Source organism: Pacificimonas sp. ICDLI1SI03, from assembly GCF_054740865.1.
In genome coordinates, this window is the sequence record NZ_JBSQAU010000001.1 from 627,856 (window position 1) to 682,857 (window position 55,002).

At 61.6% G+C, this 55,002-nt stretch carries 59 protein-coding genes and 1 tRNA gene (1 of these 60 only partly in view); 35 read left to right on the forward strand and 25 right to left on the reverse strand.

Going from position 1 to position 55,002, the window contains the following annotated elements; all coding sequences use genetic code 11:
- The 3 genes in view from ACSMXM_RS02965 to ACSMXM_RS02975 are tightly spaced (at most 3 nt apart) and all read right to left on the reverse strand, a layout consistent with a single transcriptional unit that may run on beyond the window.
- Positions 1-216, reverse strand: the 5' portion of a protein-coding gene (locus tag ACSMXM_RS02965; RefSeq protein ID WP_460313812.1) for a glutathione S-transferase family protein. 447 nt of this gene lie to the left of the window's left edge; 216 of the gene's 663 nt are visible here — the first part of the coding sequence; it begins with the start codon at positions 214-216; the stop codon falls past the left edge of the window.
- Entirely contained in the window at positions 213-707 is a 495-nt protein-coding gene (locus tag ACSMXM_RS02970; protein ID WP_460313813.1) for a VOC family protein, read from the reverse strand. Before ACSMXM_RS02970 ends, ACSMXM_RS02965 begins: the two co-directional genes overlap by 4 nt.
- Positions 708-710: 3 nt before the next feature.
- A complete protein-coding gene (locus tag ACSMXM_RS02975) occupies positions 711-1,481 on the reverse strand; it encodes a VOC family protein (RefSeq protein WP_460313815.1) in 771 nt (256 codons plus the stop codon).
- A 92-nt stretch (positions 1,482-1,573) separates the two neighbouring features.
- Between ACSMXM_RS02975 and ACSMXM_RS02980 the strand changes: the two genes are divergently transcribed.
- Positions 1,574-2,245, forward strand: a complete 672-nt coding sequence (locus ACSMXM_RS02980) for a winged helix-turn-helix transcriptional regulator (RefSeq protein WP_460313817.1) — start codon at positions 1,574-1,576, stop codon at positions 2,243-2,245.
- A 372-nt stretch (positions 2,246-2,617) separates the two neighbouring features.
- Here the strand turns inward: ACSMXM_RS02980 and gatB are convergent, their stop codons facing one another.
- The 4 genes from gatB to ACSMXM_RS03000 form a co-directional block, all read right to left on the reverse strand.
- Positions 2,618-4,105: an Asp-tRNA(Asn)/Glu-tRNA(Gln) amidotransferase subunit GatB gene (gatB, locus tag ACSMXM_RS02985; protein WP_460313819.1), complete on the reverse strand. Its 1,488-nt coding sequence runs from the start codon at positions 4,103-4,105 to the stop codon at positions 2,618-2,620.
- Between the two features lies 1 nt (position 4,106).
- Complete coding sequence (gene gatA / locus ACSMXM_RS02990) at positions 4,107-5,582, reverse strand: Asp-tRNA(Asn)/Glu-tRNA(Gln) amidotransferase subunit GatA (RefSeq protein WP_460313821.1); 1,476 nt, start codon at positions 5,580-5,582, stop codon at positions 4,107-4,109.
- Positions 5,582-5,869, reverse strand: a complete 288-nt coding sequence (gene gatC / locus ACSMXM_RS02995) for an Asp-tRNA(Asn)/Glu-tRNA(Gln) amidotransferase subunit GatC (RefSeq protein ID WP_460313822.1) — start codon at positions 5,867-5,869, stop codon at positions 5,582-5,584. The genes gatA and gatC overlap by 1 nt, the downstream gene beginning before the upstream one ends.
- A 114-nt stretch (positions 5,870-5,983) precedes the next feature.
- A complete protein-coding gene (locus ACSMXM_RS03000; RefSeq protein ID WP_460313824.1) occupies positions 5,984-7,165 on the reverse strand; it encodes a BaiN/RdsA family NAD(P)/FAD-dependent oxidoreductase in 1,182 nt (393 codons plus the stop codon).
- Positions 7,166-7,253: 88 nt separating this feature from the next.
- Here ACSMXM_RS03000 and ACSMXM_RS03005 point away from each other — a divergent pair, with 88 nt between their 5' ends.
- From ACSMXM_RS03005 to ACSMXM_RS03020, 4 genes are all read left to right on the forward strand, one after another.
- Positions 7,254-8,375, forward strand: a complete 1,122-nt coding sequence (locus tag ACSMXM_RS03005; RefSeq protein WP_460313825.1) for a DUF3089 domain-containing protein — start codon at positions 7,254-7,256, stop codon at positions 8,373-8,375.
- 50 nt (positions 8,376-8,425) lie between these two features.
- On the forward strand, positions 8,426-8,833 hold the full coding sequence (ruvX, locus tag ACSMXM_RS03010) for a Holliday junction resolvase RuvX (RefSeq protein WP_460313827.1): 408 nt from the start codon (positions 8,426-8,428) through the stop codon (positions 8,831-8,833).
- Between the two features lie 78 nt (positions 8,834-8,911).
- Positions 8,912-9,901 carry an aspartate carbamoyltransferase catalytic subunit gene (locus ACSMXM_RS03015; RefSeq protein ID WP_460313829.1) on the forward strand — a complete coding sequence of 330 codons (990 nt, stop codon included), beginning with the start codon at positions 8,912-8,914 and terminating at the stop codon, positions 9,899-9,901.
- Positions 9,898-11,127: a dihydroorotase gene (locus tag ACSMXM_RS03020; RefSeq protein ID WP_460313831.1), complete on the forward strand. Its 1,230-nt coding sequence runs from the start codon at positions 9,898-9,900 to the stop codon at positions 11,125-11,127. Before ACSMXM_RS03015 ends, ACSMXM_RS03020 begins: the two co-directional genes overlap by 4 nt.
- Positions 11,128-11,172: 45 nt before the next feature.
- On the opposite strand, the gene ACSMXM_RS03025 is transcribed toward ACSMXM_RS03020, so the two are convergent.
- Together ACSMXM_RS03025 and ACSMXM_RS03030 are read right to left on the reverse strand one after the other, a co-directional pair.
- The gene (locus ACSMXM_RS03025; RefSeq protein ID WP_460313833.1) at positions 11,173-12,219 is read right to left on the reverse strand and encodes a Leu/Phe/Val dehydrogenase; all 1,047 of its coding nucleotides are present in this window, start codon (positions 12,217-12,219) and stop codon (positions 11,173-11,175) included.
- 27 nt (positions 12,220-12,246) lie between these two features.
- Positions 12,247-12,323: transfer RNA gene (locus ACSMXM_RS03030), tRNA-His, on the reverse strand.
- Positions 12,324-12,630: 307 nt separating this feature from the next.
- Between ACSMXM_RS03030 and ACSMXM_RS03035 the strand changes: the two genes are divergently transcribed.
- Both ACSMXM_RS03035 and glnA read left to right on the forward strand, forming a co-directional pair.
- On the forward strand, positions 12,631-12,969 hold the full coding sequence (locus ACSMXM_RS03035) for a P-II family nitrogen regulator (protein ID WP_460313834.1): 339 nt from the start codon (positions 12,631-12,633) through the stop codon (positions 12,967-12,969).
- Between the two features lie 48 nt (positions 12,970-13,017).
- The gene (gene glnA, locus ACSMXM_RS03040; protein WP_460313836.1) at positions 13,018-14,430 is read left to right on the forward strand and encodes a type I glutamate--ammonia ligase; all 1,413 of its coding nucleotides are present in this window, start codon (positions 13,018-13,020) and stop codon (positions 14,428-14,430) included.
- Between the two features lie 104 nt (positions 14,431-14,534).
- Here glnA and ACSMXM_RS03045 read toward each other — a convergent pair whose 3' ends face one another.
- The 8 genes from ACSMXM_RS03045 to ACSMXM_RS03080 form a co-directional block, all read right to left on the reverse strand.
- On the reverse strand, positions 14,535-15,374 hold the full coding sequence (locus tag ACSMXM_RS03045; protein WP_460313837.1) for a transporter: 840 nt from the start codon (positions 15,372-15,374) through the stop codon (positions 14,535-14,537).
- A gap of 10 nt (positions 15,375-15,384) precedes the next feature.
- Positions 15,385-16,863, reverse strand: coding sequence for a hypothetical protein (locus ACSMXM_RS03050; protein WP_460313839.1), 1,479 nt, complete (start codon positions 16,861-16,863; stop codon positions 15,385-15,387).
- A gap of 119 nt (positions 16,864-16,982) precedes the next feature.
- Complete coding sequence (locus ACSMXM_RS03055) at positions 16,983-18,533, reverse strand: DHA2 family efflux MFS transporter permease subunit (RefSeq protein WP_460313841.1); 1,551 nt, start codon at positions 18,531-18,533, stop codon at positions 16,983-16,985.
- Positions 18,520-19,596, reverse strand: coding sequence for an HlyD family secretion protein (locus ACSMXM_RS03060; RefSeq protein WP_460313843.1), 1,077 nt, complete (start codon positions 19,594-19,596; stop codon positions 18,520-18,522). Before ACSMXM_RS03060 ends, ACSMXM_RS03055 begins: the two co-directional genes overlap by 14 nt.
- The gene (locus ACSMXM_RS03065; RefSeq protein ID WP_460313844.1) at positions 19,589-20,035 is read right to left on the reverse strand and encodes a MarR family winged helix-turn-helix transcriptional regulator; all 447 of its coding nucleotides are present in this window, start codon (positions 20,033-20,035) and stop codon (positions 19,589-19,591) included. Before ACSMXM_RS03065 ends, ACSMXM_RS03060 begins: the two co-directional genes overlap by 8 nt.
- A gap of 75 nt (positions 20,036-20,110) precedes the next feature.
- Positions 20,111-20,914, reverse strand: coding sequence for an enoyl-ACP reductase FabI (gene fabI / locus ACSMXM_RS03070; RefSeq protein ID WP_460313846.1), 804 nt, complete (start codon positions 20,912-20,914; stop codon positions 20,111-20,113).
- A complete protein-coding gene (locus ACSMXM_RS03075) occupies positions 20,915-21,811 on the reverse strand; it encodes a YihY/virulence factor BrkB family protein (RefSeq protein ID WP_460313848.1) in 897 nt (298 codons plus the stop codon).
- Positions 21,812-21,818: 7 nt separating this feature from the next.
- The gene (locus ACSMXM_RS03080; protein ID WP_460313850.1) at positions 21,819-22,799 is read right to left on the reverse strand and encodes a DnaJ C-terminal domain-containing protein; all 981 of its coding nucleotides are present in this window, start codon (positions 22,797-22,799) and stop codon (positions 21,819-21,821) included.
- Positions 22,800-22,964: 165 nt separating this feature from the next.
- Here ACSMXM_RS03080 and pdxH point away from each other — a divergent pair, with 165 nt between their 5' ends.
- Genes pdxH through ACSMXM_RS03100 form a run of 4 tightly spaced genes read left to right on the forward strand, consistent with a single transcriptional unit; the run spans position 22,965 to position 26,013 of the window.
- Positions 22,965-23,549, forward strand: a complete 585-nt coding sequence (pdxH, locus tag ACSMXM_RS03085; protein ID WP_460313852.1) for a pyridoxamine 5'-phosphate oxidase — start codon at positions 22,965-22,967, stop codon at positions 23,547-23,549.
- Positions 23,546-24,493 carry a cation diffusion facilitator family transporter gene (locus ACSMXM_RS03090; protein WP_460313854.1) on the forward strand — a complete coding sequence of 316 codons (948 nt, stop codon included), beginning with the start codon at positions 23,546-23,548 and terminating at the stop codon, positions 24,491-24,493. The genes pdxH and ACSMXM_RS03090 overlap by 4 nt, the downstream gene beginning before the upstream one ends.
- Positions 24,451-25,278 carry a PhzF family phenazine biosynthesis protein gene (locus tag ACSMXM_RS03095; RefSeq protein WP_460313855.1) on the forward strand — a complete coding sequence of 276 codons (828 nt, stop codon included), beginning with the start codon at positions 24,451-24,453 and terminating at the stop codon, positions 25,276-25,278. Before ACSMXM_RS03090 ends, ACSMXM_RS03095 begins: the two co-directional genes overlap by 43 nt.
- A gap of 36 nt (positions 25,279-25,314) precedes the next feature.
- Positions 25,315-26,013 carry an endonuclease/exonuclease/phosphatase family protein gene (locus ACSMXM_RS03100; protein WP_460313857.1) on the forward strand — a complete coding sequence of 233 codons (699 nt, stop codon included), beginning with the start codon at positions 25,315-25,317 and terminating at the stop codon, positions 26,011-26,013.
- A gap of 12 nt (positions 26,014-26,025) precedes the next feature.
- On the opposite strand, the gene mnmA is transcribed toward ACSMXM_RS03100, so the two are convergent.
- The gene (gene mnmA, locus ACSMXM_RS03105; protein WP_460313858.1) at positions 26,026-27,144 is read right to left on the reverse strand and encodes a tRNA 2-thiouridine(34) synthase MnmA; all 1,119 of its coding nucleotides are present in this window, start codon (positions 27,142-27,144) and stop codon (positions 26,026-26,028) included.
- Positions 27,145-27,318: 174 nt separating this feature from the next.
- Here mnmA and sciP point away from each other — a divergent pair, with 174 nt between their 5' ends.
- The 4 genes from sciP (at position 27,319) to ACSMXM_RS03125 (ending at position 32,757) form a co-directional block, all read left to right on the forward strand.
- Positions 27,319-27,615, forward strand: coding sequence for a CtrA inhibitor SciP (gene sciP, locus ACSMXM_RS03110; RefSeq protein ID WP_460313860.1), 297 nt, complete (start codon positions 27,319-27,321; stop codon positions 27,613-27,615).
- Between the two features lie 81 nt (positions 27,616-27,696).
- On the forward strand, positions 27,697-28,755 hold the full coding sequence (gene aroC / locus ACSMXM_RS03115) for a chorismate synthase (RefSeq protein ID WP_460313862.1): 1,059 nt from the start codon (positions 27,697-27,699) through the stop codon (positions 28,753-28,755).
- 48 nt (positions 28,756-28,803) lie between these two features.
- On the forward strand, positions 28,804-31,509 hold the full coding sequence (locus ACSMXM_RS03120; RefSeq protein WP_460313864.1) for a valine--tRNA ligase: 2,706 nt from the start codon (positions 28,804-28,806) through the stop codon (positions 31,507-31,509).
- A gap of 228 nt (positions 31,510-31,737) precedes the next feature.
- The gene (locus tag ACSMXM_RS03125) at positions 31,738-32,757 is read left to right on the forward strand and encodes a collagen-binding domain-containing protein (protein WP_460313866.1); all 1,020 of its coding nucleotides are present in this window, start codon (positions 31,738-31,740) and stop codon (positions 32,755-32,757) included.
- A gap of 24 nt (positions 32,758-32,781) precedes the next feature.
- On the opposite strand, the gene fabG is transcribed toward ACSMXM_RS03125, so the two are convergent.
- Both fabG and fabD read right to left on the reverse strand, forming a co-directional pair.
- On the reverse strand, positions 32,782-33,519 hold the full coding sequence (gene fabG / locus ACSMXM_RS03130; protein ID WP_460313868.1) for a 3-oxoacyl-[acyl-carrier-protein] reductase: 738 nt from the start codon (positions 33,517-33,519) through the stop codon (positions 32,782-32,784).
- A gap of 28 nt (positions 33,520-33,547) precedes the next feature.
- Complete coding sequence (fabD, locus tag ACSMXM_RS03135; RefSeq protein ID WP_460316342.1) at positions 33,548-34,486, reverse strand: ACP S-malonyltransferase; 939 nt, start codon at positions 34,484-34,486, stop codon at positions 33,548-33,550.
- 254 nt (positions 34,487-34,740) lie between these two features.
- Between fabD and ACSMXM_RS03140 the strand changes: the two genes are divergently transcribed.
- The 14 genes from ACSMXM_RS03140 (at position 34,741) to ACSMXM_RS03205 (ending at position 46,788) form a co-directional block, all read left to right on the forward strand.
- Entirely contained in the window at positions 34,741-35,880 is a 1,140-nt protein-coding gene (locus tag ACSMXM_RS03140; RefSeq protein ID WP_460313869.1) for a tetratricopeptide repeat protein, read from the forward strand.
- Positions 35,881-36,040: 160 nt separating this feature from the next.
- On the forward strand, positions 36,041-36,403 hold the full coding sequence (gene rpsF, locus ACSMXM_RS03145) for a 30S ribosomal protein S6 (RefSeq protein WP_460313871.1): 363 nt from the start codon (positions 36,041-36,043) through the stop codon (positions 36,401-36,403).
- Between the two features lie 14 nt (positions 36,404-36,417).
- On the forward strand, positions 36,418-36,642 hold the full coding sequence (gene rpsR, locus ACSMXM_RS03150) for a 30S ribosomal protein S18 (RefSeq protein ID WP_460313873.1): 225 nt from the start codon (positions 36,418-36,420) through the stop codon (positions 36,640-36,642).
- Positions 36,643-36,665: 23 nt separating this feature from the next.
- On the forward strand, positions 36,666-37,382 hold the full coding sequence (gene rplI / locus ACSMXM_RS03155) for a 50S ribosomal protein L9 (protein ID WP_460316343.1): 717 nt from the start codon (positions 36,666-36,668) through the stop codon (positions 37,380-37,382).
- A 202-nt stretch (positions 37,383-37,584) separates the two neighbouring features.
- Positions 37,585-37,848 (forward strand): hypothetical protein, encoded by a 264-nt coding sequence (locus ACSMXM_RS03160; RefSeq protein ID WP_460313875.1) that lies wholly within the window; start codon positions 37,585-37,587, stop codon positions 37,846-37,848.
- Between the two features lie 154 nt (positions 37,849-38,002).
- Positions 38,003-39,316, forward strand: a complete 1,314-nt coding sequence (locus ACSMXM_RS03165; protein ID WP_460313877.1) for a replication-associated recombination protein A — start codon at positions 38,003-38,005, stop codon at positions 39,314-39,316.
- A gap of 59 nt (positions 39,317-39,375) precedes the next feature.
- Positions 39,376-40,761, forward strand: a complete 1,386-nt coding sequence (locus ACSMXM_RS03170; RefSeq protein WP_460313879.1) for a serine hydrolase domain-containing protein — start codon at positions 39,376-39,378, stop codon at positions 40,759-40,761.
- Positions 40,758-41,651 (forward strand): hypothetical protein, encoded by an 894-nt coding sequence (locus tag ACSMXM_RS03175; RefSeq protein ID WP_460313881.1) that lies wholly within the window; start codon positions 40,758-40,760, stop codon positions 41,649-41,651. Before ACSMXM_RS03170 ends, ACSMXM_RS03175 begins: the two co-directional genes overlap by 4 nt.
- 40 nt (positions 41,652-41,691) lie before the next feature.
- Positions 41,692-42,087: a fluoride efflux transporter CrcB gene (crcB, locus tag ACSMXM_RS03180; protein ID WP_460313882.1), complete on the forward strand. Its 396-nt coding sequence runs from the start codon at positions 41,692-41,694 to the stop codon at positions 42,085-42,087.
- Complete coding sequence (locus ACSMXM_RS03185; RefSeq protein WP_460313884.1) at positions 42,084-43,196, forward strand: RluA family pseudouridine synthase; 1,113 nt, start codon at positions 42,084-42,086, stop codon at positions 43,194-43,196. The genes crcB and ACSMXM_RS03185 overlap by 4 nt, the downstream gene beginning before the upstream one ends.
- Positions 43,193-43,855, forward strand: a complete 663-nt coding sequence (locus ACSMXM_RS03190) for an HAD-IA family hydrolase (RefSeq protein ID WP_460313886.1) — start codon at positions 43,193-43,195, stop codon at positions 43,853-43,855. Before ACSMXM_RS03185 ends, ACSMXM_RS03190 begins: the two co-directional genes overlap by 4 nt.
- Before the next feature lie 5 nt (positions 43,856-43,860).
- Positions 43,861-44,082 carry a hypothetical protein gene (locus tag ACSMXM_RS03195; protein ID WP_460313888.1) on the forward strand — a complete coding sequence of 74 codons (222 nt, stop codon included), beginning with the start codon at positions 43,861-43,863 and terminating at the stop codon, positions 44,080-44,082.
- A complete protein-coding gene (locus ACSMXM_RS03200) occupies positions 44,079-44,768 on the forward strand; it encodes an ATP12 family chaperone protein (protein ID WP_460313890.1) in 690 nt (229 codons plus the stop codon). The genes ACSMXM_RS03195 and ACSMXM_RS03200 overlap by 4 nt, the downstream gene beginning before the upstream one ends.
- 16 nt (positions 44,769-44,784) lie before the next feature.
- Positions 44,785-46,788 carry a prolyl oligopeptidase family serine peptidase gene (locus ACSMXM_RS03205; RefSeq protein WP_460313891.1) on the forward strand — a complete coding sequence of 668 codons (2,004 nt, stop codon included), beginning with the start codon at positions 44,785-44,787 and terminating at the stop codon, positions 46,786-46,788.
- 38 nt (positions 46,789-46,826) lie between these two features.
- Here ACSMXM_RS03205 and ACSMXM_RS03210 read toward each other — a convergent pair whose 3' ends face one another.
- The 4 genes from ACSMXM_RS03210 to uvrC all read right to left on the reverse strand — a co-directional run bounded on the left by ACSMXM_RS03210 (position 46,827) and on the right by uvrC (position 50,104).
- On the reverse strand, positions 46,827-47,255 hold the full coding sequence (locus tag ACSMXM_RS03210) for a molybdenum cofactor biosynthesis protein MoaE (protein WP_460313893.1): 429 nt from the start codon (positions 47,253-47,255) through the stop codon (positions 46,827-46,829).
- Complete coding sequence (locus tag ACSMXM_RS03215) at positions 47,252-47,509, reverse strand: MoaD/ThiS family protein (RefSeq protein WP_460313895.1); 258 nt, start codon at positions 47,507-47,509, stop codon at positions 47,252-47,254. The genes ACSMXM_RS03210 and ACSMXM_RS03215 overlap by 4 nt, the downstream gene beginning before the upstream one ends.
- Positions 47,506-48,063 carry a CDP-diacylglycerol--glycerol-3-phosphate 3-phosphatidyltransferase gene (gene pgsA / locus ACSMXM_RS03220; protein WP_460313897.1) on the reverse strand — a complete coding sequence of 186 codons (558 nt, stop codon included), beginning with the start codon at positions 48,061-48,063 and terminating at the stop codon, positions 47,506-47,508. The genes ACSMXM_RS03215 and pgsA overlap by 4 nt, the downstream gene beginning before the upstream one ends.
- A gap of 121 nt (positions 48,064-48,184) precedes the next feature.
- On the reverse strand, positions 48,185-50,104 hold the full coding sequence (gene uvrC / locus ACSMXM_RS03225; protein ID WP_460313898.1) for an excinuclease ABC subunit UvrC: 1,920 nt from the start codon (positions 50,102-50,104) through the stop codon (positions 48,185-48,187).
- Between the two features lie 35 nt (positions 50,105-50,139).
- Between uvrC and ACSMXM_RS03230 the strand changes: the two genes are divergently transcribed.
- Together ACSMXM_RS03230 and ACSMXM_RS03235 are read left to right on the forward strand one after the other, a co-directional pair.
- Positions 50,140-50,538 carry a dihydroneopterin aldolase gene (locus ACSMXM_RS03230; protein ID WP_460313900.1) on the forward strand — a complete coding sequence of 133 codons (399 nt, stop codon included), beginning with the start codon at positions 50,140-50,142 and terminating at the stop codon, positions 50,536-50,538.
- Positions 50,535-51,287: an SDR family oxidoreductase gene (locus ACSMXM_RS03235; RefSeq protein ID WP_460313902.1), complete on the forward strand. Its 753-nt coding sequence runs from the start codon at positions 50,535-50,537 to the stop codon at positions 51,285-51,287. Before ACSMXM_RS03230 ends, ACSMXM_RS03235 begins: the two co-directional genes overlap by 4 nt.
- Positions 51,288-51,311: 24 nt before the next feature.
- Here ACSMXM_RS03235 and ACSMXM_RS03240 read toward each other — a convergent pair whose 3' ends face one another.
- Positions 51,312-52,142, reverse strand: coding sequence for a hypothetical protein (locus ACSMXM_RS03240; protein WP_460313904.1), 831 nt, complete (start codon positions 52,140-52,142; stop codon positions 51,312-51,314).
- A 286-nt stretch (positions 52,143-52,428) separates the two neighbouring features.
- Here ACSMXM_RS03240 and ACSMXM_RS03245 point away from each other — a divergent pair, with 286 nt between their 5' ends.
- The 4 genes from ACSMXM_RS03245 (at position 52,429) to ACSMXM_RS03260 (ending at position 54,987) form a co-directional block, all read left to right on the forward strand.
- Positions 52,429-53,076 (forward strand): energy transducer TonB, encoded by a 648-nt coding sequence (locus tag ACSMXM_RS03245; RefSeq protein WP_460313906.1) that lies wholly within the window; start codon positions 52,429-52,431, stop codon positions 53,074-53,076.
- 128 nt (positions 53,077-53,204) lie between these two features.
- Entirely contained in the window at positions 53,205-53,999 is a 795-nt protein-coding gene (locus ACSMXM_RS03250) for a MotA/TolQ/ExbB proton channel family protein (protein ID WP_460316345.1), read from the forward strand.
- Positions 54,000-54,073: 74 nt separating this feature from the next.
- Positions 54,074-54,550 carry an ExbD/TolR family protein gene (locus tag ACSMXM_RS03255; RefSeq protein ID WP_460313908.1) on the forward strand — a complete coding sequence of 159 codons (477 nt, stop codon included), beginning with the start codon at positions 54,074-54,076 and terminating at the stop codon, positions 54,548-54,550.
- An 11-nt stretch (positions 54,551-54,561) separates the two neighbouring features.
- Positions 54,562-54,987, forward strand: coding sequence for an ExbD/TolR family protein (locus ACSMXM_RS03260; RefSeq protein WP_460313910.1), 426 nt, complete (start codon positions 54,562-54,564; stop codon positions 54,985-54,987).
- Positions 54,988-55,002: the final 15 nt, after the last annotated feature.

Below are 55,002 nucleotides of genomic sequence, written 5' to 3' on the forward strand. Positions count from 1 at the left end.
CACAATTACAGAGGTTTCGAACTGCACCTGGTCGCCATGTACAAGCAGTGGAAATTTCCCGCGCGGCCACAGCGCTTTCAGCTCCTCGGCATGGCCGGGGCAGGATGGATCGACATTGCGAAAGTCGAAAGCCAGTTCCTTCTCGTACAGCGCGATCAGCGCCTGCCACGTGTAGGAAGAAAAAGGATGCCCATAGAGGATCAATTCTGCGCTCATTCACCCCTCGCCGCCGCTTCCAGCTTCGCCAGATCCAGTTTCACCATGTTCGTCATCGCCTCAAATGTTCGTTTCGCGACGTTCGCGTCGTCGCTCGCATTCAGCTCCAGCAGACGCTTCGGCGTGATTTGCCACCGCAGGCCATAGCGGTCGATCAGCCAGCCGCACGCTACGGGTCTGCCGCCATCGGCGATCAGGCCATCCCACAGCCTGTCGATCTCCTCCTGCGTGTCGCAGGTCAGCAGGATGGAAACGGCGTCGCTATATTCCGCATGGCCTTCCGGCGCGCCGCCGTTCATGGCGATGAAGGGGGCGCCATTTATGGTAAAATCCACGGTCAGAACGTCGCCCTGCTTCGGTCCCGGCGTATCCCCCGGCGCGCGCAGGATATTTCCCATTTTGGAATTCGGTATCAGGGACGTGTAAAGTCGTGCCGCTTCTTCGGCGGTGCCGTCATGCCACAGAAACGTGACCGGTGCGGATATGGCCATATGCTATCCCTTCGGACCGGCAACCAGCGCGAACATGGCGCCTTGCGGGTCCTTTGCGTTGATGATCCATGCGCCGCCCGGCACCTTCATCTTCTCGCCGACGGTGGTGCCGCCGCCCGCCTCGATGCGCGCGCGGCCTTCGTCTATGTCGGGAACGGAAAAATACAGCAGCCACAGGGGGCGCGGCATGTCCGGGCTCGTGAAGATCGCGCCGACGCCGCCATCGGCCGGCGCTCCGCCAGCAGGGCGAAAAATCTGGTAAATGCCCATTTCGCCCATATCCATCGCGTCCTGCTCCTGCCAGCCAAACTGCTCCCTGTAGAAGGCCCATGCCGCCTTGCCATCGGTGCTGTGTAGTTCGTGCCAGCCGACATGGCCGGGTGTCATCGGATGGGGCCGGGTATCCATCGGCCCCACAGGCGTAAACAGGGCGAACGCGGCGCCCTGTGGGTCGGTTACCATGGCAAAACGACCGACGCCTTCAATATCTTCCGGTTCCTTGTGAACCGCGCCACCCGCACCTGACAAAATCTGCGCTGCCTCGTCGACATCGGATACGCCGATATAGGAAAACCAGAATGCGCCTGCGCCTTCCGCGCCGGGGACGGGCGGCATGATGCCGGCGATGTCGGCACCGCCCTTTCTCATGATGCGATAGTCCAGGTCGGGCATTTCGATCGTGCGCGCGTCCCAACCGACCACGGGCCGATAAAATTCGGACGCCCCGGCGGGATCGGGCGTCATCAGCTCGTGCCACAGGAATTCACCGATCATCTTTTCGCTCCCGACTCGGTCAGCCGTCAGGTTGTAAAATTGAACGGAGTAGTTATCTTTTGCAACCATGAAGTTTATGAAGCTTTTCCGACATGTCTGATCGCCACGGCCGGCGTGCTTACCGCGATGGCTGCGCCGCCAGTCATGCGCTGAATCTGGTGGGTGACCGCTGGGCGCTGCTGATCGCGCGGGAACTGATGCTGGGTCCAAAACGGTTTTCCCGGCTGAGACGCGATCTTCCGGGCCTCAGCGCCAACATTCTCACCCAGAGGCTTGAGGAAATGGCGAACGCGGGGATTGTGCAGCAGCAGCAATTGCCGACGCCTGCCGACGTGCCGGCCTATGTCCTGACGCCATGGGGCAGGGATCTTTGGCCCGTCATTGCCGAACTGGTGCGCTGGGGCATCCGGTCGGCGGATTTTCCGACTTCGGCCCCGATGAGCGCCACGTCTTTCCTGCTGTCGCTGCGCGCTTTCTTCGATCCTGATCGCGCAAAGGGCCTGGCCGTCACCATCGGCCTGAACATAGGCGCAGATTCCTTTGGCGCGCAGGTCGAAAAGGGGCGGATAACGGTTTCTTCGGCTGCGCCCGACGCGCCCGACGCGGTCATAGCCGGCGATACCGGCCTTCTGAAACGGCTCTTCTACGGACGGGAACCGGTCGCCAGTCTGCAACAGGCGGGCCTGGCGCTCAGCGGCGATGTGGGGGGCGTCGAGGACCTTGTCATGGCCTTTCCTGTTGCGGAGTTGCGCGCTGCATCATGAACACCAAGGGGCCGGAAAAGTCCTAGCGCCAAGCGGACAGCGAACCGGACAGCAAACCGCACAGTTTTGTTCCCCGATTGTCACGCTGTAGGAAAAATCGACCGGATCCCGCTAAAAATATTTTGAAAAATAGGATTTCGGATGAGACCTTCCGATCGTTCTTTCTCATCGCAAGGAGGCTGGGGCCCCCGGCGGGCAGTCACCGCGGCTGACAGGCGCGAGCCCGCCCCACGCACGCGCGCGCATGCGCGCTGAGTGTGCGTTTTGTCCGGTTCGCCATGGTCGGCGCAGGTGTCCACTTCGCGCTTGGCGCTTCAGAACGGGTGATCGCCCAGCCGCGAAGCTATCTCGTAAATTGGAACTGTTCGCCGGTTAGCCGTCGAGCGCCTTTTTCAGCAATTCGTTGACGACCGCCGGATTGGCCTGGCCCTTCGTGGCCTTCATCGTTTGTCCGACGAAGAAGCCGAACAGCTTGTCCTTGCCGCCCCTATATTGCGCAACCTTATCGGCGTTCGCTTCCAGAACCCTGGCGATTTCCGCTTCGATGGCGCCGGTGTCGGACACCTGTTTCATGCCGCGTTCTTCGACGATCTTTCCGGGATCGTCGCCGGTTTCCAGCATGATCGCAAACACGTCCTTGGCCAGACGGCCCGACAGCGTCCCGTCGGCGACCAGTGCCAGCAGCTCCGCACCCTGCGCCGCCGAAATGGGGCTCTCGGTGATCGACTTGCCTTCGCTGTTCAGGGCGCCGAACAGGTCGGAAATGACCCAATTGGCGGCGGCCTTGCCGACATCCTTCGCGTCCTTGCCCTGTTTCAGCGCCGTCTCGTTCAACAGCAGTTCGAAATAGGCGGCCGTCTCCTGCTCCGCCGTCAGGACTGCGGCATTGTAGGGGCTGATCTCCAACTGTTCGATATAGCGCATGCGCTTGATATCCGGCAGTTCCGGCAGCGTCTTGCGGCATTCCTCGACATAGGCATCGTCGAACACCAGCGGCAGCAGGTCGGGGTCGGAGAAGTAGCGATAATCATGCGCCTCTTCCTTCGAACGCAGCGGCCGCGTTTCCATGCGTGCCGGGTCGAACAGGCGGGTTTCCTGATTGACCGTACCACCGGATTCCAGAACCTCGACCTGCCGCTGTGCTTCATAGGCAATCGCGGCCTCGACGAAGCGCACGGAATTGACGTTCTTGCACTCGGTTCTCGTGCCCAGCGCGCCGCCGGGTTTACGCACGGACACATTGACATCGGCGCGCATCGAACCCTGGTCCATATTGCCGTCGCAGGATCCGACATATCGCAGAATGGATCGCAGCTTTCGTACATAAGCGCCTGCTTCGGCAGGGGAACGCATGTCGGGCTTCGACACGATTTCCATCAGGGCGACGCCGGAGCGGTTGAGGTCGACCAAGGAAAATTCCGGGCTCTGATCGTGGATCGATTTGCCCGCATCCTGTTCCAGATGGATGCGTTCAATGCCGATGGTTGCAGGCTCGCCGCCCTCCGGCTCGACCAGAATTTCTCCTTCGCCGACGATCGGATGCGCGAACTGGCTGATCTGGTAGCCCTGCGGCAAATCGGCGTAGAAATAATTCTTGCGGTCGAAACGCGACCATTTGTGAATTTCGCAGTTCAGCGCGACGCCGGTCCGCACCGCCTGCCGCACGGCCTCGCCATTGATGACCGGCAACATGCCGGGCATGGCTGCATCCACCAGGGATACCTGCGTATTCGGCTCCGCACCGAAGTCGGTGGCGGCGCCGGAAAACAGCTTGGCCTTCGTTGTTACCTGCGCGTGGACCTCCAGGCCGATTACGACCTCCCACTCGCCCGTTTCGCCCTCAATGCGATAATTGCTCATCTTACCACCATTTCTCAGGTTGGGCGGAGAACCCGGCCGCGCGTTCCAGCGCGTAGCCGGCGTTGAACAGTCCCTCCTCATCCAATGCGTCACCGATCAGTTGCAGGCCGAGGGGCAGGCCATCGGCGTTAAGGCCGACCGGCACACTCATGGCCGGCAGACCGGCGAGACTTGCGGGAACGCAGAACACATCGTTTAGATACATGGAGACGGGATCGTCCATCTTCTCTGCCAGCGGAAAGGCCGCGCTGGGCGCCGTCGGCGTCAGGATGACGTCGCATTCCTGGAACGCCTGCTCGAAATCGCGCTTGATCAGCGTCCGCACCTTCTGCGCCTGCAGATAATAGGCGTCATAATATCCTGCCGACAGGACATAGGTACCGATCATGATGCGCCGCTTGACCTCGTCGCCGAACCCGGCGGAACGGGTCGCCTCGTACATGTCGATCAGATTGCCGCCATCCGGCGTCTCGCGCTGTCCGTAGCGAACACCGTCATAGCGGGCCAGATTGGACGACGCCTCTGCCGGCGCGATGATATAATAGGTCGGCAGCGCATATTTGGTGTGGGGCAGGGAAATGTCGACGATCTCCGCACCCGCGTCGCGCAACATGGCGCGGCCTGCCTCCCACAATGCCGTGATGTCGGCGGGGGTGTTTTCAATGGCATATTCCCGTGGGATGCCGACGCGCTTGCCCAGCAGATCGCCGGTCAGCGCTGCTTCGAAATCGGGGACGGGCAGTTCCAGGCTGGTCGAATCCTTGGCATCGAACCCCGCCATCGACTGCAGCAGGATGGCGCAGTCGCGCACGTCGCGGGCCATCGGCCCCGCCTGATCCAGCGAAGAAGCGAAGGCGACCGTGCCCCAGCGCGAACAGCGGCCATAGGTCGGCTTGAAACCGGTGATGCCGGTAAAGGCGGCGGGCTGGCGGATCGACCCGCCCGTATCCGTGCCCGTCGCGCCCGCCACCAGCCGCGCGGCAACGGCGGTGGAGCTTCCGCCCGACGAACCGCCGGGCACCAGATTGCGTCCATCGGCTGCGCGCCACGGATTGATCGTGTCGCCGCAGGCACTGGTTTCCGTGGAGGACCCCATGGCAAATTCGTCCAGGTTCAGCTTGCCCAGCATCCCCGCACCGTCGGCGAACAGCCTGGCGCTGATCGTCGATTCATATTGCGGAACGAAGCCTTTCAATATGTTGGACGATGCACTTGTCTCCACACCTTCGGTGCAGAACAGGTCCTTGATGCCCAGCGGAATGCCGGACAGGGGCTTGGCGGTCCCAGCGGCAAAATCCTTGTCGGCGGTATCGGCGGCGGCCAGCGCCCGTTCCGGCGTTTCGACGGTGAAGGCATTCAGAGTGCGCGCACCTTCTACTGCCCGAATGTGCGTTTCCGCCAGTTCTTTGGCCGAAAAATCCTTGCGGTTCAGGCCGTCGCGCATCGCGGCGATGGTCAGGTTCGTCAGGTCGCTCACTATTCGATCACCTTCGGCACCGCGAAAAATCCGTGCAGCGGCTTGGGTGCGTTGGCGAGCACCTTTTCCTGCACATTCCCGTCGGTCACTTCGTCTTCGCGCCAGCGCAGCCGGTTGGCGATCACGGCGGTCGTTGGCTCAACGTCCGCCGTGTCGACTTCGCGCAGCTGCTCAACCCAGTTGAGTATGTTGTTGAGTTCGTTCATCATTGGCTCGACCCGTTCATCGGGCAATTTGATGCGCGCCAGATGGGCGATCTTGCGTACGGTATCGGCGTCGACGGACATTCGGGCTCCGGTATTTTCCTGGGAAGCTGCGCGATAGCAGAGCAGGTCGCTGTGCGGCAATGGCAATGACGTAGGCTTTCCGCCCGACCTCGGCCGGGCGAACCCACCGCCAGGTCAGGCCACCTCTCCCGCGGCGACGCCGCTGGCCCAGGCCCATTGAAAATTATACCCGCCAAGCCAGCCGGTTACATCGACCGCTTCACCGATGACATACAGGCCGGGAACATTTTTCGCCTCCATGGTCTTCGATGACAGTTCGGCGGTAGAGACGCCCCCGGCGGTCACCTCGGCCTTGGCAAAGCCCTCCGTTCCGTTCGGGCTGAATGCCCAGCGGTGCAGGCGCGTAGAGGCTCCCGAGAGCTTTCGGTCGGGCATATTGGCCAGTTCGCCGGTCAGGCCGATGCGTTCCGCCAGGACCCCGGCCAGCCGATCCGGCAAGGCGCTGCCCAGCACGCTGGCCAGATGGGCGCGGGGACGCTCCCGCTTTTGTTCGACCAGCCAGTCGACGGAGCGTCCGGGCAGAAAATCGATCGCCACGTCATCGCCGTGCTTCCAATAGCTTGAAATCTGCAGAATGGCCGGCCCCGAGAGACCGCGATGGGTAAACAGCGCAGCCTCGCGAAAGCTTGTCTTTCCGCAGCTGGCAATCACCTCTGCACTGACGCCGGACAATTCGCGAAACAAAACCTGGGAGCCGCCCAGGGTGAAGGGCACCAGGGCAGGGCGCGGCTCCACCACTTTCAGGCGGAATTTGCGCGCCAGTTCATAGGCAAATCCGGTCGCCCCCATCTGCGGGATACTGGGCCCGCCCGTCGCCACGACAAGGGAGCTTGTGTCATAGCTGTCCAGCCCCACACGAACGCTGAAGCCGTCATCGGTCTTGGCGACCTCTCCCACTGGCCGACCGAGTGACAGCGTGACGTTCGCATCGGCGCATTCCTGCATCAGCATGTCGACGATCTGGCGCGCACTGGAATCGCAGAACAGCTGCCCCAGCGTCTTTTCATGCCAGGCGATCCCATGACGGTCGACCAACTGGATGAAATCGCGCGGCGTATAGCGAGCCAACGCCGATTTTGCGTAATGGGCATTGGCAGACAGGAAGCGATCGGGAGCGGTGTGGATGTTGGTAAAATTGCACCGTCCACCGCCGGAAATAAGGATCTTTCGGCCGGGTTGGTCGGCATGATCGATCAGCAGCACCCGCCGTCCTCTGCGGGCCGCGACGGCGGCGCACATAAGACCGGCGCCGCCGGCACCCAGAATGACGACATCGAATTGTTTTTCCGCTCGCATGCCGCGCCTATCGCAGCTTCCCGCCGAGACGGCCAGTCGTTAAGGGGCGCCTCTGAACTCCCCGAACCTATGAGCTAGACGTCAATCCATGGCTGCGCGCCGCTTTCTCACCGTCATTGCCGTCCTCATCATGATCGCGCTGCTGGCCGTAGTGGCCTGGGCCGCGTTCGGCGATGAAATGATGAAATTATATATGCGCCCGACTGTCACCTTCGCGGAAAGTCCGAAGCCGACGCCTGGTATTTATGACCGGCCCGACGCCTGGATAGCGCGGCCCGGCATACCCTCAACGGATGTCCAGTGGACGCCAGACGGATATCGGCCCGCTCCTGAAACGCAGGTCTCCGTCTTTTATGTTCACCCGACCACCTATTTGCGTTCAGACCGGTGGAACGCGCCGCTGGAACCGGATGATGAAGGAGCACTTTATCGCCGCGGGATATTCACGCGCAGCCAGGCCAGCGTGTTCAATGGCATTGGCGAGATATGGGCGCCGAAATACCGGCAATCTGCATTCGGCGCCTTCCTTTCATTCGCAGAGCCGGATGCCACGCTGTCATTCGCGCTTGCCTATGACGACATTGCCAAGGCGTTCGAGACATTTCTGAAGTCCATCCCGGAGGACCGCCCGATCATTCTGGCAGGGCATAGCCAGGGATCCTTTCATCTGGTTACCCTGCTGGCGCAGCGCATTGCCGGGACCCCGGTTGCCGACCGCATCGTCGCCGCCTACCTGCCGGGCTGGCCGATTTCTATCACCGCCGACTTACCCAGTCTCGGCTTGCCGCCCTGCGTATCGCCCGAACAGAGCGGCTGCATCCTCGCCTGGCAAAGCTTCTCAGAACCTGCCGATCCCGGCCTGATTTTCGATGCGTTCGACCAGACCAACGGATTTGACGGTGCGCCGCGGGCAGGCACCGACCTCCTTTGCACCAACCCGCAGACCGGCGGATTGCCCGGCCCTTCGCCGGCAGAGGGAAATATCGGGGCATTGATCCCCGATGACACATTGGCAAATGCTGTGCTGGAGGCGGGACTGGTCTCTGCGGAATGCACCGGGCGCGGCTATCTCAGCCTGGGGGAAAACGCGCTTTCCATGGGTGAATATGTCCTGCCCGGTAATAATTACCACGTTTATGATTTCGCGCTGTTCTGGGCGAATCTGCGCGCCGATGCGGAACGGAGGGTGGGCGCATTTCAGGCCCGCTGACGCCGGAACGTTTTCGTGAGGCCCTGCCCGCTGGCGGTGCCCTTGCCGGTGTGGATCTGGGCACCAAGACCATAGGGCTGGCGATCAGCGATGCGGAGTGGCGCTTTGCCGGCCCCGACATCGTGGTGCGAAGGCGCAAGTTGGCAGACGATCTGGAGGCAGTCGGCGCGCGCCTTTCCTCGTATCAGGTCAGGGGTCTCGTCGTGGGCCTGCCGCTCAATATGGACGGCACGCCGGGCGCCTCTGCGCAGCGCAGCCGCGCTTTCGCCCGCACGCTGGAGGGGGCATTTGGCTTGCCTGTGCTATTGTGGGACGAGAGCCTTACGTCCGTCGCTGCGGAGGAGGCGATGTTTGCCGCCGGCATCCCCCGCGCGCGCTGGGCAGAGAAAATCGACGCCCACGCGGCGGCAGTCATTTTGCAGAATGCAATTGACTGGTTTGCGCGCGAGCGGCGATGACGACGCGCTATTCCTGTCCCTTTTGCCGTAGCGGCGGAGTTGCGCGCATCGGCGGCAATATTTAAGGCCTCGGTTTCAATGAAAGCGCCCCACACTTCGCGAACGCCCGTCCCGGACGGAGCGCACCCGTTCCCGCACGACCATCTGCTTGCCATTGAGGGTATGCAGCCATGGGAAATCGGCTTCCTGCTCGACGAGGCCGAGCATTGGACGACCCATAAGCAGCGCGGCAAGCAGCTGAGAGGTCTCACGCAGATCAATGCTTTCTTCGAGAACTCCACCCGAACGCTCGTCTCCTTTGAAATTGCCGGCAAACGCCTTCGCGCTGACGTCGTGTCGATGGCGGTTGCAGCATCGTCGGTCAAAAAAGGCGAAACGCTGCTCGACACTGCGCTGACGCTGGATGCGATGCACCCCGATGTAATCGTTATCAGGCACGAGGCGGCAGGCGCCGTTCAGCTGATAGCGTCGAAGGTCAGCTGCCCGGTGCTGAATGCGGGTGACGGTCGCCACGAACACCCAACCCAGGCCCTCCTCGACGCGCTGACCATTCGGCGTCGAAAGGGCAGGCTGGAGGGGCTGAAGATCGCGATTTGCGGCGACGTACTGCACAGCCGCGTCGCCCGGTCGAATTTTCACCTGCTGAGCGCCATGGGGGCTGAGGTGCGGGCGGTGGCGCCGCCGACCCTGATGCCGCCGGCTGTTGATCGTCTGGGCGTCATTCCTTTCACGGACATGGACAAGGGGTTGGCGGGCGCGGATGTCGTCATGATGCTGCGGCTGCAGCAGGAGCGCATGACAGGAGCTTATCTGCCGTCCCCGCGTGAATATTTTCACTTTTACGGCCTGACGGAGGAACGACTGGCTGCGGCTGCGAGCGACGTGCTCGTCATGCATCCGGGGCCGATGAACCGGGGCGTGGAGATCGCCACGTCGGTCGCGGACGATATCCAGCGCTCCGCCATTACGGAACAGGTGGAGATGGGCGTCGCGGTGCGCATGGCGTGTCTCGACGTGCTGACGCGCAAGCGGCGGGGCATTTCCTGGAATGGAAGGGTATGGGCATGACCAGCTTGCACATCGCAAATGCCCGTATCGTCGATCCGGCGCAGGGTCTGGATATTACCGGCGACATCCTGATCGAGGGCCGGCAGATCGTCGCGACGGGGCAGGTCGAAGCGCCGGCAGGCGCCCAAATTATCGACGCCAAGGGAATGGTCGCGTCGCCCGCCTTCATCGATGCCGGCATATTCCGCGCCGATGCGGCCGCATGTCTGGCGGGGGGAATCACCCGCGTCCTCTTGATGCCGGATCAGTTTCCGCCTCTCGACGATCCTGCGCTGGTCGAACGCGCCATGCGGATCGGCAAGCCGCACGTGTGGGTTCATCCCCTTTCCGCCGCGACGAACGGACTTGCGGGCGAAGAGCTGGCCGAGATCGGGCTGATGCGGGAAGCGGGCGCTGCCGCCGCCGCGACGGGACGCAGCGGCATTGCGTCCACCGCTGTCATGCATCGGCTGCTAAGCTATTCGCGGGCGTTCGACATGACCATCGTCAGCCACGCCGAGGATGCCGATCTGGTCGAGGGGGCGAGCGCCAGCGATGGCGAGACCGCCACACGCCTCGGCCTGCCGTCCGCGCCCGCCATCGCAGAAAGTATTGCCGTCGCGCGCGACACGCGCCTGGCCGAGGACACCGGCGCCCGGCTGCATATACGCTGCATCAGCACCGCCGAAAGTGCGGCGATCGTGGCGCGCGCGAAGGAGCGCGGGGTGCGCATTACCTGTGGCACGACCCCGGCACATTTGCTGCTGAACGATGCGGAAGCAACGAATTATCGCAGCTTCGCGCGGTTATCGCCGCCCCTGCGCAGCGAAACGGACCGCCTGGCCATGGTAGAGGCGCTGAAGGACGGCACGATCGACGTCGTTTCGTCCGGTCACGACCCCCGCACGCAGGAGGAGAAGCGCCTGCCGTGGACGCAGGCCGCCCCTGGCATGGCGGGTCTGGAAACGCTGTTACCGCTTACCCTGATGGCGCTGGGCGGGGACAGTGCATATTCACGACTGGTGGAGGTTCTCTCCAGCGCCCCGGCGCGCATTTTTAACCTTCCGGGCGGTACGCTGGCTGAGGGAGCGCCTGCGGACGTCACGCTGGTTAAGCCCGACAGGGCATGGCGTATCGATGCGTCGGCGCTGGCGCATCCTGCTGCAAATACACCCTTCGACCGTCTGCCGGTGACGGGGAAAGTATCGATGACGATCAAGGGCGGCGAGATCGTCTACAAAGCATAATGAGAGCGAAGCGTTAGCCTTGTCCCGGCGCGCTCGGTTCGTGGCTCAGCCGCGTCCGATCAACTCACGCGCCATCTGGTCGGCGACGCGATTGGTCGCTTCGCCCTCCTGATCTGCGCGGGTGAGAATTTTCGCGACCCGATCCTCGATTTTCGCGATGCGGGTTTTTACTGCCTCGGCATCGCCGTCGCCGAAATATTCGGCCATGACATTGATGATCCCGCCAGCATTCAACGCATAATCCGGAACGTAAAGCACGCCGCGCTCCTTCAGACGGTCGCCATCCTCCGGTCGCCGCAACTGATTATTGGCTGCCCCGGCGACGATCTCCGCGTTCAAGGCGGGGATGGTCTCCTCGTTCAGGACTGCGCCCAATGCACAGGGCGCCAGGACGTCAGCTTCGGTGAACAGGATTTCTTCTGGCGCCACGACGTGCGCCCGCAATTCGCCGGCAAGCTGTGCGGCCTTCGCCTCGTCGATATCGGCGACTGTCAGGCGGGCGCCGTCCGCCGCCAGATGCCGCGCAAGCGCGATGCCGACACTGCCCAATCCCTGAATGGCCACGTGTACGCCCTTGAAACCTTCACGACCCAGACGGTGCCGGACCGCTGCGCGCATACCCAGGAAAACACCCTCCGCCGTCCAGGGCCCGGGATTGCCCCCGGCCTTGCCGCCTGCGACCGGCAAGCCACTGACATGCTTGGTGCGCCGCGCGATGACTTCCATGTCGGCATCGCTCATGCCGATGTCTTCTGCGGTGACATAATTTCCGTTCAGACTGCTGATTGCGCCACCTAGCGCTTCCAGGATGGCGTCGGATTTTGGAAATGCGCTGCGCTTGAACAATACAGCCTTGCCGCCGCCGGCTGGCAGGCCGGCGAGTGCGTTTTTATAGCTCATGCCGCGCGAAAGACGCAGCGCGTCGACCAGGGCCGCCTCACTGTCGGCATATTGATGATAGCGGCACCCGCCGGCGGCGGGCCCCAGATGGGTCGAGTGTATGGCGATGATCGCGCGCATGCCGCTTTTCACATCGTCGAACACGTGAACCGCCTCGTGATCGTCGAAGGCGGGCAGATCGAACACGGACATGCGAGGGCTTTCGCGTAAAGAAAAACGTGGGGCGACCGACGGGGTTTGAACCCGCGACCTCTGGTACCACAAACCAGCGCTCTAACCAGCTGAGCTACGGTCGCCACAGACAAAGGGCAAAGCCCCCGTTCAGGCACGCGCACATATGCGCGGTGTGAAGGAGCGTCAAGGCGACTGGCGCGTTGAACAGCAGCTAAACGAGAACATGGGCAGGCCGCGCACCCCCTCGGCGCATATCCGCCATGCCGCCCGACTAGGCAGGTGCCTGTCGATTAGGCACGTCCCCGGCCGCGACGCGGTGGTTTTCCCATGGAAAGCTATCGGTTTCCTCCTTGGCATGAAACGTGCTGGGACGCGCGTAACAGAAACCAAATTCCTGTGGGGCAGGGACGACATGAAAATCGAGGGCGCATGAACAAGATCGAGGCGATCATCAAACCTTTCAAACTCGACGAAGTTAAGGAGGCGCTGCACGAGGTCGGCGTCCAGGGGCTTACCGTCACCGAGGCGAAGGGGTTTGGGCGGCAGAAGGGCCATACCGAACTTTATCGCGGCGCCGAATATATCGTCGACTTTCTGCCCAAGGTGAAACTGGAAGTGGTCGTCGAAGAATCGCTGTGCGACCGCGTGGTCGAGGCGATTGCCAATGCTGCCAAAACCGGCCGCATCGGCGATGGCAAGATCTTCGTATCCCACATCGCACAGGCCTATCGCATCCGGACCGGCGAACGCGACGCCGACGCCGTCTAGCGCGCTGCCGGAACCTACCCTCAAACATACCAACCGAAAGGACGAAAAATGGCCAATCAGGCTTCTGATATTCTTAAACTGATCAAGGACAAGGAGATCGAGTGGGTGGACATCCGCTTCACCGATCTGCGCGGTAAATGGCATCATCTGGGCATGGTGTCGTCCGTTGTTGACGAGGACATGCTGTCCGAGGGATTCATGTTCGACGGGTCCTCCATCGCAGGGTGGAAAGCGATCAATGAATCCGACATGATCCTGAGGCCCGACCTGGACGCGGTCTATTTCGACCCGTTCAGCGCGACGCCGATGATGATCGTGTTCTGCGATGTCGTCGAACCCTCCACCGGCGAACTGTACGACAGCGATCCGCGCTCCGTCGCGAAACGCGCCGACACCTTCGTCAGCCAGCTCGGCATTGGCGACAAGGTGTTTATCGGACCCGAGGCGGAATTCTTCTGCTTTGACGATGTTCGCTTCGACAGCGGCTATAACAAGTCATCCTACGAGATTGACGATATCGAACTGCCGACCAATACCGGCCGCAAATATGACGAGGGCAATTACGCCCACCGTCCGCGTGCAAAGGGCGGCTATTTCCCCGTCGCACCCGTCGACCCCGCCCATGATCTGCGCGCCGAAATGGTCTCCACCATGCTGGAAATGGGCCTGCCCATGGACAAGCAGCATCACGAAGTCGGCGCCGCCCAGCACGAGCTTGGCCTGACCTTCGGCGAATTGGTGGAAACCGCCGACCGCATGCAGATCTACAAATATGTCGTGCACAATGTGGCGCATGCCTATGGCAAGACGGCGACCTTCATGCCGAAGCCGATCGCACAGGATAACGGATCGGGCATGCACACGCATATTTCGATCTGGGACGGCAAGAAGAACACCTTTGCCGGCGACGGTTATGCCGGCCTCAGCGAGACGGCACTGCACTTCATCGGCGGCGTCCTGAAGCACGCCAAGGCGGTGAACGCCTTCACCAACCCGACGACGAACAGCTATAAGCGGCTCGTTCCGGGCTTTGAGGCACCGGTTCTGCTGGCTTATTCCAGCCGTAACCGCTCCGCATCCTGCCGCATTCCCTATGGTAGCGGCGAAAAGAGCCGCCGTGCGGAATTCCGGTTCCCTGATGCGCTTGCCAACCCGTACCTCGCCTACACCGCGCTTCTGATGGCGGGCCTCGATGGTATCGAGAACCGCATCCATCCGGGCGACCCGATGGACAAGAACCTGTATGATCTGCCGCCGAAGCAGCTGAAGCGCGTCCCGACCGTTGCCGGTTCCCTGCGCGAGGCGCTGACGCAACTCGACAAGAACCGCAAGATCTTCACGCGCGGCGGCGTATTCTCCGACACGCTGATCGACAGCTATATTGATCTGAAGATGGAGGAAAACCTCCGCTGGGAGATGGCACCCAGCCCGGTCGAATTCGATATGTACTATTCCGGCTAAGGCGCGCATCGCCGCCTCGGCACAGGAAAGGGCCCGGACAAATGTCCGGGCCCTTTTCATTTAGCGCCTGGGGAATGCATCGGCGGCACCGCCGCGCTGAACCGTTAAAATGCGGCTGTCAGAAGCAGGCCAAGGGCGAAATCGCTGGCACCTTCGTTAAGGCCCACCGAGCCATATCCGGTCCAGCTGAAGCGATCGTTGATCGACCCGCTGACGGCGGAAAATAGCTCGTGGCCGTCATCGACCAGGGGGCTGGGGCTTTCATCATATTCATAAGCGAGCAAAGCCACCGTGTCGCCGCGTTCGCCCAGCGGGACGGAAAAGCCGCCGGCCAGATGCAATGTGTTGTTCAGGTCGAAGCCGTCTGGGTCGCCCAGAAAACGGTAGCCAGCGGAAACATAGGGAACGATGCCGCCGATGGGCTTGGCGATGTCGGCCGCCAAGGTAACGTCCGTTTTTCCCGTGCTGAGGCCACTGTCGTTGGATGCGGTCGGGAGTTTTACGCGGGTCGTCACGTCCACGTCGAAACCATCTTCGGCAGAACGGGTCAGCGACCAGGTTCCCCCCAGCGTCAGATCGGCCAGTCCATCGCGAACGCGCGCCTGGCCAGGCGAAATTTTAGCGCCCGCCACGATGGGGCCGCCGTCGGTTCCGGCGAATAACAGTGCATCGCTTTCTACCCGCATATAGGGCAGCGTTCCCCACACCCGCAGATCGCCGAAATCATATTTCAGGCTGAACGGAACGACGAGCAGGTTGGACCGGGTCGGCAGGCCAAAATCGCCCTGCCAATAGGCGACGCCGGTCGACGCGCTAAACCCCGACAGACTCGTCACGTTGTCCAGCCGGGGGTTCGGCATTGGGCCCGATTCCGCAGCCTCGATCGCCGCAGCGCCGAAGAAGCTTGTCCCGATCAGGGCGCTGACAAAAAATCTCGATTTCATGACTACCTCTTCAGTTTCGCATGGCGCGCAGGCGATCACGCGCCTCTCGCGTCGCCTTTGCAGCGCGATCATCAGTTTCCGGTGCGGCATCGGCAGCCTGCGCCGGGGGAGGGCTGGAGGGGGCCTCGGCGACCAGCAGCGGGAGAGTATCTTGTGACAGGGTTAGAGGTTCCAACTGCTCGACAAGGACCGCAGGCTCGTCCGCTTCGGCTAGCACGGCTATTTCCGCAGGAGGTTTGCGAGTCTGAGGCGCAGGCGATGGCGGAGGGCTGCTCGATGATGGGGCGGTGGACGTGTCGGCGACGGAGGCCGAAGCCCTCTCACCTGCGAACAACGGCTCCGTAGGTTCGGAATAGGTCAGCGCGCCGTCGATCCGCGTGGCCGATCCCTCACCTGATCCAGTATTACCTGATGCCGGCTCCCCGGAACCCGCGACTTCATGCTGCGACCTGTTCAGAGCGGCGACCTCCTGCTGCCCTGTTGCGGTGGCCGAGCGGTCGCCTATCTCGTCAGCCCCGTTGAGGGGCCTGATCGGCTGCGGCGCCAGGAACAGGACATAGGATGCTGCCAGGCCTGCGATCAGTGCCGCGCCCGTACCGAACGCCTTGCCCCGGCGTGATTTCGACACGCGGCCTTCCTCCTGCGGGCTGATGGCGGCAATGGCTGGACCCTGCGGGGGGCCGTCGTTTTCGTTCCGCTCGACAAGTGAGATTTCGCTTTCGCCTCTCGGCCGCGCGAGGGGGACGGATGCGTGCGGAGACATTGCGGGATCGTCCGTCGCCATGCGTCTCTGATTCCTCAGCGCCAGTCGCGCGGCGGCCAGATCGACATGGTAAGGCTCGACCGTCTCTGCATTTTCCAGTGTCGCCTCGATGGCAGCGGATCGCAGCAGGGAGCGCACCAGACGCGGCCGTCCTTCGGCATGCAGCGAGATCCGCCTGAGGGTGCCCCCCGACAACTCCAGATCACCGCAAAGCGCCGTAGCAAGCCGTGCAACCTCTTCCGGGGTTAGCGGGTCGAGACGAACGATGGTGAGTTCTGCGCCGGGGGGCAGGGCGCGGACATCGTCTGGGCGCGCGGCGACGATGATGCTGGGCCGACCGGCGGTTACGCGCTCGCTCAGGCAGTCGCGTCCCGCATCGTCCAGATCCTCCGCCTCGTCCACCAAAAGCAAATCAGGCGTCTGGCATTCCATGCCGCCAAGTGCGGCGCCCCGGGCAGCGAGCAGGATCGCGCCAAAATGGGTCGCCCAGTCCCTCTCTATGCGGCGCAACAACGCGCTTTTTCCGACACCCGGAAAGCCCGCCAGCAGAATGAGAGTCCGCCCCGCCGCCACATGATCGAAAATCGTTGCAGACGCAGCAATCTCCGCTTCGGAACGCAGATAATTGTCCGGGCCCGCATCCACCGTCGACAGCAATGTCATATCAAGAGGGGCGCTGCCCCCTTCGTTGGGCGTATTGGCAAAGCTGGAAGACGGGCGGTGCACCGCGGACCTCGTTTCATGGCTGCGGGGGACGAAATATGGAGATGATCGGAAAGAAGTTTGCAGCGCGTACCGTATGAAATATAGTTAATTTTCGTTCGAAAGCAACAATGGCGCAGTGGCTACTCAATGACAGGCGGGGACGATCCAGCCTGCAACGGCGCACGCTTCAGCAGGAATACGAGCGGGATTGCCGCCATGCTGAGCCACATGATTAGCCAGAAATCGTCCAGATAGGCGATCATCAGCGCCTGGCGGCTGATTTCTGCGTCGATCAGAGCGAACAACTGGTTCCCCATTTCACCGAAACGGGTCGCTTGCTGGGGATCGAACGAAAAGATGCTGTAGCTGGTGACGTGCGCCGACAGATCGGCATGGCTGACCTGCAGGTTGCGGGCCAGAAATGTGGATACTACCGAAATGCCGATGGAGGCACCGACGCTCCTCAACAGGTTGAGCAGGCTGGAGCCGTCTGTGCGGGCGCTGGGTGGCAGTGTCGCAAATGCCAGCGTGTTGAGCGGGATGAAGACAAAACCCATGCCCAGCCCCTGCACGAACCCGGACGTAACGATGGGCCACCAGCCCATTTCCAGGGACCAGGTGGTCATCCACCACAGGGATACCGCCGCCAGGATCATGCCAAAGCCGATCAACCAGCGTGAATCCACCCTGCCCATCAACTGCCCTGCCAGCGCCATCGATATCAGCACCCCAATTCCGCGCGGTGCCAGCAACAATCCGGTATCGATGACCGGATAGCCATAGAGCTGCTGCAACATCGTCGGCAGCAGGGCCATGGTCGCAAACATCATGACGCCAATGACGATCATGAACAGCAGCGATGTCATCAGATTCCTGTCCGTCAGCAAAACGCGACTGAACATCGGAGATTTTGCTGTCGCCATGTGGATGCCGAACACCCAGAGGGCAGCCACCGCAACGCCGATCTCGATCAGGATTTCCGTGCTGTGCAGCCAGTCCTCGCCCTGACCGCGATCCAGCAGCAATTGCAGCGCGGCCAGCCCCAGGGCGAGCATGGAGAAGCCGAAAAGATCGAAGCTGCGCCGGCTGGGCGGCCTTCGCGGCAATAGCCACCACAACAAGGCAACGCACAGGATACCAATCGGCAGATTGACATAAAAAACCCAGCGCCAACTGTAATTTTCAGTGAGGAGCCCGCCAAGCACGGGACCGGTGATCGGGCCGATCATGACGCCCATTCCCCAGATCGACATGGCCTTGCCGTGGCGCTCTGGCGGATTGATGTCGAGAAGGACGGTCTGGGACAGGGGGCCGATAAAGGCGCCGGCGATTCCCTGCAGCACACGGAAGGCGACCATCTCCTCCAGGCTGGTGGCGATGCCGCACAACATGGAGGCTCCCACGAAACCGATCGCCGAAAACAGGAACAGATTCCGCGCACCGACCCGGTCGGCCAGCCAGCCAGTGATGGGAATGGCGATGGCACTTGCGACGATATAGCTGGTCAGCACCCAGGTAATCGTGTCGACCGTGGCACCCAGACTTGCCTGCATATGGGGCAGGGCGACGTTGGCAATCGTCGAATCGAGCACCTGCATGACCGTGGCCAGCATGACGCCGATGGTAAGGAGGCCTCTATTGGTGACCGGCGTATTGGCCTGTCCGACGATGGACCGGTCAGCGGCTGGCATGATTCGTGCCTTCGATGTCCACCGATACATGCGCCGAAAGGCCGGTGATCAGCGGTCGAGGCGAGGGGGAGTCGAGTTCCAGGCGAACGGGCACGCGTTGCGTCACCTTAACCCAATTTCCATTGGCATTTTGGGCGGGAAGAAGGGCGAAGCTGGACCCCGTGCCGGCGCCGACGCTGGCCACATGCCCGTCGAGTTCCAGCCCGTCATAGGCGTCTATGGAAATCTTCGCCGGCTGGCCGGGGCGGATCTGGTTAAGATCGGTTTCCTTGTAATTCGCCTCGATCCAGCTCTCGCCGCGAACCACGAGGCTTAGCGCCGGGACGCCCGAAACCATCACCTGACCAACCTGCAGGCGATCGGCCTGACTCACGGTGCCGGCGGCGGGGGCCAGGACGGATGTACGCTCAAGGTCCAGGCGCGCCTTTTCCACCTTTGCCAGCGCGGATGCCACGGCCGGATAGGTGCTCGCCCCGCCTTTGGACAGTGATGCCTGCGCCCTCGTGCGGGCGGCGAGGGCGGCATTCAGTTTTTCCCGCGCGACGGCGACGCCATGTTCTGCCGCCTGGAACCGGGTTCGGGTCGTGAAGCCGCGGTCCATCAATTCGCTCTGCCGTTGATAATCGTCCTGCGCGAATGCCAGATCCTCTCGCGCGGCGGCGATATTGACTTCGGTGCCGCCAATATCTGTTTGCAGGCCGCCCACATCGACCTTCGCGGTCGCCAAATCGGCCTCTGCCGCTGCCAGCGCGATGCGATAGGGGTCGGGATCGATACGGAACAGCAGGTCGCCCGCCTCGACCTCTGTATTTTCAGCGGCGGCAACCTCGACGATCCGGCCGGTGACATCGGGGCTGATCGATACGACGTTCTGATGAATATAGGCATTGTCGGTGCTGACGGTCTTGCCGGATATCAACCATAAATAGGCCCCGATCGCCAGTAATAGCAGTGGCACGGACAGCATGATCAGCAGGCGCGATGGACCGCGCTTCCCGGGGGTTTCGGCCGCCACGGTACGTTGCTGGGCAGAGGACGGGAATTGCGGATCAGCCTCAGCCATGAGCGCGGTTTCCTTCGCTCGCGGGACTCGTCAGACCGTCCCGCACCTTATTGAGCAGATGGCCCAGCTGTTCGATCTCGTCGGCCGACAAATTGCCCGTCGCGGCGGCGGAGACACCGGCGCCAACATCGCGCAGCTGATCGATCAGCGGCCGGGCGGGCTCCTTCAAATAGATCAGCCACGCGCGCCGGTCGTTGGGATCGCGGCGCCGTTCAACCAGCGATGCCTCTGCCAGGCGGTCGACCATTCGGCACAGGCTGATCGGCTCCACCTCCAGCCGTTCGGCCAGACTGGCCTGTTTTATGCCCTCCTCGCGCGAAAGGCTCAGAAGCACACGCCACTGTGCCCGCGTGACGCCCAGCGTACTGGCGTCCGCGTCGAAACGCCGGCGAAGCAGACGACCGACGTCGGAGATCAAAAAACCCAGGTTTTCGTTCATGAGCGCAAATATAATAAGCACGCTTATGAATTCAACATGAGTGTTCCTTGCGCAGGGCGAAGGGCCGCTGGTGCGTCAGTCTAGCGCTATGTCCGGTGCGTCTTCCTGCTTCATCCCGACGGTATGATAGCCGGCGTCGACATGGTGAGTCTCGCCGGTAACGCCGCTCGCCAGATCGGACAGCAGGTAAAGGCCCGCGCCGCCGACATCCTTGATGGTGACATTACGGCGCAGGGGACTGTTCAGTTCATTCCACTTCAAGATATAGCGGAAATCGCCGATTCCCGACGCCGCCAGCGTCTTGATCGGCCCGGCGCTGAGGGCGTTCACGCGGATCCCTTCCGGACCGAAATCATTGGCAAGATACTGCACGCTGGTTTCCAGCGCTGATTTGGCGACGCCCATCACATTATAATGCGGGACAACCTTTTCGGCGCCATAATAGCTCAGCGTCAGTAGGCTGCCGCCATTTGGCATCATGGCAGCCGCGCGCTGTGCGCAGGCGGTAAAGCTGTAAACCGAAATGTTCATGGTGTTCAGGAAGTTGTCCAGGCTCGTGTCGGCATATTTGCCGCGCAATTCGCCCTTGTCGGAGAAGCCGATGGCGTGAACCAGAAAGTCGATGCTGTCCCAGCGTGCCTTTAATTCGTCAAAGGCGGTGTCGAGCGCGTCCATCGACGAAACATCGCACTCGATCAGGAAGTCGCTGCCCACCTGCTCGGCAAGCGGAGCCACGCGCTTCTTCAGCGCCTCGCCTTGATATGAGAATGCAAGGTCGGCGCCGTGTTCATGCAGCGCCTGCGCAATGCCCCAGGCCAATGACCTGTCATTGGCCAGCCCCATGATCAAGCCGCGTTTTCCCTGCATCAGTCCCGACATTTACAAGCCTTCCAATTTCAATTGGTCTTCCTTTAGCTTCGCCGTGGCGGTCAAGGCCAGCGCCGCGTTCAAATGAGCGCCGAGAACGAATCCCAGGCCGACGATGAAGAAAAAAATCAATGTGACCATGACCCCGGCGAGGGGGCCGTAAAAGCGGTCGGTATTCGCAAAATTTGCGAGAACCCACGGCAGGATGTTGGTGCCGCCGATCCAGACGCAGGTCGTGGCAAGCGCGCCCGGCCATTTTGGCCAGCCTGCCCGATATTCTCGCGGGGTCAGGCTGGTGAACAGGATGTAAAGCGCCAGAAACAGCGCGACCATCGGCCCCAGGCGCAGGCTTTGCAGCATCCCGATGTCCAAATTGGGGATAAGCCGTTCCACCAATTGCTCTACACCCACCAGCAGGAACTGGCTGGCAAATGCCACAAGCATCAGCAGAACGCTGCCCAAAATGATTGCGAAGCTGAGCAGTCGTCGCTGCCAGATCGGTCGGATGGCCTTGAAACCATAGGCCTTGTAAAGGATCAGGCGGATGGTTTCGACATAGCTGGCCGTCGTCCACAGCGCCACGACGATCGACAGCGTGATCAGCCCGCTTCCGCCTTCTCTCAGGATGGCAGCAATGGGTTCGGCAAGAAGATCCGCCACGCGGGGCGGCACGGTTTGCAAAAAAGTGCGCACTGCGCGCAGGCCGTCCCCCGACCGGCCAAGAAAGCCGGCGATGGACCCAATCAGCACGAAAAAGGGAAACAGCGTCAAAAGCGAAAGATAGGCGAGGTTTCCCGCATGCAGAAACCCCTCGTCGAACACACCGACAAGCACGCGTTTCACGACCTCGACCGGTCGGGTGCCGGACGCCAGGATCGTCTTTGCTGACCGGATAAGGTCGTTCAGCAAAACCGGGCTACAAATCCGCGCGGGGATCTCTCGCCCGGTCCGCGTCCCAACCCTGCACAAACGCTTCCAATGCCTCGTCGCCTGCGGGTATGTCGATTTCAATTGTGACCAGCAGGTCGCCACGACCGGACGGCTTTTTCGAAAACCCCTTTCCCTTCAGGCGCATGACGGTTCCGCCGTTCGTGCCCTTGGGTATTGTCAGCATGACGCCGCCCGACGTGGTGGGCACGCGAACCTTCGCCCCCATCACCGCCTCCTCCAGACGGACCGGCAGGTCGATACGGATGTCGTCGCCATCCTTGCGGAAATATCTGTGCGGCTTGATTGACAGGGTGACACGCGCATCGCCCTTGCCACCTGGGCCTTCCTCGCCCTGGCCGGTCAGCTTGATGGTCTGGCCGTCCTCGAAACCCTGTGGCAGCTTCACTTCGATCGTCTTGCCGTTGCGCAAGGTAACGCGCTGGGGTTTCAGCTCCGCCGCCTCCTCAAACGGGATGGGAAGTCGATATTGTACGTCGGCGCCCTTTTGCGGCGGCGGCTGGCTTGCGCCGCCGAACGGGTTGCCGCCCGGACGGCCACCGCCCATTCCGCCTCCCATGCCGCCGCGCCGGCCGAACAGTTCGTTCAACAGGTCGTCGGTGCCAAATTCCTGCGTACCGGCACGGCCGCCACCAAAACCACCGCCAAATCCGCCTCCTCCGAAGCCGCCATTTTGGGCAGAGCCGGGCCGCGCGCCGCCGCGTCCGAAACCGAAGGGCGCCTTCTGATCGCCATTTTCGTCAATCTCGCCACGATCATATTTGGCACGCTGTGCCTTGTCGGAAAGAATGTCATAGGCTTTCGTGACGTCCGAAAACCGTTCCGCCGCGCGCGGATTGTCCTTGTTGCGGTCGGGGTGCAGCTCCTTCGCCAGCGTGCGATAGGCGGACTTGATCGCCTTCTCATCTGCGCCGCGCGGCACACCCAGTCGTGAATAAAGATCAGCCATTCGCGTTCCGTCATCATAAAGGGCGGCGCGAATCCACACCGGATCAAACTGCCCTATTCCACTAAGACAGCGAAATAAGAGGCCGCACAAGCCTTCGCAAGCTACTGCGAACCACCTGCAAAGATCGCGGTTGTCTGCCGTGGGGGCGCTGCATAGATCGCAATCATGGACCTGCCCGACGACCCCTTCGCCCTGTTCGACCGCTGGATGGCGGAGGCAGAAGCCTCCGAACCGCACGATGCCAATGCCATGGCGCTGGCGACTGCGTCGGCGGCAGGAGCGCCTTCGGTGCGAATGGTATTGCTGAAGGATGTTTCGGAAGGGGGCTTCGTCTTCTACACGAATCTCGACAGCCGGAAGGGTAGGGAACTGGCCGACAATCGCGCGGCCTCACTGCTGTTTCACTGGAAATCGCTACGCCGCCAGATCCGCTTGGAAGGACAGGTCCAACCGGTCGGCGCCGAAGAGGCTGACGCCTATTTCGCCAGTCGCCCGCGCGCATCGCAGATCGGCGCCTGGGCCAGCCTGCAGTCGAGTGAACTGGATAGCCGCTCGACGCTGGAGGATCGGGTCACCGAATTCGAGCAAACCTATGCTGACCGGGATGTTCCCCGCCCGCCAAACTGGTCCGGCTGGCGACTGATCCCCAAGGCCTTTGAATTCTGGATCGACAAGCGCAGCCGCCTGCATGAGCGGTATATCTACACCCGCGCGGGGGCAGGCTGGTCGACACATATGCTATATCCATGAGCGGCGTTCCAACGCGCGGCACCCTGATGCGGCGGGCGGCCATCGCCTCGGTCGCGGCTGCGCTGCTGTTGCTTGTTGCAAAGGTCTGGGCGCATGCGGAAACGGGATCGGTGGCGATTCTGGGGTCGCTCGCCGACACGGGTCTCGACCTGATCGCCTCGCTCGTGACATTCTTCGCGGTTCGCGTCGCTGCCGAGCCTGCCGACCGGGAACACCGATTTGGCCATGGCAAGGCAGAGGCGATCTCGGCACTGTTTCAGGTCATGCTGATCGGGATCAGTGCGCTGGCCGTTGCCGTACAGGCGGTCCGCCGACTGATCGATCCTCAACCGGTTGCGGCGCCAGAGGCCGGAATCGGCGTGTCCCTGTTCGCAATTCTGGTCACCCTGCTGCTGGTCGTCTATCAGCGGCGGATCGCCCGCGCGACACAGTCGCTGGCGATTGAGACCGATCGTCTCCATTACCAGTCCGACCTTGCCCTCAATGTGGCGGTCATTGCGGCGCTGGTTCTTGCGGGATTCGGACTAGAGGGCGCAGATCCCGTTTTTGGCCTCGCGATTGCCGCCTGGTTCGCCTGGACGGCCTATGGCGGCGGCAGGCGCGCCGTCGACATGCTGATGGACCGTGAATGGCCCGAACTGCAACGCCAGCAATTGCTGAACATGGTGGCGATCATGCCTGATGTGCACGGCGTGCATGAACTGCGCACGCGTCGCGCGGGCGACCAGGACTTCGTTCAGTTCCACATGTGGGTCGACCCCGACCTGACCGTGGCGGAAGCGCACGAGATTTCCGACAGGGTGGAGGCTGCCGTGCTGAAGGCCTATCCCGGCACCGAATTGCTGATTCATGTCGATCCGCGGGGCCATATGGACGACAGCGAAGTAGAGGAGGACCATTTTTGTCAGATCGATCCAGAAGCGCAGCTTCCTTCCGCCACATAGACGCCTTCGCGACAGAGCCGTTCGAGGGGAACAGCGCAGCCGTCTACCGCCTCGATGCCTTCCCGCCGGACGACCTGATGCTGAAGATCGCGCGCGAACATAATCTGGCGGAAACCGCGTGGGTCGTGCCCGACGATAGTGGCGAGGCGGATTATCAATTGCGCTGGTTCACGCCGGCGGTCGAGGTGGAGCTGTGCGGCCATGCAACGCTCGCCTCGGGCCACGCCATTCTGTCGGATGACCCTGACCGGGAGGCGGTCCGCTTTCGCACGCTGAAGGGGGCGGGCGTTCTGACCGTCGCGCGGCAAAAGGATGGTTATTCGCTGGACCTGCCGTCGTGGGAAACGCAGCCAACGGAATATGATCGTCTTGCCGCTGCATTCGGCGCAGCGCCGAAGGAATTGCGTGTCACCGATAGCGAGGGCGAGGATAGTTTCCTTGCCATCTATGATACGGCAGCGGACGTGCGCGCCCTGCGGCCCGACTTCAACGCCATGGCGCCTCTCGGCAATTATCTGATCATAGCGACCGCCCCAGGCGACGAGCCGGGGATCGACGTGGTCAGCCGCGTTTTCGCACCCGGCGCGGGGATCAACGAGGATCCCGTTACCGGCTCCGCCCACGCGATCCTGACGCCTTATTGGGCGGACAGGCTGGGTCGCGATGAATTCCACGCCTATCAGGCCAGCGAGCGGGGCGGCCACGTTCTATGCCGGCGCAGCGGCAATCGGGCAGTTCTGACCGGCAGTTGCGTTGACGTTATTCGGGGTGAATTGCTGGTCTGACGGCACATGAACACTTCTGCGTGCGTTGGCGCGCATATGATCACCGTCGCCAGCTACAACATACATAAGGGCATCGGCCTCGACCGGCGCCGCGACCCCGAACGCATTCTTCGCGTCATCGCGGAAATGGACGCCGACATCGTCGCCCTGCAGGAGGCGGATCGCCGCTTTTTTGAGCGGCGTGCCGTGGTCGACGCCGGCCTGCTGAAGGAGGGCGTCGGCGATTACAAGCATGTCGGTTTCGACATGCGTCCCAAGAGCATTGGATGGCACGGCAACGCCATTCTGGTACGCGAGGGGACGGAAATCCTGCACGCCGAGCCCCTGTGGCTGGAGACGCTGGAGCCGCGAGGTGCGGTAATGGCGGAGGTCGATATGGGGCAGGGGCCGTTGCGGATCGTCGGCATGCACCTGGACCTGTCCGGCCTGTTTCGTGTGCGGCAGCTGCGTAGCCTGCTCGACCTGATAGAGCGGCGAAAGCCGATGCCGACCATCCTGATGGGTGATACGAACGACTGGAATCGCGGGCGCAGGGCGGCGATGCCAACCTTGCCCGGGCAATATCGGATCGCTCCCTGCGGCCCCAGCTTTCACACCCGCCGGCCGACGCTTGCGCTCGACCGGATCATTCACAGCCTGGATTTCGACTGTGACGGTTGCGGCGTCCACATGACGGCGACGTCGCAGCGTGCGAGTGACCATTTGCCGATATGGGCGCGCTTGAAACTCAGTTGAGCCGGAGAGAGTCTAGGCCGCGAGGTCCGCCAGCGCGGGTTCGGTTGCCGCGATCCATCCTCCGCCCAGGACACGGTCGCCATCATAGATGACGCCCGCCTGTCCCGGCGCCACGCCATATTCGGGCGCTGCGAAGTGAAGTCGTTCACCGTCGAACAGCGCCGGGGTCGGCTTTGCCATTGAGCGGATCTTCGCGCCCACCGGCAAGCCGCCCTCGGGTATGTCTCCCCCCAGCCAATTTATGTCCGACAGGGCGACGCTGGCGACGCCCAATGCTTCACGCGGCCCCACCACCAGTCGATGTGTCTCGGGCTCCAGCCGCACGACGTACAGCGGCGCTGGCTGCCCGCCGACGTCGATGCCCTTGCGCTGCCCAACCGTGAAATGGACCAGACCGTCATGCCGACCGAGGGTTCGACCGTTCAGGTCGACAATATCGCCGGGCATTGCCGTTTCGGGCCGCAGTTTCTTGACCAGACCAGCATAGTCGCCGGTCGGGACAAAGCAGATATCCTGGCTATCCGGCTTGTTCGCGATGGCAAGGTGCAGGCGGCGGGCATGTTCGCGCACCTCTGCCTTGTCCATGCCCCCCAGCGGGAAGCGCAGAAAATCCAGTTGGGCGCGGTTTGTCGCGAACAGGAAATAGCTTTGGTCGCGGGCGGGATCGATGGCGCGGTGCAGTTCCGCGCTGCCGTTCCGTTCCACCCGCCGCACATAATGCCCCGTCGCCAGCGCATCCGCGCCCAGATCGCGCGCCACCGTCAGCAGGTCGCGAAATTTGACCGTCTGGTTACAGCGCACGCACGGAATAGGCGTTTCTCCGCGCGCATAGCTGTCCGCGAAATCGTCTATCACGCTGTCGCGAAAGGCGCTTTCATAATCCAGAACGTAATGCGGGATGCCGATGCGATCCGCGACGCGCCGCGCATCGTGAATGTCGCTGCCCGCGCAGCAGGTTTTTGAGGAGGGGACCGCGGCGCCATGATCGTAAAGTTGCAGGGTGACGCCGATCGTCTCGTACCCGGCTTCGGCGACCAGCGCCGCGACCACGGAGGAATCGACGCCGCCTGACATCGCGACGACGATGCGTTTCCCCTTTGCGGGGCCGGGAAGCTGCAGGTCGAGGGCCATTAAAGCGCGGATAACATGGCACCGACCTCTCGCGCCACCCCGCCCACGGGAATGACACGGTAAAAAAGACAATCGGCGGTTAGCTAATTTCTAACCGTGTGGCGCGATAAGACTGAATCCATGGAGCAAGAAGATCCAAACGAGTCTGTATGGGGCAAAGATCCCGGGAGTAACATGTTAGAAAATCAAGACTTCAAGCCAGCCTCCGTCATTGGTCCCCTGGGCGAACCGATCACGATGGACGATCTGCCACCCCCTTCGACCCGTCGCTGGGTCGTGCGCAGAAAGGCCGAAGTGGTCGCCGCAGTGAAGGGCGGGATGATGACGATCGACGAGGCATGCGAACGCTATGACCTCAGCCTGGAGGAGTTCACATCCTGGCAACGGGCGGTGGACCGTGCGGGTCTCGCGGGTCTGCGCGTGACGCGTACGCAACATTATCGCGCGCTGTTCGAGCGTCAGGACGGGTAGGTCGAACCTGCAATTCGACTTCCGATTCGTGGAGATGGAAATGATTGATTAGGGCCTGCCGCCGCGCCAAGAGCGGCCCTCATGTCATTTAATACATTCGGACGCGCATTTCGCTTTACCAGCTGGGGGGAATCCCACGGGCCTGCCCTGGGGGTCGTCATTGATGGGTGTCCCCCCGGCATCCACCTGGGCGAAGCGGACATTCAGCCCTATCTGGATGCGCGCAAACCGGGCCAGTCCCGCTTCACGACGCAGCGGCAGGAGGCGGACGAGGTTCGTATTTTGTCGGGCGTATTCGAGGGGCGCACGACCGGCACGCCGATCAGCCTGATGATCGAAAATACCGACCAGCGGTCGAAGGATTATGGCGACATCGCCCGGAAATACCGGCCCGGTCACGCCGATTACGCCTATGACGCCAAATATGGCTTTCGCGACTATCGCGGCGGGGGCCGGTCCAGCGCGCGGGAAACAGCGGCCCGCGTGGCGGCGGGGGCCGTCGCGCGCAAGGTGATTCCGCACGTGGGCATTCTTGGTCATGTGGTCGAATTGGGCGGCGACCGCGTCAGCGGCTTCGACGCAGCGGAAATTTCCCGCAATCCCTTCTGGTGCGCGGATGCTGCTGCCGCCTCCAGATGGGAGGGGGCGCTGGATGCCGCGCGAAAGTCCGGTTCCTCGCTAGGGGCGATCGTGGAAATTCTCGCCGACGGCGTTCCCGCCGGATGGGGCAGTCCGATCTACGCTAAGCTGGATAGCGAACTGGGCAGTGCCATGATGTCGATCAACGCGGTGAAGGGCATGGAAATCGGCGATGGTTTCGACGCAGCGCGCCTGACCGGAGAGCAGAACGCCGACGCGATGCGCCCCGGCGACCCGCCCTTGTTCGACAGCAATCATGCGGGCGGTACGGCGGGCGGCATTTCGACGGGCCAGCAGATTGTCTGCCGTATCGCCCTGAAGCCGACATCATCCATCCTGACACCGGTGGAAACGATCGACCGCGACGGGGCGGCAACGGAGATCCGCACAAAGGGGCGGCATGATCCCTGCGTGGGCATCCGTGCCGTGCCCGTGGCAGAGGCGATGATGGCGCTGGTGCTGGCCGACGCGTTCCTGATGCATCGCGCACAGGTGGGCTAGCACAGCACTCTGTTGCCGCAGCGCAGCATCCTTGGCAGAGGGCGATTCATGACCGAAATCCCCAAAACCTTCGACCCCGCCGAAATCGAATCCCGCTGGTATGCGCAGTGGGAGTCCACTGGTGCCTTCCGCCCCGAACGCCCGGGCGCCGAACCGTGGACGCTGGTGAACCCGCCGCCCAATGTGACGGGCAATCTTCATATCGGTCACGCGCTTGATAATACGCTGCAGGATGTGATGGTGCGCCATGCCCGCATGCGGGGGCGGGATGCCAAATGGGTGGTTGGCACCGATCATGCCGGCATCGCCACGCAAATGGTGGTAGAGCGGCAGCTGAATGCGAAGCAGCAGAAGCGTACCGACTTCACGCGCGACGAGTTCATCGCGAAGGTCTGGGACTGGAAACAGGAATCCGGCGGCAACATTACCGGCCAGTTGCGTCGCCTGGGCTGTTCGATGGACTGGGCGAACGAGCAGTTCACCATGGACCCGCATTTCGCGGAAGCGGTCACAAAGGTGTTCGTCGACCTCTATAATGATGGCCTGATTTATCGCGACAAGCGGCTGGTGAATTGGGATCCCGGCCTGAAGACCGCCATTTCCGATCTGGAGGTGGAAACGGTCGAGGTCAGCGGTCATTTCTGGCAGATCAGATACCCGTTGGCGGACGGAGCGACGCTGGCGGATGGCGGCGATCATATTGTCGTTGCGACGACCCGCCCGGAAACCATGTTCGCTGACATGGTGGTTGCGGTGCACCCCGAGGATGCCCGCTACGCATCCGCCATCGGCAAGGAGATCGAACAGCCCCTTACTGGCCGTCGGCTGAAGATCGTCGCCGACGAACATGCGGACCCCGAACTTGGCTCTGGCGCGGTGAAGATCACTCCGGGTCATGATTTCAACGATTTCGACGTGGGCAAGCGCGCCGGGATTTCGCCTGCCGATATGCTCAACATGTTCGACGCCGATGCACATGTCGTGCAGACGGCAGACGGGCTGATTCCCGACGAGTTTCTGGGCCTTGACAGGTTCGATGCCCGCAAGCTGGTTATTGAAAAACTGAAGGCGGAAGGTGTCCTGATTCCTCACGTCGTCACGACGAAGGAAGGCGAACAAGAGGAGCACGACGCCGAACCGCGAAAGATCCAGACGCCCTATGGCGATCGATCCGGCGTGGTGATCGAGCCCTGGTTGACCGACCAATGGTATGTCGACGCCGAAGCGCTGGCGAAGCGACCCATTGAGGCGGTGCGTTCGGGCGATATTCAGATCGTGCCAAAAACCTGGGAAAAGACCTTTTTCAACTGGATGGAGAATATCCAGCCTTGGTGCGTGTCGCGGCAATTATGGTGGGGGCACCGCATTCCCGCATGGTATGACGAAAATGGCAAAGCCTATGTCGCCATGACGGAGGACGCCGCGCAGGAACAGGCGGGTTCCGCACAGCTTCGACGCGACGACGATGTTCTCGACACCTGGTTCTCATCGGCTCTGTGGCCGTTCGCGACGCAGGGCTGGCCGAAGGAGGATGTGAAGGGGCAGGGGCGTTATCCGAACGACCTCCTCATATCGGGGTTCGACATTCTGTTCTTCTGGGATGCCCGCATGATGATGATGGGCATGCATTTGCTGGGGGAGGTGCCGTTTCGGCAGCTTTATCTGCATGGGCTTGTCCGTGCCGCGGACGGCCAGAAAATGTCGAAGTCGAAGGGCAATACCTCCGACCCGCTGGAACTGATCGACCAATATGGCGCGGATGCGCTGCGCTTTTTCATGACGGCGATGGAAAGCCAGGGTCGCGATATCAAGATGGATGTCGCCCGGATCGAGGGCTATCGCAATTTCGCGACAAAGCTGTGGAATGCCGCGCGTTTTGCACAAGGATATGGCATCGGTGCCAGTCAGACGCTCGCGCCGCCCGCCGCGACCAGCGCCGTCAATAAGTGGATTATCGGCGAAACGATCCGGACAGCCCAGCAGATCGACCTCGCCATCGCCGACCTGCGCTTCGACGCCTATGCCGATGCGATTTATCATTTTGCCTGGAACCGCTTCTGCGACTGGTATCTGGAACTGATCAAACCTGTCCTGCAAGGGGAGGACGAGGCAGCGAAGGAGGAAACCCGCGCCGTCGCCGGCTGGGTCCTGGATCAGATTCTGGTGCTCCTGCACCCTGTCATGCCCTTCATCACGGAGGAGCTGTGGCACAAGATGGGCGCACGGCCCTACAGCTTGATCCACGCCAAATGGGTGGAGGCAGATAGTCGTTCGATCGACAAGGAGGCGGCAGCAGAGGTCGATTGGCTGATCGACCTGATCGGCGCCATCCGCTCCAGCCGCAGCGAGCTCAACGTGCCTGCAGGCGCGAAACTGCCCCTGTATGTCCGGGAAGCCGATGCAGAAACGCAGGCGCGCCTGACGCGTAACGGCGACATGATCGAGCGCCTTGCCCGCGCAGAGGGGATTTCCACCGATCCGGCGCCCGAGGGGGGATCGGCCCAGATCCTCGTCGGCGAGGCGACTTATGTCATTCCGCTGGAGGGGGTCGTTGACCTTGCTGCCGAAAGGGCACGCCTCGCGAAAACGGTCGATGCCGCCGAAAAGGAGATAAAGAGCATCGAGGGACGCCTCGGTAACCCCAATTTCCGCGAAAAGGCAAAACCGGAAGTCGTGGCGGAAACAGAGGAGAAGCTGGTTGAGCGGCAATTGGAGGTGCGACGTTTGAGCGCAGCTTTAGATCGCCTCGCCTAGCAGGCGGTCGGCCGGCCCGTCGGATCGAAAGGTGGAGGCATTAGGGACGCTTGGACGCCACGCTGGTGGGTTGGGCCCGGCGGGTGGACTAAAGTTCCGTTTCTTGTACGAAACATTATCCCATGTTATGCAGGCGGCAATACGGAAACTTAATCCGTAATATGTTTAATCTGCGGGTGATCTTCGTGACGGGGATTGCCTGATGGGAATGGAATAAAAATGTCTCGCGTGCTGATCGCTTCGCTCGTCGGCCTTGCTGCCGGCGTATCTACTACCGCCACCGCCGGACCGATCGAGGGTCTGGAGGTCATGCGCACATACAATCTGGTCACTCTCGGCAACCTGCAGAATTCTTCGGAGGTCGAGGGCCGCACCCATGTTGGCGGCAATCTTTCCGGGTCGTCGAACTACAATGTCGGCGGCGCAGGCTTTCAGGCCGCAAGCGACGCGCCGAAGCTGCAGGTCGGCGGCAATATCGGCAGTGGTTGGCAGAATATTCAGGGTGGCGGTTCGGTCGTCGCCGGCGGCAATATCAGCCAGATCAACCTGAATGGCGGCTATTACACGGTAAAGGCCGGCGGCACGATCAGTGGGGTCAATGCCAATGGCAACAGCCTTCAGTCGAATGCGGCTGTCGACGTGCCCATGTTCGACGACGATTTTCTGTCCCTCTCGACCGCGCTCGCCTCTCTCTCTGACACGGGTGGGTCCACCACCATTCAGGGACAGAATCGTATCTTCAACCCCGTCGCGGATCAGAATGGCGTCGCCGTTTTCAACGTTGACAGCCTTACCAATTTGCTCGCCAGCAATGGCAACGACATCGTCAGCGGTCTGGGTTTCGGCGCGGGCAGCAGTGATCTGGACACGATCGTCATCAACGTCGCGGATACGGAATTTTCCCTGCAGGACAATTTCATCAACGGTGCCAATGAAGCCCTTGGCTCGACGATCATCTGGAATTTCGTCAATGCGGAGCGTCTGACGTTCAACCGTGAATTCTGGGGTTCCGTACTCGCACCGAAAGCGTTCGGTACGAACAACAGCCCGATCAACGGCAGTGTCGTGTTCGGCAGTGCCAATCTGAACAGCGAGATTCACCTCGGCACCTATTCCGGCAATAATCTCAGCTTCGAAGAGGAACTGCCGCCCGGCGAGGTCCCCGCACCCGCCGCCCTCGCCCTTTTCGGTCTTGGCATCGCCGGTGTCGCCGGGCTGCGCGTTCGCTCAAAGCTGGCCGCATCCTAGGACGCGCAGACATGGCGATGATCGTCAGATCATCGCCATGCCGCCGTTCACATGCAGCGTCTGGCCGGTAACGTAGGCCGCTTCGTTCGAGGATAGGTAAACCACGGCAGCCGCGACATCGTCGCCGGTGCCGAGCGATCCCGCCGGAATCTTCGTCGTCAACGCCTCTTTCTGCGCATCGGGCAGTGCATCCGTCATTGCCGATTGGATGAAGCCGGGCGCCACGCAATTTACCGTCACGCCGCGGCTTGCGACCTCTTGCGCCAGCGCCTTCGACATGCCGACCAGTCCGGCCTTCGATGCGGCATAGTTTGCCTGTCCGGGATTGCCCGTGGTTCCGACGATGCTGGTAATAGATACGATCCGTCCGAAACGACCCTTCATCATGGGGCGCAGCGCGGCGCGTGCCAGCCGGAAACTCGCCTCAAGATTGACGCTGATGACGCTGTCCCATTCCTCGTCCTTCATGCGCATGGCGAGGTTGTCGCGGGTAACACCGGCATTGTTCACGAGAATATCGAGCCCGCCCATCGCTTCCACCGCGCGGCCGACCAAGCCGTCGACGGCCGCCGCGTCGGAAAGATCGCAGGGCAGTTGATGGACATCCCCACCCAAGTCCTTCGCCAATGCCGCCAGTTTATCTTCGTTCGTGCCGGATATGGCAATGACGGCACCTTGCGCGGCAAGGGCGCGGGCGATGCTGGAGCCAATACCGCCGGATGCGCCGGTTACGAGGGCGCGGCGTCCTGAAAGATCGAACATGGAAATCTCCTAAACTAAGGGGCGGGGCCTACAGCCGCTTCGCCCAGCTTTCGATGTCTGCCATTGTGACGATGCTGATCGGTTCGGCATCCGGGGTGATACGCTTCACCATCGGCCCTACGACCTTGGCGCCCAGTTCGACGAATTCCTCGACGCCCGCGGCCGCCATGGCCAGAATGCTTTCCCGCCAGCGTACGGTGCCGGTTACCTGTTCGACCAGCAATTGCTTCAGGCGGTCCGGATCCGTTTCCGGCGCTGCCGTCACATTGGTGACGACGGGAACCGTCGGCGCATCGAATGAGGCGGCGGCCAGTGCCTCCTGCATCTTGTCGGCGGCAGGCTGCATCAGGGGCGAATGAAAGGGGGCGGAAACGGGCAGCAGCATCCCGCGCTTCGCCCCTTTTGCCTTCGCCGCCTCAATTGCGCGTTCGACCGCCGCTTTGTGACCGGAAACGACGACCTGGCCGTCGGCATTGTCATTGGCGGCGACGCAGATTTCCTCTGCCGTCGTCGCTTCCTTGGCCGCCGCCATCGCGTCTTCGAATGACAGGCCCAGAAGGGCCGCCATCGCGCCTTCGCCGACTGGAACCGCAGCCTGCATTGCATCCCCGCGAACGCGCAGCAGCCGGGCTGTGTCGGCCAGGTTCAGACTGCCTGCTGCACACAAGGCGCTATATTCCCCCAATGAATGGCCGGCGACGAAGGCCGCGCGTTCGGAAAGCACCAGGCCGGCTTCCGCTTCCATGACCCGCAAGACGGCGAGGGAATGTGCCATGATCGCTGGTTGTGCGTTGGCGGTCAGCGTCAGCTCGTCTGCGGGCCCTTCGAACATCAGCGTCGACAGCTTCTGTGAAAGCGCATCGTCGACTTCTTCGAAAACCGATTTGGCGGCGGCGCTCGCCTCTGCGAGGGCCTTGCCCATTCCTGGCGACTGGCTGCCCTGGCCGGGGAAAAGGAAGGCGCGCATAGGCATTTCGGGGAACTCCTCATGATGAACTGGCCGTGCGCGCATAGGCCGGGCCGCCACATGCTTGCAAGGCCGGGGGCGCCAATATGGCTCGCGCCCTTGCAAGCGGCGCCTTTGCCGCTAGTGTCCGCGCCGTCGGCTTCATGCAGGCCAAACCGGATTTCGAGGGCAGGTGGCGTTAAAGAGTGGGAAACCGTTCGCAGCCTTCGTATATTAGTTTACATTACGAATATTGGGAGTGAGACCTAAAACCTATGAAGACCATCCGTACTCTGGCGCTGGCTACCGCGCTGTCCCTTTCCATTCCCGCCGGTGGCGCATTTGCACAGGCTCTGTCTCGCGATGTCGGCGTGCCGCTTCAGGAGGCGCAGAGCCTGGCCTCTCGTGGTCAGCTAAGTGCGGCTGCGGCAAAGGTTCGCGCCGCGCGGTCCGCTGCGGACACTTCGGCCGAGCGTCGCAAGGTCACGGAAATGTCGGCCTATGTGAATACTGCCGCAAGAAATTACAGCGCGGCTGCCAGCGACCTGGCGAGCATTGGCGCACCCGCCTCGCGTCTGGCTCCGCTTTATTATCAGGCGGAAAATTATGACAAGGCAATCGAACTGGGGCGCCAGATGGGCGGTACCAACGGTCTGAAGATCGTTGCCCAGTCCTATATCAAAACGGGCAATAGCGCCGAAGCCGCGAAAATCTATCAGGACCTGATCGATCAGAACGGTCCGCAGGTCGAATATCTGGAAAACCTTGCAAGCGCTCAGTTCAAGATGGATGACAAGCAGGCGTATCTGCAGACGATCGAACGCCTGATCCGGGCCGATCCGCAGCCGATGCGGTGGCGTGCGCTTCTCAACAATCTGAAGGGTGAATCGCTGACGCGCGACAGCAAGCTCGCGCTCTACAAGCTGCTTGCGGAAACCGACAATATCACGCGGCCAGAAGATTATGTCGAATTTGCGAAGTTCGCCACCGTGGCGCAGGAGCCTGGCGTTGCGCGCAACGTCGTACAGGCGGGCATCGAAGGGGGCGAGCTTTCGGATGAGGACCCGCAGGTCCGCTCGCTCCTAAATGCCGCTGACAAGCGTCACGCGCAGGTGGTCGCGGAGTTCCCGACGCTGAAGCGCGGTCCGGAGGGGTATTTCCGTGCAGCGAACGCTCTGTTCGGTGAGGGCGACTATCGTGCGGCTGCCGTTGCCTATTGGCGGTCCTACAAGATGCAAAAGGACATCGCGTCGTCGCCTTATTCGAACCAGGCCCTCATCGGAGCGGGGATCAGTGCCCTTCGTGCTGGCGATCCGGCGATGGCGAGAAAAGCCTTTGCACTCGTGGAGGACAACAGCGCATTCCGGGAAGTCGCCGCCTTGTGGTCGCTCTATGCGGAAACGACGGCCAGCTGATTAGGACCGGGAGGGGGCTTGCGATTTTCGCAGCCTCGTATATGTGACGAAGCATGCGAGGTGGGAACCATGGTTTCCGCCTCGTATGTTTTTGGAAGGCCGGAGGGGCGTTGCGATTGCCGCACGTCAGCGATCGGCAAGATAGAAGAGAGATAGCGAGATGGGGCTCTACGAGCACACCTTCCTGGCGCGCCAGGACCTCTCGACAGCGCAGGTAGATGCGCTGGCGGAGGAATTCACCAAGATCATCGAATCGAACGAAGGCGCGGTCAAGAAGACCGAATATTGGGGCCTCAAATCCCTCGCCTACAAGATCAAGAAGAACCGCAAGGCACACTTCGTGATGTTGAACATCGATGCGCCGCCTGCCGCCGTGAAGGAAATGGAGCGCAACATCTCCATCTCCGATGATGTCATTCGCCACCTGACCATTGCCGTTGAAGAACTGGAAGAGGGCCCCTCTGTCCAGATGCGCAAGGCAGACGAACGTCGCGAGCGCCGTGAGCGCCGCGAGCGCGACTAAGGGAGTATAATATTATGGGTCGTCCCTTTTTCCGCCGCAAGAAGTCCTGCCCTTTCAGCCGTCCCGACGCGCCGAAGATTGATTACAAGGACGTGAAGCTGCTTGGCGGTTTCCTGTCCGAGCGTGGCAAGATCGTTCCCAGCCGGATTACGGCTGTTTCCGCCAAGAAGCAGCGTGAGCTGGCCAAGGCGATCAAGCGCGCCCGTCATCTCGGCCTGCTGCCGTACATCGTCCGCTAAGGGGAGATAGAAACATGGCAAACATGGATATTATCCTCCTCGAGCGGGTGGAAAAGCTCGGCAATATTGGTGATGTCGTTTCGGTAAAGCCCGGCTTTGCACGCAATTTCCTGCTGCCGAAGGGCAAGGCGCTTCGTGCCAATGAAGCGAACCGCGCCACGTTCGAGGCTGATCGTGAGCGGATCGAGAAGGAAAATGCCGAGAAGCGCAGTGCCGCCGAAAAGGCAGGCGAGCAGCTTTCCGGTACGCAGGTCACCATGATCCGTCAGTCCTCCGACTCGGGTCAGCTTTATGGTTCCGTCAGCGCGCGTGACATCGCCACTGCTCTGGTCGAGGCCGGTCATGAGGTGGACAAGAACCAGGTGATGATCGGTTCGCCGATCAAGAACCTCGGCATCCATCAGGTCGATGTCGCACTTCACCCCGAGGTGATCGTGCAGGTCGAGGCGAACGTCGCCCGTTCGAAGGAAGAGGCCGAAATGCAGGCCGAGGGCATCGACATCTTTGCCGGTGACGACGACGATGACATGATGTCCGCGTCCGAACGCGCCGCCGCAGAGGCACTTGCCCGCGCCGAAGCGCAGGCGGATGCCGAAGCGCGTGGTGAAGTCTTCGAAGAAGGTGCCGGCCCGGCGACGGATTCGGAAGATGATGAAGAAGCTGCTGCTGACGAAGATGACGCCGCACCGCGCGCCGAGCCTTCCGAAGATGCAGGCGAAGAGGCTGACGAGAAAGCGTAAGCTTTCCGAACAGTTTGAAAATAAGGGGGGGCTGCGCGCGATACACATCGTGTGCGGCCCTTTCCTTTGCGGTCCGGAAGACCGTCGGCGAGACCTTCGTCTGCCGTAACCTAAAAATGTTGAAATTCTCTGCCTTTCGGACGGAACGAAGAGATAGCTTCTCCGTTTAGAAAATGAACATATATTAAAATCAGTTGATCTTATGAGACAGAAACTACCGATTTTCGTTAGTCTCGCCGCTCTAGCACTGGCCGCCTGCGGCGATACCTCCGATAATTCCGATCCCAAGATGGAACCTGGCGATATCGTGATTGTGGACCAGAACGGTGTCCCCGTCGACGATGCCCCTACCACAAACGCAATGGCAAGTGACTGGTCGGCAGATTCCGGCCGTGAAACGGCGGATGGCGCGTCTGCGGTACAGGAAGACGGGGATAGCGCTGTTACGTTCAGAAAAACGCTCTAGAGGGGGCCGTCCCTTCTGAAAGCGTAGGCAAGCGATTCCAACGCGCCTCGACGGACCTCGGGCCATAGCACCCGATTATTCAGGCGTGACCTTTGCGACCTGCCTAAAAATCCGGTTCCGCGCACCCCGCTTGTTGATATGCAAGGCGCCAGCCATGCCCGACCTGTTTGCCAGCGACGAAAACCCGAACGAAGCGCCCGACGCGGCTGCGCCGCTGGCAGAGCGGCTTCGTCCGCGCGCTCTTGATGAGGTCGTTGGCCAGGATCATCTGACTGGCCCCGACGGCGCAATTGGCCGCATGGTGGCTGCGGGCAAGCTGTCGTCCATCATCTTCTGGGGGCCGCCGGGGACGGGGAAGACGACGGTGGCGCGGTTGCTGGCTGATGCTGTCGGGCTTCGTTTCCATTCCATCAGCGCGGTATTTTCTGGCGTTGCCGATCTGAAGAAGGCTTTTGCCGAAGCGCGCACGGCCGCGAGGGCAGGGCAGAAAACACTATTGTTCGTGGACGAGATTCACCGGTTCAACCGGGCACAGCAAGACGGCTTTCTCCCCTATGTAGAGGACGGGACCGTCACGCTGATCGGTGCAACGACGGAAAATCCCAGTTTTGAGCTGAATGCGGCGCTTCTTTCCCGCTGTCAGGTGTTGCTGCTCAACCGGCTGGACGAGGCGGCGCTTGCAAAATTGCTGCAGCGGGCGGAGGCGCTCTATTCTTCCGAACTGCCCCTGACCCCCGATGCGCGCATGGCCCTGATCGGCAGCGCTGATGGTGATGGCCGTTTCCTCCTTAATCAGGTGGAAACGCTGATGAACATGGATGTGGCCCAGCCGCTTGAGCCGATCGACCTGCGTGGGCTTCTGCATCGGCGCGTCGCTGTCTACGACAAGGATAGGGAGGGGCACTACAACCTTATCAGCGCCCTGCATAAATCGATGCGCGGCAGCGATCCCGACGCGGCGCTTTATTATCTCGCCCGCATGCTGACAGCGGGGGAGGAGCCGCTCTACGTTCTGCGCCGGATCGTCCGCTTCGCTTCGGAGGATATCGGCCTCGCCGACCCGCAGGCGCTCGTGCAGGCGCTTGCGGCAAAGGACGCCTATGATTTCCTGGGCAGCCCAGAGGGGGAGCTGGCGATTGTTCAGGCATGCCTCTATTGCGCGACGGCCCCCAAATCCAATGCCGCCTATAAGGCGCAGAAGCAGGCGTGGAGAAGTGCCAGGGAAACCGGCTCGTTGATGCCGCCGATGAACATCGTCAACGCGCCGACAAAGCTGATGAAGGACATCGGCTATGGCAAGGATTATGCCTATGATCATGATGCGGATCAGGGCTTTTCGGGCGCGAATTACTGGCCCGAGGAGATGCAGGGCCAGTCCTACTATACGCCGACCGAACGCGGCTTTGAAAAGCGTCTTTCCGAACGCTTGGCCTGGTGGGCCGAGCGTCGAAAGGGCCGTCGCGACTGATCGTCCGCTCTGGACGCTGGCCGGCATCATCGGCAGAGATGCGCGGGAGGGAGAGCAAGATGATCAAACACGCCGCCGTCCTTACCATTCTGATCACTATGGGCACGGCGCCAGCCGTCGCCCAGGATGCGGACTATATTCGCGCTCTTGCAGCGGGTTACGAGGCGGCGTTCACATGCTCCGCCACATTCAATGCCGGCCAGACCCCGGCCGAAATCGATGCGAACGAGCTGAACCGAATTTACGATGAATATCGGAAGGACGTGGGCGAGTTGTCGTCGGTCGTCGACGAGGATGCAAGGACCGTGTCCGTCAGCTATTCAGAAAACATGCCGCCTCGCGTCGCCGCCTGGCGCCCCAATCTGGGTTGCTCACAGCTTCCCATCGGCGCTGATCCCTCCCTGGCGGCCAGCCTGCCGACCGTCGATGGTGGCCCGCCGCAATTCGTCCGTGCGCCCGATTGGCCCTGGGGCGATGCGGGGGCGGAACGGCTTTCCAAAGATCCGGACCTGACGACCCGCGTGGAGGCGGCCTTTGATGGCAGGACCTATGGCGCCGGTTCGAAAACCTCGGCTATCCTGATCGTGAAGGACGGCCGGATCATTGCGGAACGCTATGCCCACGGGGTGGACGCGGACACGCCGCAGCGGACCTGGTCCGTGGCAAAATCCATCGCCGGAACGGTGCTTGGTATTGCGGCCGCGCAGCAGAAGATCGACCTGCTCGCCCCGGCACAGGTGCCGGAATGGCAATCACCGCTCGACCCTCGCCGCCAGATCACGACGGATCATTTGATGCGGATGGCATCCGGCCTCACCAGCGATTTTGCCGGCAACCGGACCGACGCCATTTACATTGGGGGCACCAGTGTTGCCGATTCCGCACCTGGTCAGCCGCTGCTGCACGAACCGGGTTCGACCTTCCGTTATTCGAATAATGACATTTTGCTGTCGCTCTACGGCCTGCGCCACGCCATGGGCGATGACGATGCCTATCGCGCGCTGCCCTTTACGGATCTGTTCTGGAAAATCGGCATGACGCACACCTTTCCTGAAACGGACTGGCGCGGCGATTTCGTGATGTCGAGTCAGGTCTGGACCACGGCCCGTGATCTGGCGCGACTGGGGCTGCTCTATCTCAACGATGGGGTGTGGGAGGGCGAACGCCTTCTACCGCTCGGGTTCGTGAAGCGCGTGTCAACCATGGGCCCGGCCCAGCCGGACAGGGAATGGGGCTATGGCGGCACCTTCTGGGTGGCGCAGCCACAGACCGGCCTGCCGCAGGGGACGTTCGCCGCCTTCGGCAATCGCGGTCAATATCTGGTGATCGTGCCGGATCGTGATATCTTGGTCATTCGGCGCGGTTACGACCCGATCGGGGAGGATGGCGGCTTTGATGTCACGGCCTTCTCCCGCGATGTGGTTGCGGCGCTTGAGGGCATGTGAGCGGCGACGACGCGGCCCCCTTTTCCTTTCAGCGTTTCGTCGCCATCGACTGGTCCGGTGCCAGGGGACGGCGGCACAAGGGCATCGCCCTTGCCGAATGCCGCCCCGGCCGTGCCGCCCCGCAACTGATCCAGCCGGGCCGTGTATGGTCTCGTACCGACGTTCTGGACTGGATTCGGCGGACCGCTGCCAGTGACGAGGCGACGCTGATCGCGATGGATTTCAGCTTTGCACCGCCGCGCCATGAACGGGGCCATTATCTGCCCGGCACCGATGCTCCTGCGGTGGCGCGGCAATTCTGGGCGTTTGTGGACAGTCATTGCGACGATCAGGATCTTGGTGCCGCCAGTTTCCTGGAAAGCTCCTTCCGGGAACATTTCTATCTGGGCGCCATCGACGGCACGAAGGCGGACGATATGCACTTCCGCCGCTGTGAGAAGCTGTTCAACGAACAGGGCGGCGGCAAGGCATCGACCGTCTATGACGCCATTGGCGCGGGGCAGGTGGCAAAGGCCAGCTTTGCCGGCATGCGCCTGCTGCATCATCTGGACGGCGCGGTCGCCATCTGGCCGTTCGATTTTCCTGCGGCGACGTCACCGCCCACCGGCAACGGCAGCGTTCTGGTGGAAATGTATGCACGCAGTTTCATCCGCTTGGCCGCAGGAGGAGGCCGGGGGCTGAAACTGCGGACGACAGCAGACCTGAACACGGCTCTTGCCGGTTTCGATACCGATCCCGCGGCGAATGCTAACTATACCGACCACGAAACCGATGTGCTGATCGGCGCGGCCGGCTTGCGCCACATTGCTCCCTGCGCCGGATATTGGTTTCCGCCGCAGCTAACCCCGGAAATCGCCATGACAGAGGGATGGACGTTCGGCGTCCGCTAGCACCCTTCCGCAGCCCCCAAACCGCCGCTATGCACGCACCATGCTTCCCGTTCCCCTGTCTCATATCGCTCTGGTTGCGCTCGGCGGCGGTCTGGGCGCTGCGGGCCGCCTGATCACCACCCACCTGGTCAATGAATATATCATGCGGCCCCGGCTTCCGTGGGGCACATTAGCCGTCAATTTGATCGGCAGTTTTCTTATTGGGGTCATCATCATGTTGACCATCGAACACGGTGGCACCAGCCGGACGCGCCTGCTGTTTATTACCGGCCTGCTGGGCGGCTTTACGACGTTCTCGGCTTTCTCGTTCGAAATTTCCGAAATGCTGATGGATCGGCGCGTCGGTCCTGCGGTCATCTATGCGGCGGGTTCGGTTGTTCTCTGCGTTCTGGGCACACTTGCCGGTGCCTATCTGACGCGCTTGCTCGCACGATGACCACGACCGACGTACGGCAGTTTACCGTCGCGCCCGACGATGACGATATCCGCCTGGACCGGTGGTTCAAACGCCACATGCCAGAGGCGAGCTTTGGTACGGTCTCTCGCTGGGCCCGTACAGGCCAGCTGCGCGTCGATGGGAAGCGGGCAAAGCCGGGCGACCGCATCGCCGCGGGCCAGATCATCCGCGTGCCGCCGCTGGAGGCCGGGAAGGTCAGTCCGCTGGCGCAGAAGCGGGATCGCCCCTCCCTGACGGACGACCAGATCGAATTCGCGCGCAGCCTGGTGATACACAAGAGCGCGCACGCCATCGTCATCAACAAGCCCGCCGGCCTCGCGACGCAGGGCGGCACGGGCATTCGCGAACATGTCGACGGTCTGCTGGACGCGCTCAGGTTCGATCGCGACGACCGGCCAAAGCTGGTGCATCGGCTGGACAAGGATACATCGGGGGCGCTCCTGATCGCGCGCTCGTCGCGTGCGGCGGCACATTTCGCGAAGGCGTTTTCAGGGCGGACGGCGCGCAAGCTTTACTGGGCAATCGTCATGGGCGTTCCAGAGGTCGCCAATGGCCGCATAGAACTGCCCATTTCGAAGCAGCCCGGTTTCAACGGCGAACGCATGTTCATCGACAAGGAGGAGGGGCAGCGCGCGGTCAGCCGCTATCGTCGCATCGACCGCGCCGCAGGACGCGCCGCCTGGCTGGAACTGCAGCCGCTGACCGGTCGCACGCACCAGCTGCGCGTGCATATGGAGGCGATCGGACATCCCATTGTCGGCGACGGCAAATATGGCGGCAAGGATTCCTTTCTTACCGGCGGCATTTCGCGAAAGCTGCATCTTCATGCCCGCCGCCTGCGTATCGAATTGCCCGGCGGCGGCATGCTGGATGTGAAGGCGGATCCCGCCGAACATTTTGCCGCCAGCCTCGAAAATCTGGGCTTCGATCCTGAAATCGGCGACCTGCCGCTGGAAGAGGACATTGACGATCCCGGCGCAAAGGCGCGCCTTAGGAAGCATAAATCGCGTGATATCCGCCGCGAGCACCGCGACGCTACCCGCGCACGCCGGGGCGGGGGAAAGGTGCCGAGGGGCAGGAAACGGTGAGCGTCCGGCTCGCCATATTCGACTGCGACGGTACTCTGCTGGACAGCCAGGCCAACATCGTCGCGGCGATGGATGCCTGCTTTTCGGAAAATGGCTTGCCGCCCCCCGCTGCCAACGACACGCGGCGGGTGGTGGGTCTTTCCCTGCCGCAGGCGATGGCCACTCTGTTGCCGGATGCGGATGCGTCCGACCATGACCGGCTGGCAGACCATTACAAGATCTGTTTCCGCCGCATGCGGGCCGAGTCTCGGCTGGCGCACGAGCCACTTTATCCGGGGCTCATCGAAGCGCTTGATAGATTGCAGGCAGCGGGCTGGCTCTTTGCCGTCGCGACCGGCAAATCCGACAAGGGGTTGGAACACGCGCTCGACTATCACGGCATGCGGCACCGGTTCGTCAGCCTGCAGACAGCGGACCGGCACCCGTCAAAGCCGCACCCTTCGATGATCCATCAGGCGCTGTCCGACACGGGCGCGGACATTCTGAACACCGTCATGATCGGCGACACGATTTTCGATGTGGCCATGGGCGTGAATGCCGGCGTCCGCGCGCTGGGGGTTTCCTGGGGCTATCACGCACCGGAAGAATTGCTGGGTGAGGGGGCGGAGATGGTGGCCGATGATTATTCCGCACTGGCAGACTATATCCTGTCGCAATGATCCATATGCCTGACGAACCCACCGCCAAGTCCCGCTTTCTCCGCATGAGCGCCGTCCGCATCTTCGGCATGGTTCTGGTGATCCTGGGCATGCAGATCTGGCTGAAGGATGCGTTTGGCTATCAAGATGAAATGACGGGAAAGCTGGTCGCCGTTCTAGGTGTCGCCTGCATGTTCCTGGTTCCCGCTATGCTGCGCCGTCACTGGCGCCAGCGGGATGGACGATGAGGCGGTTTTATAAACAGGCCGCCGCCATTGCCGGTGAAGGTGGATATGCAGTCAATCTCGATGGTCGTCCGCTGAAGACTCCGAAGCGCAACGATCTGATCCTGCCGACGCAGGCCATGGCCGATGCGGTTGTCGCGGAATGGGCGGGGCAGGGCGACGTGATCGATCCCGTATCGATGCCCGTGACGGGGCTCGCCAATGCCGCCATCGATCACGTGGCGGCCGACCGCCGCACCTTTGTCGCCGGAATTGCCGCTTATGGCGAGAGCGACCTCCTCTGCTATCGGGCCACGAATCCCGAACCGCTCGTGGAACGGCAATGCGCCGTCTGGAATCCGCTCGTCGAATGGGCGGGGCGGCGTTACGACATCGCTCTTACCCTTGTGGACGGGATCATGCACGAGGCGCAGCCGGACATGACCCTGCAGCGGCTTGCCGCCGCGCTGGACGGGTTCGACGATTTCGCGCTTGCCGCCGCGCAGCCCCTGACGACGATTTCCGGCTCTCTGATCGTGACCCTCGCCCTTCTTGAGGGAGAAATCGATGTGGAGACCGCATGGAATGCCGGGCATCTGGACGAGCTGTGGCAGGTCGAACAATGGGGCGAGGATCAGGAGGCAGCGGTGATGCGTGCGCACCGGCGACAGGCATTTGAACATGCGGCGACTTTCCTGACGCTGCGCTAGCCGCTAGGCATCGGCCATGAAGAAGAAAATTTCGATCGCCGCCGCCGCTACATTGACCTTGCTTGCCGCGCCCGGGGCCGCCGCCCGGCCCCTGTCCCCCGAAGACCTCGTCGCCCTGCAGCGTATTTCAGACGCGGCCGTGTCGCCGGATGGTTCGCTTGCAATATTCACCCTGCATACCACGGATCTGGATGCCAATCGCGGCCGTTCCGATCTCTTCACACTCGATCTGACGGGTGGCGATGCCGCGCCTGCACGCTGGAACGGTCATGCCGAAAATGACGGCAGCCCTGTGTTCTCTCCGGATGGCAGACAGATTTACTGGCTATCTGGCCGCAGCGGCAGTTCACAAATCTGGACCGCGCCGATCGATGGTGGAGAGCCAAATATGGTCCTCTCGGTCGAAGGCGGGGTAGGCGGGTTTCATCTGGCGCCCGACGGGGAAACGCTGGTCTACTGGACGGATGTAACGCCAGATTCCGCCGATAGTCCGGGAGAAGGGCGCGTCTACGACAAGTTGTTCGTACGCCATTGGGACAGCTGGGATCGGGGCGCCCGCTCGCAATTATTCTCCGTGTCCACGAGCGGCGAGGGCACCCCCGTTGCGCTGACCGCGCAGATGGATGGGGATGTCCCGACCAAGCCGTTCGGCGGCCCGGACGACGTCGCGATTTCCGCAGATGGCGCCAGCGTTTACTTCGTTCTGCGGGAAAAGGGCACGTCGGAGCCGTGGTCGACGAACCTCGATATCTGGAACGTTCCGACCGATGGCAGTGCGGCGCCCGTCAATCTGACTGCCGACAATGCGGGTACCGACACCGCGCCCAGCCTGTCCCCCGATGGCCGCTACATGGCCTATGCGTCGATGGCGCGCGCGACCTATGAAGCCGACCAGCTGGTGTTGAAGGTGCGCGATCTTGCCACCGGCGAGGTGGATGCTTTCCCCGACCTTCTGCCCAACGGCGTCGGCCATATCGAATGGGCGCCGGATTCCCGTTCGATGTTGATCACGACCGCAGACGGCTGGAACGATGCGCTGTTTCGCATCACGCCCGATGGCACGTCCGAACGGCTGCCCGTCCCGGGGGGGAGCTATTCCGTCCTGTCAGTGACGGAGCAGGGGGCATTGGTCAACCGCAACTCGCTGACCGAACCGGGTGACCTGTATTGGCGTACGGATCAGGGCGAACGCCGCCTTACCTCCATTAATGCGGACCTGCTGGCCGACATCGATATGGGGGAAATCAGCCGTTTCTCTTTCGCGGGCGCGGAGGGGGACGAGGTTTTCGGCTATGTCGTCCGTCCCCCTGACCTGGCGGAGGGGGCGACGGCGCCCACCGTCCTATGGTCCCATGGCGGTCCGCAGGGACATTGGACGAATGCATGGTCCTCGCGCTGGAATCCTCAGGCCTGGGCTGGCGCGGGATATGCCATCATCACGGTCGATTTCCACGGCTCCAGCGGCTACGGGCAGGATTTCACGGACTCGATCAACAATGACTGGGGCGGGAAGCCGCTTCAGGACCTGCAGCTTGGGCTGGCGGCGGCGCGCGACCAGTTCGATTTCATCGATGATGAGCAGGCCTGCGCGGCCGGCGCCTCCTACGGCGGCTACATGATGAACTGGATCGAGGGGGCCTGGCCGGACGAATTTGCCTGTCTGGTCAATCATGCCGGCCTGTTCGACATGCGCAGCTTCTACTATTCGACCGAGGAATTATGGTTCCCCGAATGGGACTTCGGCGGACCCTATTTCGAGCGTGTCGAGGCCTTTGAACGTTGGAATCCGGCCACGCGTGTGACGGATTGGAAGACGCCGATGCTCGTTATTCAGGGGCTGCGGGATTATCGCGTTCCCTACACGCAAAGCCTAATGGCCTTTACCGCACTCCAGCGTCAGGGCATCGACAGCCGCTTGCTGGTGTTCGATGACGAAAATCACTGGATCCTGTCACCGGCAAACAGCCTGCAATGGCATTCCGAGGTGTTTCGCTGGCTGGATGAATATTTGAAGAAATAGCGGTTCTGGGGGGGCAGGACGGCGGCCCCCCAGCACGGTTACGACCAGCGTTCTGCTGCCACATCGTCGCTGCGCCGCGCCTCGACCCAGCCGTCTGCATCCTTCTTCCAGAACGGCGCCTTTACCTTCAGCCAGTCCATCAGGAAATTTGCCGCCTCGAACGCTTCACCGCGATGACGGGCGGCAATCAGCACCAGCACGATGGGGTCGCCCACGGACAGTGTGCCATAACGGTGGACGACCAGCCCGCCGGAAAGCGCCCAGCGCCTTTCGGCCTCCGCCGCTATCTCCTGCAACATACGCTCCGTCATTCCCGGATAATGTTCCAGCGTCAGCGTATCGCCGGCATCGCCACGCACCAGCCCGGTAAAGCTGACCAGCGCGCCGATGTCCCTGCTTCCGCTGGTCAGCCGGGCGGACTCGGTGGCGACATCGAAGGTTTCCGCCTGAACCCTGGTATTGATCATCCGCCGGTGACAGGCGGAAAAATGCCCAGCTCCGCTCCCCCGTGCAGTTTCGCACTTACGTCGACGAATTGATGATCGAGGGCGAAACGCAGCTTTTCGGGCTCCTGAAATGCGATCCGGTATGTTTCGCCCTCTGCCCTCAGCGCGGTAAGCGCTTCGGCGACACAGGTGACGCTGCTGTCAAACTCGCGGGTTTCGCCATCCTTGCCGATCGTCTCGCGGACACGCGCGAAATAAACCAGCCGGATGTTCATTTCATATGCCTCAGCCCGATGCGCATATAATCATATCCGGTGATCAGGGTCAGGATCGCCGCGATCCACAGGCCGACTTCCCCCACCTCCATGGCGGGGAGGGCAGGCCATACGCGCATCGCGAATCCCTCCAGGATCAGGGCACCCAGCGCGATCATCTGAACCGCAGTCTTCCACTTTGCCAATTTGGACACAGGCACCGACACCTGCACGCCGCCCAGGAATTCCCGCAAGCCGGAGATGATGATTTCACGCAGCAGGATGATCAGGGCGGCGATCGTCAGCCAGCCACTGACGATGCCGTTTTCGATCAGCAGAACAATGGCGGCGGCCACCATGATCTTGTCGGCAATAGGGTCCAGGAACTGTCCCAGCTTCGACACGGTCCCCTGCGACCGTGCCAGATAACCATCCAGATAATCCGTCGCTCCGGCGACGCAGTACAGCGCGAAGGCGGCGAGATAGCCGGCCCATCCTGCGTTCCACATCAAAATCATGATCAGGGGCACCGCCAGGATGCGCGAAAGTGTAAGAAGGTTGGGAAGGCTGGACATTGCAGCTTCCTCCTAGTCCAATGGCAGGGGAAAGGGCAATGAAGGTGCCGCCCTGCATGTCCATTGTTTGCCGCCGGACATCATTGCCCTCACGTCCGTCTCCCGTCGAATGGCGGCGTCATTATCCTGCGGGATGAAAATGATCATATATGCGCCGGGCCACCGCCTTTGAAATTCCAGGCGCATCCAGAAGCGCCTCCAGCGCCGCGCCGCGCACGGCCTTGGCAGTGCCGAAATGCATCAATAGCGCGCGCTTACGGGATGGCCCAATACCGGGAATTTCGTCGAGGGGATTAGCCGATATGTCTTTCGACCGCTTCGCGCGATGAGCGCCAATGGCGAATCTGTGCGCTTCGTCGCGTAGACGCTGCAAGTAGAACAGCACCGGATCGTTGACGGGCAGGGTCCGCTCTCGCCCATCGTCCAGATAGAATGTCTCGCGGCCCGCATTGCGGTCCGGCCCCTTGGCAACGCCCACCATGGGGATGTCGGCAACATCCAGTTCCTCGGCAATTTCGCGCGCGGCGGACAATTGCCCCTTGCCGCCATCGATCAGGATCAGGTCGGGCCACATTCCCTTTGACCGGTCGGGATCTTCCTTCGGCAGACGTGCCAGTCGGCGCCGCAGGACGTGCTTCATCATGCCGAAATCATCACCGGGCACGACGGCGGCGTCCTTTATGTTGAACTTGCGATAGGCGTTTTTCTGGAACCCGTCGGGACCTGCGACGATCATCGCGCCCCCGGCATTCGTCCCCTGGATATGCGAATTGTCATAGGTTTCGATCCGCCGCGGCGTCTGTTCCAGCTCGAACAGGTCCGCAACCTGCCGCAGCAGCTTCGCCTGCGTCGTTGATTCCGCCAGTCGCCGGTCCAGCGCTTCAGTGGCATTACGCTCAGCCTGCTCGATCAGGCGGCGCAGGGGGCCGCGCTGGGGCCGCTTCACGATCACTTTGCGATCTGCGCGCTCGCACAGCGCCTCGGCAATCAAGTCTTTCTCGCTTAGATCCCGGTCCACCAGAATTTCAGGTGGTGCCGGCATATCTTCATAGAATTGCATTAGAAAACTGGACAGAATTTCGTCCATGTCCTCGCCGGTCACGTTTTGCGGAAAAAAGGCACGGTGCCCCCAATTCTGTCCGCCGCGAATGAAGAAGGCCTGGATGCAGACCTGATTGGCCTTTGCCGCCATGGCGATTACGTCGGCATCGCGCGCACCCTCCGCCGTGCCCGCCTGACCCTGGATATAGGTCAACGCGCGCAGCCGGTCCCGATAAATGGCGGCCAATTCGAAATCCTGATCCTCGGCGGCCGCGGTCATGGCGTCGCCCAGCTTTCGCTGCACTTGCTGGCTCTTTCCCGCCAGAAAATCCTTCGTATCAGCTACCAGATCGGCATAGCCCGCCTCTTCGATCTTGCCCACGCACGGGGCCGAACAGCGCCGGATTTGATACAGCAGGCAGGGCCGCGACCTGTTGTTCATATAGCTGTCGGAACATGATCTTAGCAGAAACACTTTCTGCAAGGCATTAAGAGTTCTGTTCACGGAACCGGCGCTCGCGAACGGTCCGAAATAAATACCCTTGCCGCGCCGCGCCCCGCGATGTTTGCGGATTTGCGGGAAATCATGATCTTCGCGCAGAAAGATGAAGGGAAAGCTTTTGTCGTCGCGCAGCAACACGTTGAACGCAGGCCTGAACCGCTTGATCAGCTGGACTTCCAGCAACAGGGCCTCTGCCTCCGTCGCGGTGGTGACGATGGTCATTTCCCGTGTCAGCGAGACCATTCGTTGCAACCGCTTTGGCAGCCTGGCAACCTGCGTATAATTCGTGACGCGTGCCCGCAAGGACCGCGCTTTCCCAACATACAGCACGGTCCCCCCGGCGTCCTGCATGCGATACACGCCTGGGCGGGCAGGCAGCGTTTTCAACACATTGCGAATCGCGGCTACGCCGGTGTCTAAATCGGGTTGCTCCGTGCCTCTTACCGTATAGGCGGATGTTTCCTCGGAAAAACGGTCATGCTGTTTGCCTGTCGCCATGGCATTGGATGTAAGGTGTCTGGACGTCGCCGCCAATGTACCGCTATTCGCCCGGCATGACGTTATCGAGCAAATCCTCCCTGCAATTGCAGGTTCGCGATGTCGACCTGATGGTCCTGACTGGCATTTATTCCGAAGAAACCCATCTGCCACAGCTGCTGCGCGTCTCGGTGCTGGCTGATCTGGAAGCGCCGGATCATTTCGGACCGGATGCAAAGCTGACCGATTCAAAGAATTATATGGATCTGAAAGAGGCGATTCTGGAAACCTGCCCCCAGGGGCAGCACTATGTTCTGGTAGAGGCCGTCGCGGACGCCATCATCGACCGGCTATTCGATGATTCCCGCGTGACGTGCGCGTCGGTCACGATCGTCAAAACCGCACTAACGGAAAAGAACGAAACCATCGGCATAGAGCGGACACGCCGCCGGTGAACCTTGCACTCGTCACTGGTGGCACGCAGCGCATTGGTGCCGCAATCGCGGCGCGCCTTGCCGAGGAAGGCTGGGCATTGGCGCTGCACTATCACACGCAGGAAGAGGTGGACGAGGATCTGGCACATGCGCTGGCGTTCAGCGGCGTGCGTTACGAACGTTTTGCCGCGGACCTTTCGCAGCCAGAGGCGCCTGCCGATCTTTTTTCCGCGATAGAGGCCTGTTTCGGTTCTCCCGTCACGGCCCTCGTTAACAGCGCCTCCATGTTTGGTACGGACACCTTGGCCACCACTGACGCATCCGCAATCAGCGAGCATTTTGCTGTCAACGCAACGGCGCCCGCTCTTCTGTGCAAGGAATTCGCCGCCAGGTTGCCAGATGATCAGGGCGGCGTCATCGTCAACCTGCTGGATCAGCGGCTGCAGCAGCCACATGGCGACAATTTCGCATATACATTGTCAAAATACGCGCTGGCCGGATTGACGGAAATCCTCGCCCGCAGCCTGGCGCCGCGCATTCGTGTCAATGCCGTGGCCCCCGGCCTGACATTGCCGACGGAAAGCTACGATGCCGCCATGATGATGAAGGCCGAGGCGGCCATGCCGCTGAACCGCCTGCCGGATCCGGAGGATGTTGCCGACGCCGTGGCGTTTCTGCTGGCCGCCCCGGCTGTCACAGGAGAGACGATTCACGTCGACGCCGGAGCGCGGCATGTCAGCTTTTCTGCGGATTTCGACCGCTTGGATTGATCGGCCAGCGTGCCGGCGGCTCGATCAGAACCGCCGCTCGCACTCACCCAATTGCTCTCTGACAAAGGCAAAGTCCTTCTCCAATGCCGCCCGCTCCGATGGGCTTTTTTCCTCCAGTACGTCGTCGGGCAGGGCGACCGGCAGATCGCATGCCATGCCAAGCGCTACGACCGACCCTTTGGCCGGCGCCCCGGCATTGGGATCGATGATGTCGCCAGTGGCAACGGCGTAGCGCGGCGTTTCGCCGGGGCGGTTAAGGATGACCAGCGACATGGGCTGTCCGGATTCCGTTTGCAGGAAGACCTGGCTCTCCGATTCTCCTGGCAGCGACCCTGGAACATGAAACGCTGAAACCACCTCCGTGGGCGCCAGTGCGTTCAGCTTCGGATCCGCCAGTTCGGTCACGAAGCGCCGCACGTCTGTTTCGCGTTTAGAGGTCCATGGCTGCTGACCATATTTATGCGCCAGCGCGAACTCGCCAGGTCCATATTCGCGCCCCAGGAACAGCAATACGCGTTGCTCGCGGATATTGGCCGCGCGGCCGCGGGCGTCTTCCGGCAGGTCGACCAGATATTTTATTTCGGCAGGCACGGAGCCGCGCGCCGTCAGCAGCGCGTCCACTTCCGCATCGACCAGCAATCTGCGGTATCCTGGTGCCAGACCGGGTGACTTGTCCTGCGGAATTGTACGGGTCTTTGTTACCGTTGCAGATAGAATCGTCTCGGCGTCTACCGCCATATCAATCAGGTCGACGCGGCCGGCAACAGGTGATTCCGTGCCCGGAACGGCTTGCGCCATTCCCATTGCGGTGAACGCAAACAGCATTATCGCAAAGCTTTGGGGCGCTTTTATCATTCTGTAATTCCTTGTAAAATCCTAGTCGCTTGCATGCTTATGCCATAGACATGAGCGCGGGTGAACAGGCGCTGTACCGGATTCTGCGCTTGCGGGGGCGGGAACGCGCTGTTAGCACTTTTGAAAGGGAAGGGAGTCGGGCCGTCGCGGCGCACTTAGTGTGTCTGGGGCCAACGGTTCTCTCTTCACATGCGTTCATGAAACGGTTGGCGCAGTTCCGCGTTAGCCCGAGAAATGTCAGGGAGTAATTGGGACAACCATGGCTTCATATGTTGACGAACCTGGGATGAGTAACAAGCGGCTGGTGTCGCTGATACTTGTCGGTTTGATCCACGTTGCTCTCGGCTATGCCGTGATCAGCGGTCTCGCCTTGAAGGCGGTGAAGGTTGTAGCCGGTCCGCTGGAAACCTTCGAAGTTGAAGAACCGGTGGAGCCAGAAGAAGAGCCGCCACCTCCGCCAGAGCAGCTGGATGAAATTCCGCCTTACGTCCCGCCGCCGGATATCGTGGTGCAGAACCTTCCGCCGCCGCCTGCGCCGGTGACGACGGTTCGTACGCCGCCACCGCCGGCACCGCCGCCGCGGGTCCAGATTCCGGCGCCGCCAGCGCCTCCGGCGCCACCGCCTGCTCCTGACTTGTCGCGTCAGGCCGAACCACGCCGCGGGTCTGACTTTGGCTTTGGCCAGGATGACTATCCTTCCGCTTCCCTGAGGAACGAGGAGGAGGGTACCGTGACGATTACATATCAGATCGGGACCAACGGGCGCGTCGTGAATGGCAGCTGCAGGGTTGTAGATTCCAGCGGGCACTCGCGCCTGGACGATCAGTCCTGCCGGCTTGCAGAACGGAACTTCCGCTTCAATCCCGGCCTCAACAGGGCTGGCGAAGAGGCCGTGACGTCACGTACCGACAGGTTTCGTTGGGAAATTCAATAGCGTCGGCGGTCCGACGTGTGTGAACAGAAGTATCTCTTAGGGGACATAAGGAAATGAAAATGCGTATCTCTAACCTTACCGCCAAGGCATCGATCGCCGCCGGCACCCTTCTCCTGGCGTCTCCCGCCATGGCGACGGCAATCGAAACAGAAAATCCATATGGTCTTCTTCCCGCTCTGAAGCAGGGTGGACCGATCGCGTGGTTCCTATTCGGCGTGCTGCTGATTATGTCCCTCGGTACCTGGTATCTGCTGTTCACGAAATGGTGGGACCAGAAGCGGATCATGTCGGAGGCGAAGGACATCGACAAGAAGTTCTGGACGGCTCCCAGCCTCCGCGAGGGCGCATCCAAGCTGCCGAAGAACTCGCCTTATCGCCTGATCGTCGACGATGGCATCCGTGCATCGGAGCATCATGAAGGTCGCCTGACCGACAAGATCGACGAGCATGAGTGGGTGACGATGTCGCTCGACCGTTCGCAGGCAGCGATCTCATCGAAGCTGGGCAGCGGCCTGTCGTTTCTCGCATCGGTCGGTTCGACAGCACCGTTCGTCGGTCTGCTGGGCACCGTTGTCGGTATTTACCGCGCTCTGATCGGTATCGGTGTCGCTGGTCAGGCGTCGATCGACAAGGTCGCGGGTCCGGTTGGTGAGGCGCTCATCATGACCGCGCTCGGCCTGTTCGTCGCCGTTCCCGCCGTGCTTGCCTATAACTGGCTCCTCGGTCGTAACCGCGACGTGCTGAAGCACATCGGCAACTTTGCCGACGACGTGCACGGCTTCCTGGTTTCCGGTGCTCGCGTCAGTGCTGCTGGTGCAGCAGCAGCAGCGAAGCCTGCTTCGGGCACTGCGGGCGTTCGTCCGGCCGGTTCGGCAAGCGTTGGTTCCACGACGACGACGGCGACCAACACGCCCAAGAAGTAGTTAGGTGGTGAGGGCGGCGTTCTTTCGCCGCCCTTGTGCCTGTCCTGTAAGGGTTACTGAAGGAAAGCCGCAACATGGCAATGAAAGTCGGGGAATCCGACCCCAACGCCCCGATGAACGAGATCAACACGACGCCGCTCGTCGACGTTATGCTGGTTCTCCTGATCATCTTCCTGATTACTGTTCCGGTCGTTATTCAGACCGTACCGTTGACACTGCCGAATGTTCGTTCGGTGGCGACAACGACGAAGCCGGAGAATGTCAGCCTCTCCGTCAACTCACAGGGCGATGTTTACATCGGTACGGATCGCATCAACGATTATGACGAACTTCGCGAGAAGCTGTCGACCAGGCTGCAGGATTATCTGGACGAGAAGGAAGCGGCTGGCGAGACGGTTACCGAATTGCCGGAGGTTCACATTCGCGGAGACGCTGGCGTCGAATATCAGAATGTTGGCGGAGTGATATTCACCGTTCAGCGCGCCGGATACATCAAGATCGCATTCATCTCCGAACCGCCTGCTGGCAACGTCCAGCGCGCAATTTACTAGGAGGCTAGACAATGGCCATTTCAATGGGCGGGGGCGGTGGCCCCATGGTGGAAATGAACACCACGCCGCTGATCGACGTGATGCTGGTCCTGTTGATCATGTTCATCATCACAATTCCGATCCAAACGCATGCGGTGAAGCTGGATCTTCCGATTGACGATCCCAACGCTCAGCCGCCTGAAGTCGACCCGGTCGTCAATCGCATCAGCATCGACTTCCTGAACGACATCTACTGGAACGATACGCCGGTGACACCGACCCAACTGGAGGCGTATTTCACGCAGTCCGCAAGTCTCGATCCACAGCCTGAGATCCACGTGCGTCCCGATGCGCTTGCGCGGTACGAAGTGGTCAGCGAGATCATGGCCAGCGCTCAGCGTAATGGCGTCTCGAAGATCGGCTTCGTGGGCAATGAGGCCTACGCCGGTCTGAGATAATTTCCGATGTTTCGG

Excerpts from the sequence above, each read along its gene's own strand:
- ACSMXM_RS02970 (WP_460313813.1), bottom strand. The coding sequence starts at position 707 with ATGGCCATATCCGCACCGGTCACGTTTCTGTGGCATGACGGCACCGCC.
- ACSMXM_RS02975 (WP_460313815.1), bottom strand. The coding sequence starts at position 1,481 with ATGATCGGTGAATTCCTGTGGCACGAGCTGATGACGCCCGATCCCGCC.
- ACSMXM_RS02980 (WP_460313817.1), top strand. The coding sequence starts at position 1,574 with ATGTCTGATCGCCACGGCCGGCGTGCTTACCGCGATGGCTGCGCCGCC.
- gatB (WP_460313819.1), bottom strand. The coding sequence starts at position 4,105 with ATGAGCAATTATCGCATTGAGGGCGAAACGGGCGAGTGGGAGGTCGTA.
- gatC (WP_460313822.1), bottom strand. The coding sequence starts at position 5,869 with ATGTCCGTCGACGCCGATACCGTACGCAAGATCGCCCATCTGGCGCGC.
- ACSMXM_RS03000 (WP_460313824.1), bottom strand. The coding sequence starts at position 7,165 with ATGCGAGCGGAAAAACAATTCGATGTCGTCATTCTGGGTGCCGGCGGC.
- ACSMXM_RS03005 (WP_460313825.1), top strand. The coding sequence starts at position 7,254 with ATGGCTGCGCGCCGCTTTCTCACCGTCATTGCCGTCCTCATCATGATC.
- ACSMXM_RS03015 (WP_460313829.1), top strand. The coding sequence starts at position 8,912 with ATGAAAGCGCCCCACACTTCGCGAACGCCCGTCCCGGACGGAGCGCAC.
- ACSMXM_RS03020 (WP_460313831.1), top strand. The coding sequence starts at position 9,898 with ATGACCAGCTTGCACATCGCAAATGCCCGTATCGTCGATCCGGCGCAG.
- ACSMXM_RS03025 (WP_460313833.1), bottom strand. The coding sequence starts at position 12,219 with ATGTCCGTGTTCGATCTGCCCGCCTTCGACGATCACGAGGCGGTTCAC.
- ACSMXM_RS03035 (WP_460313834.1), top strand. The coding sequence starts at position 12,631 with ATGAACAAGATCGAGGCGATCATCAAACCTTTCAAACTCGACGAAGTT.
- glnA (WP_460313836.1), top strand. The coding sequence starts at position 13,018 with ATGGCCAATCAGGCTTCTGATATTCTTAAACTGATCAAGGACAAGGAG.
- ACSMXM_RS03045 (WP_460313837.1), bottom strand. The coding sequence starts at position 15,374 with ATGAAATCGAGATTTTTTGTCAGCGCCCTGATCGGGACAAGCTTCTTC.
- ACSMXM_RS03055 (WP_460313841.1), bottom strand. The coding sequence starts at position 18,533 with ATGCCAGCCGCTGACCGGTCCATCGTCGGACAGGCCAATACGCCGGTC.
- ACSMXM_RS03060 (WP_460313843.1), bottom strand. The coding sequence starts at position 19,596 with ATGGCTGAGGCTGATCCGCAATTCCCGTCCTCTGCCCAGCAACGTACC.
- ACSMXM_RS03065 (WP_460313844.1), bottom strand. The coding sequence starts at position 20,035 with ATGAACGAAAACCTGGGTTTTTTGATCTCCGACGTCGGTCGTCTGCTT.
- fabI (WP_460313846.1), bottom strand. The coding sequence starts at position 20,914 with ATGTCGGGACTGATGCAGGGAAAACGCGGCTTGATCATGGGGCTGGCC.
- ACSMXM_RS03080 (WP_460313850.1), bottom strand. The coding sequence starts at position 22,799 with ATGGCTGATCTTTATTCACGACTGGGTGTGCCGCGCGGCGCAGATGAG.
- pdxH (WP_460313852.1), top strand. The coding sequence starts at position 22,965 with ATGGACCTGCCCGACGACCCCTTCGCCCTGTTCGACCGCTGGATGGCG.
- ACSMXM_RS03090 (WP_460313854.1), top strand. The coding sequence starts at position 23,546 with ATGAGCGGCGTTCCAACGCGCGGCACCCTGATGCGGCGGGCGGCCATC.
- ACSMXM_RS03100 (WP_460313857.1), top strand. The coding sequence starts at position 25,315 with ATGATCACCGTCGCCAGCTACAACATACATAAGGGCATCGGCCTCGAC.
- mnmA (WP_460313858.1), bottom strand. The coding sequence starts at position 27,144 with ATGGCCCTCGACCTGCAGCTTCCCGGCCCCGCAAAGGGGAAACGCATC.
- sciP (WP_460313860.1), top strand. The coding sequence starts at position 27,319 with ATGTTAGAAAATCAAGACTTCAAGCCAGCCTCCGTCATTGGTCCCCTG.
- aroC (WP_460313862.1), top strand. The coding sequence starts at position 27,697 with ATGTCATTTAATACATTCGGACGCGCATTTCGCTTTACCAGCTGGGGG.
- ACSMXM_RS03120 (WP_460313864.1), top strand. The coding sequence starts at position 28,804 with ATGACCGAAATCCCCAAAACCTTCGACCCCGCCGAAATCGAATCCCGC.
- fabG (WP_460313868.1), bottom strand. The coding sequence starts at position 33,519 with ATGTTCGATCTTTCAGGACGCCGCGCCCTCGTAACCGGCGCATCCGGC.
- fabD (WP_460316342.1), bottom strand. The coding sequence starts at position 34,486 with ATGCGCGCCTTCCTTTTCCCCGGCCAGGGCAGCCAGTCGCCAGGAATG.
- ACSMXM_RS03140 (WP_460313869.1), top strand. The coding sequence starts at position 34,741 with ATGAAGACCATCCGTACTCTGGCGCTGGCTACCGCGCTGTCCCTTTCC.
- rpsF (WP_460313871.1), top strand. The coding sequence starts at position 36,041 with ATGGGGCTCTACGAGCACACCTTCCTGGCGCGCCAGGACCTCTCGACA.
- rpsR (WP_460313873.1), top strand. The coding sequence starts at position 36,418 with ATGGGTCGTCCCTTTTTCCGCCGCAAGAAGTCCTGCCCTTTCAGCCGT.
- rplI (WP_460316343.1), top strand. The coding sequence starts at position 36,666 with ATGGATATTATCCTCCTCGAGCGGGTGGAAAAGCTCGGCAATATTGGT.
- ACSMXM_RS03160 (WP_460313875.1), top strand. The coding sequence starts at position 37,585 with ATGAGACAGAAACTACCGATTTTCGTTAGTCTCGCCGCTCTAGCACTG.
- ACSMXM_RS03165 (WP_460313877.1), top strand. The coding sequence starts at position 38,003 with ATGCCCGACCTGTTTGCCAGCGACGAAAACCCGAACGAAGCGCCCGAC.
- ACSMXM_RS03170 (WP_460313879.1), top strand. The coding sequence starts at position 39,376 with ATGATCAAACACGCCGCCGTCCTTACCATTCTGATCACTATGGGCACG.
- crcB (WP_460313882.1), top strand. The coding sequence starts at position 41,692 with ATGCTTCCCGTTCCCCTGTCTCATATCGCTCTGGTTGCGCTCGGCGGC.
- ACSMXM_RS03185 (WP_460313884.1), top strand. The coding sequence starts at position 42,084 with ATGACCACGACCGACGTACGGCAGTTTACCGTCGCGCCCGACGATGAC.
- ACSMXM_RS03195 (WP_460313888.1), top strand. The coding sequence starts at position 43,861 with ATGCCTGACGAACCCACCGCCAAGTCCCGCTTTCTCCGCATGAGCGCC.
- ACSMXM_RS03200 (WP_460313890.1), top strand. The coding sequence starts at position 44,079 with ATGAGGCGGTTTTATAAACAGGCCGCCGCCATTGCCGGTGAAGGTGGA.
- ACSMXM_RS03205 (WP_460313891.1), top strand. The coding sequence starts at position 44,785 with ATGAAGAAGAAAATTTCGATCGCCGCCGCCGCTACATTGACCTTGCTT.
- ACSMXM_RS03210 (WP_460313893.1), bottom strand. The coding sequence starts at position 47,255 with ATGATCAATACCAGGGTTCAGGCGGAAACCTTCGATGTCGCCACCGAG.
- ACSMXM_RS03215 (WP_460313895.1), bottom strand. The coding sequence starts at position 47,509 with ATGAACATCCGGCTGGTTTATTTCGCGCGTGTCCGCGAGACGATCGGC.
- pgsA (WP_460313897.1), bottom strand. The coding sequence starts at position 48,063 with ATGTCCAGCCTTCCCAACCTTCTTACACTTTCGCGCATCCTGGCGGTG.
- uvrC (WP_460313898.1), bottom strand. The coding sequence starts at position 50,104 with ATGGCGACAGGCAAACAGCATGACCGTTTTTCCGAGGAAACATCCGCC.
- ACSMXM_RS03230 (WP_460313900.1), top strand. The coding sequence starts at position 50,140 with ATGTACCGCTATTCGCCCGGCATGACGTTATCGAGCAAATCCTCCCTG.
- ACSMXM_RS03240 (WP_460313904.1), bottom strand. The coding sequence starts at position 52,142 with ATGATAAAAGCGCCCCAAAGCTTTGCGATAATGCTGTTTGCGTTCACC.
- ACSMXM_RS03245 (WP_460313906.1), top strand. The coding sequence starts at position 52,429 with ATGAGTAACAAGCGGCTGGTGTCGCTGATACTTGTCGGTTTGATCCAC.
- ACSMXM_RS03250 (WP_460316345.1), top strand. The coding sequence starts at position 53,205 with ATGGCGACGGCAATCGAAACAGAAAATCCATATGGTCTTCTTCCCGCT.
- ACSMXM_RS03255 (WP_460313908.1), top strand. The coding sequence starts at position 54,074 with ATGGCAATGAAAGTCGGGGAATCCGACCCCAACGCCCCGATGAACGAG.
- ACSMXM_RS03260 (WP_460313910.1), top strand. The coding sequence starts at position 54,562 with ATGGCCATTTCAATGGGCGGGGGCGGTGGCCCCATGGTGGAAATGAAC.